At 69.0% G+C, this 47,605-nt stretch carries 41 protein-coding genes and 1 tRNA gene; 26 read left to right on the forward strand and 16 right to left on the reverse strand.

Features of this window, described 5'->3' with window-relative positions; all coding sequences use genetic code 11:
- Window positions 1-73: 73 nt before the first annotated feature.
- Complete coding sequence (locus QZ607_RS20400; RefSeq protein ID WP_295886432.1) at window positions 74-325, reverse strand: hypothetical protein; 252 nt, start codon at window positions 323-325, stop codon at window positions 74-76.
- 303 nt (window positions 326-628) lie between these two features.
- On the opposite strand from QZ607_RS20400, the gene QZ607_RS20405 reads away from it, so the two are divergent.
- The 10 genes from QZ607_RS20405 to QZ607_RS20450 all read left to right on the forward strand — a co-directional run bounded on the left by QZ607_RS20405 (window position 629) and on the right by QZ607_RS20450 (window position 13,576).
- Window positions 629-2,230, forward strand: a complete 1,602-nt coding sequence (locus QZ607_RS20405) for an alpha/beta fold hydrolase (RefSeq protein WP_295886434.1) — start codon at window positions 629-631, stop codon at window positions 2,228-2,230.
- Window positions 2,231-2,560 (forward strand): hypothetical protein, encoded by a 330-nt coding sequence (locus tag QZ607_RS20410; protein ID WP_295886436.1) that lies wholly within the window; start codon window positions 2,231-2,233, stop codon window positions 2,558-2,560.
- Between the two features lie 68 nt (window positions 2,561-2,628).
- Window positions 2,629-5,319, forward strand: a complete 2,691-nt coding sequence (locus QZ607_RS20415; protein WP_295886438.1) for a mechanosensitive ion channel domain-containing protein — start codon at window positions 2,629-2,631, stop codon at window positions 5,317-5,319.
- A gap of 275 nt (window positions 5,320-5,594) precedes the next feature.
- On the forward strand, window positions 5,595-7,619 hold the full coding sequence (locus tag QZ607_RS20420; protein ID WP_295886440.1) for a vWA domain-containing protein: 2,025 nt from the start codon (window positions 5,595-5,597) through the stop codon (window positions 7,617-7,619).
- A gap of 48 nt (window positions 7,620-7,667) precedes the next feature.
- Window positions 7,668-8,450 (forward strand): ABC transporter ATP-binding protein, encoded by a 783-nt coding sequence (locus QZ607_RS20425; RefSeq protein ID WP_295886442.1) that lies wholly within the window; start codon window positions 7,668-7,670, stop codon window positions 8,448-8,450.
- Window positions 8,447-9,703 (forward strand): ABC transporter permease, encoded by a 1,257-nt coding sequence (locus QZ607_RS20430; RefSeq protein WP_295886444.1) that lies wholly within the window; start codon window positions 8,447-8,449, stop codon window positions 9,701-9,703. The genes QZ607_RS20425 and QZ607_RS20430 overlap by 4 nt, the downstream gene beginning before the upstream one ends.
- A gap of 49 nt (window positions 9,704-9,752) precedes the next feature.
- Entirely contained in the window at window positions 9,753-11,558 is a 1,806-nt protein-coding gene (locus QZ607_RS20435) for an SUMF1/EgtB/PvdO family nonheme iron enzyme (protein WP_295886446.1), read from the forward strand.
- Window positions 11,555-12,373 carry a YMGG-like glycine zipper-containing protein gene (locus QZ607_RS20440; RefSeq protein ID WP_295886449.1) on the forward strand — a complete coding sequence of 273 codons (819 nt, stop codon included), beginning with the start codon at window positions 11,555-11,557 and terminating at the stop codon, window positions 12,371-12,373. Before QZ607_RS20435 ends, QZ607_RS20440 begins: the two co-directional genes overlap by 4 nt.
- Before the next feature lie 14 nt (window positions 12,374-12,387).
- The gene (locus QZ607_RS20445; protein ID WP_295886451.1) at window positions 12,388-12,867 is read left to right on the forward strand and encodes a hypothetical protein; all 480 of its coding nucleotides are present in this window, start codon (window positions 12,388-12,390) and stop codon (window positions 12,865-12,867) included.
- Window positions 12,868-13,012: 145 nt separating this feature from the next.
- Window positions 13,013-13,576, forward strand: coding sequence for a hypothetical protein (locus QZ607_RS20450; RefSeq protein WP_295886453.1), 564 nt, complete (start codon window positions 13,013-13,015; stop codon window positions 13,574-13,576).
- 174 nt (window positions 13,577-13,750) lie between these two features.
- On the opposite strand, the gene QZ607_RS20455 is transcribed toward QZ607_RS20450, so the two are convergent.
- Together QZ607_RS20455 and QZ607_RS20460 are read right to left on the reverse strand one after the other, a co-directional pair.
- On the reverse strand, window positions 13,751-14,332 hold the full coding sequence (locus QZ607_RS20455; RefSeq protein WP_295886455.1) for a TMEM165/GDT1 family protein: 582 nt from the start codon (window positions 14,330-14,332) through the stop codon (window positions 13,751-13,753).
- 18 nt (window positions 14,333-14,350) lie between these two features.
- Entirely contained in the window at window positions 14,351-14,590 is a 240-nt protein-coding gene (locus QZ607_RS20460; protein ID WP_295886457.1) for a hypothetical protein, read from the reverse strand.
- 218 nt (window positions 14,591-14,808) lie between these two features.
- Here QZ607_RS20460 and QZ607_RS20465 point away from each other — a divergent pair, with 218 nt between their 5' ends.
- A complete protein-coding gene (locus QZ607_RS20465; protein WP_295886459.1) occupies window positions 14,809-15,183 on the forward strand; it encodes a hypothetical protein in 375 nt (124 codons plus the stop codon).
- A 162-nt stretch (window positions 15,184-15,345) separates the two neighbouring features.
- On the opposite strand, the gene QZ607_RS20470 is transcribed toward QZ607_RS20465, so the two are convergent.
- Both QZ607_RS20470 and QZ607_RS20475 read right to left on the reverse strand, forming a co-directional pair.
- Entirely contained in the window at window positions 15,346-15,783 is a 438-nt protein-coding gene (locus QZ607_RS20470; RefSeq protein ID WP_295886461.1) for a CoA-binding protein, read from the reverse strand.
- Between the two features lie 225 nt (window positions 15,784-16,008).
- Window positions 16,009-16,099, reverse strand: a tRNA-Ser gene (locus QZ607_RS20475).
- A 176-nt stretch (window positions 16,100-16,275) separates the two neighbouring features.
- Between QZ607_RS20475 and QZ607_RS20480 the strand changes: the two genes are divergently transcribed.
- Window positions 16,276-17,130, forward strand: a complete 855-nt coding sequence (locus QZ607_RS20480; protein ID WP_295886464.1) for a trans-aconitate 2-methyltransferase — start codon at window positions 16,276-16,278, stop codon at window positions 17,128-17,130.
- Window positions 17,131-17,481: 351 nt separating this feature from the next.
- Here the strand turns inward: QZ607_RS20480 and QZ607_RS20485 are convergent, their stop codons facing one another.
- Both QZ607_RS20485 and mobB read right to left on the reverse strand, forming a co-directional pair.
- On the reverse strand, window positions 17,482-17,973 hold the full coding sequence (locus QZ607_RS20485; RefSeq protein WP_295886466.1) for an SUMF1/EgtB/PvdO family nonheme iron enzyme: 492 nt from the start codon (window positions 17,971-17,973) through the stop codon (window positions 17,482-17,484).
- Window positions 17,974-18,060: 87 nt separating this feature from the next.
- A complete protein-coding gene (mobB, locus tag QZ607_RS25960; protein ID WP_367268229.1) occupies window positions 18,061-19,194 on the reverse strand; it encodes a molybdopterin-guanine dinucleotide biosynthesis protein B in 1,134 nt (377 codons plus the stop codon).
- Window positions 19,195-19,601: 407 nt separating this feature from the next.
- Here mobB and ettA point away from each other — a divergent pair, with 407 nt between their 5' ends.
- From ettA to QZ607_RS20510, 3 genes are read left to right on the forward strand one after another with little or no spacing between them, the layout of a single operon-like run.
- The gene (gene ettA, locus QZ607_RS20500) at window positions 19,602-21,269 is read left to right on the forward strand and encodes an energy-dependent translational throttle protein EttA (RefSeq protein ID WP_295886468.1); all 1,668 of its coding nucleotides are present in this window, start codon (window positions 19,602-19,604) and stop codon (window positions 21,267-21,269) included.
- A gap of 55 nt (window positions 21,270-21,324) precedes the next feature.
- Complete coding sequence (locus tag QZ607_RS20505; protein WP_295886470.1) at window positions 21,325-24,057, forward strand: EAL domain-containing protein; 2,733 nt, start codon at window positions 21,325-21,327, stop codon at window positions 24,055-24,057.
- Entirely contained in the window at window positions 24,050-24,931 is an 882-nt protein-coding gene (locus QZ607_RS20510) for an ATP-binding protein (protein ID WP_295886473.1), read from the forward strand. Before QZ607_RS20505 ends, QZ607_RS20510 begins: the two co-directional genes overlap by 8 nt.
- A gap of 176 nt (window positions 24,932-25,107) precedes the next feature.
- Here the strand turns inward: QZ607_RS20510 and birA are convergent, their stop codons facing one another.
- Together birA and QZ607_RS20520 are read right to left on the reverse strand one after the other, a co-directional pair.
- Window positions 25,108-26,124 (reverse strand): bifunctional biotin--[acetyl-CoA-carboxylase] ligase/biotin operon repressor BirA, encoded by a 1,017-nt coding sequence (gene birA / locus QZ607_RS20515; protein WP_295886476.1) that lies wholly within the window; start codon window positions 26,122-26,124, stop codon window positions 25,108-25,110.
- Window positions 26,125-26,147: 23 nt separating this feature from the next.
- Window positions 26,148-28,007: a M61 family metallopeptidase gene (locus QZ607_RS20520; protein ID WP_295886479.1), complete on the reverse strand. Its 1,860-nt coding sequence runs from the start codon at window positions 28,005-28,007 to the stop codon at window positions 26,148-26,150.
- Between the two features lie 349 nt (window positions 28,008-28,356).
- On the opposite strand from QZ607_RS20520, the gene QZ607_RS20525 reads away from it, so the two are divergent.
- From QZ607_RS20525 to QZ607_RS20540, 4 genes are all read left to right on the forward strand, one after another.
- The gene (locus QZ607_RS20525; RefSeq protein ID WP_295886482.1) at window positions 28,357-29,145 is read left to right on the forward strand and encodes an ElyC/SanA/YdcF family protein; all 789 of its coding nucleotides are present in this window, start codon (window positions 28,357-28,359) and stop codon (window positions 29,143-29,145) included.
- 228 nt (window positions 29,146-29,373) lie between these two features.
- Window positions 29,374-30,558 (forward strand): exonuclease SbcCD subunit D, encoded by a 1,185-nt coding sequence (locus tag QZ607_RS20530; protein WP_295886485.1) that lies wholly within the window; start codon window positions 29,374-29,376, stop codon window positions 30,556-30,558.
- A gap of 28 nt (window positions 30,559-30,586) precedes the next feature.
- Complete coding sequence (locus QZ607_RS20535) at window positions 30,587-33,652, forward strand: SMC family ATPase (protein WP_295886487.1); 3,066 nt, start codon at window positions 30,587-30,589, stop codon at window positions 33,650-33,652.
- Between the two features lie 387 nt (window positions 33,653-34,039).
- Window positions 34,040-34,201 carry a hypothetical protein gene (locus QZ607_RS20540; protein ID WP_295886489.1) on the forward strand — a complete coding sequence of 54 codons (162 nt, stop codon included), beginning with the start codon at window positions 34,040-34,042 and terminating at the stop codon, window positions 34,199-34,201.
- A 37-nt stretch (window positions 34,202-34,238) separates the two neighbouring features.
- Here the strand turns inward: QZ607_RS20540 and QZ607_RS20545 are convergent, their stop codons facing one another.
- The 4 genes from QZ607_RS20545 to parE all read right to left on the reverse strand — a co-directional run bounded on the left by QZ607_RS20545 (window position 34,239) and on the right by parE (window position 38,334).
- A complete protein-coding gene (locus tag QZ607_RS20545) occupies window positions 34,239-34,568 on the reverse strand; it encodes a nucleotidyltransferase domain-containing protein (protein WP_295886491.1) in 330 nt (109 codons plus the stop codon).
- Window positions 34,565-34,966 (reverse strand): nucleotidyltransferase substrate binding protein, encoded by a 402-nt coding sequence (locus QZ607_RS20550; protein ID WP_295886493.1) that lies wholly within the window; start codon window positions 34,964-34,966, stop codon window positions 34,565-34,567. Before QZ607_RS20550 ends, QZ607_RS20545 begins: the two co-directional genes overlap by 4 nt.
- Before the next feature lie 132 nt (window positions 34,967-35,098).
- Window positions 35,099-36,229 (reverse strand): FIST N-terminal domain-containing protein, encoded by a 1,131-nt coding sequence (locus QZ607_RS20555; RefSeq protein ID WP_295886495.1) that lies wholly within the window; start codon window positions 36,227-36,229, stop codon window positions 35,099-35,101.
- A 218-nt stretch (window positions 36,230-36,447) separates the two neighbouring features.
- Entirely contained in the window at window positions 36,448-38,334 is a 1,887-nt protein-coding gene (parE, locus tag QZ607_RS20560) for a DNA topoisomerase IV subunit B (RefSeq protein WP_295886497.1), read from the reverse strand.
- 146 nt (window positions 38,335-38,480) lie between these two features.
- Between parE and QZ607_RS20565 the strand changes: the two genes are divergently transcribed.
- From QZ607_RS20565 to QZ607_RS25970, 5 genes are all read left to right on the forward strand, one after another.
- On the forward strand, window positions 38,481-38,801 hold the full coding sequence (locus tag QZ607_RS20565; RefSeq protein WP_295886500.1) for an exodeoxyribonuclease VII small subunit: 321 nt from the start codon (window positions 38,481-38,483) through the stop codon (window positions 38,799-38,801).
- A 65-nt stretch (window positions 38,802-38,866) separates the two neighbouring features.
- Entirely contained in the window at window positions 38,867-39,760 is an 894-nt protein-coding gene (gene ispA, locus QZ607_RS20570) for a (2E,6E)-farnesyl diphosphate synthase (RefSeq protein WP_295886503.1), read from the forward strand.
- Between the two features lie 253 nt (window positions 39,761-40,013).
- Window positions 40,014-40,829 carry a GTP cyclohydrolase FolE2 gene (gene folE2 / locus QZ607_RS20575; protein ID WP_295886506.1) on the forward strand — a complete coding sequence of 272 codons (816 nt, stop codon included), beginning with the start codon at window positions 40,014-40,016 and terminating at the stop codon, window positions 40,827-40,829.
- A 330-nt stretch (window positions 40,830-41,159) separates the two neighbouring features.
- Complete coding sequence (locus tag QZ607_RS25965; protein WP_367268230.1) at window positions 41,160-41,465, forward strand: PqqD family protein; 306 nt, start codon at window positions 41,160-41,162, stop codon at window positions 41,463-41,465.
- Between the two features lies 1 nt (window position 41,466).
- Window positions 41,467-41,907: a lasso peptide biosynthesis B2 protein gene (locus QZ607_RS25970; protein WP_367268231.1), complete on the forward strand. Its 441-nt coding sequence runs from the start codon at window positions 41,467-41,469 to the stop codon at window positions 41,905-41,907.
- A 270-nt stretch (window positions 41,908-42,177) separates the two neighbouring features.
- On the opposite strand, the gene QZ607_RS20580 is transcribed toward QZ607_RS25970, so the two are convergent.
- Window positions 42,178-43,131 carry a hypothetical protein gene (locus QZ607_RS20580; protein ID WP_295886509.1) on the reverse strand — a complete coding sequence of 318 codons (954 nt, stop codon included), beginning with the start codon at window positions 43,129-43,131 and terminating at the stop codon, window positions 42,178-42,180.
- A 20-nt stretch (window positions 43,132-43,151) separates the two neighbouring features.
- Here QZ607_RS20580 and QZ607_RS20585 point away from each other — a divergent pair, with 20 nt between their 5' ends.
- Window positions 43,152-45,044 carry an asparagine synthase-related protein gene (locus QZ607_RS20585; protein ID WP_295886512.1) on the forward strand — a complete coding sequence of 631 codons (1,893 nt, stop codon included), beginning with the start codon at window positions 43,152-43,154 and terminating at the stop codon, window positions 45,042-45,044.
- Between the two features lie 20 nt (window positions 45,045-45,064).
- The gene (locus tag QZ607_RS20590; RefSeq protein ID WP_295886514.1) at window positions 45,065-45,238 is read left to right on the forward strand and encodes a hypothetical protein; all 174 of its coding nucleotides are present in this window, start codon (window positions 45,065-45,067) and stop codon (window positions 45,236-45,238) included.
- 191 nt (window positions 45,239-45,429) lie between these two features.
- Here the strand turns inward: QZ607_RS20590 and QZ607_RS20595 are convergent, their stop codons facing one another.
- On the reverse strand, window positions 45,430-46,173 hold the full coding sequence (locus QZ607_RS20595) for a hypothetical protein (RefSeq protein WP_295886518.1): 744 nt from the start codon (window positions 46,171-46,173) through the stop codon (window positions 45,430-45,432).
- Between the two features lie 1,033 nt (window positions 46,174-47,206).
- Window positions 47,207-47,605: sulfotransferase (locus tag QZ607_RS20600; RefSeq protein ID WP_295886521.1), on the reverse strand; the 399-nt coding region annotated here is incomplete at its 5' end.

Genomic DNA, 47,605 nt, shown 5'->3' on the forward strand with positions numbered 1-47,605 from the left:
TCCTCGCTGGTTGGAACATGGCACCATGTTCCAGCTCCGGCACGGCCCGGGATAGATGTATTTCGCGGGACGCTTACTGCGACCGGCCCGTATAGTAGGAGCCCGTGCGCGGCAGGCGCTCCACGCCGTACTCTCTGCACGGTGCCGCGACGTCGGCGGTATCCTCGTCCATGTCGATCCGCAGCACGTCGCCGGCCGCAAGCAGGCTGTCGTCGGTGCGCGGCAACAGGCGCCGGGCGCGGCCGGTGCCGCGCTCGATTTGATGGCGAACATGACGATTGCGGCCGCCAACAGCAGCAGCACGAGCAACAGTTCGGTGGGCCATGTGCTCCTCCTGCAAGGCGCAGCGACCAGCTGCGCGCGCTGGGCGGCGCGGGACGCTCGCACCGTCCTATCCGATGGGCGCGTGCGGCGCTGCCAAGGCCTCGCGGGCGCCACCCTGGGGCGCCGAGCCTGGGGGCGCCGAGCTGCGCTCGGCGCAGGCCGCCGCCAGGCGGCCTGTTTGCGGATTGCCGACGTTGAGCAACCCGGGGCGCCCTTGTCTTGCTTCGGGCGGGCTCGCCGAGCAGAGCTCGGCGCCCCCAGAGGCTCCCCAATGCCTTGCCCAGGGTCTCCCCCAGGCGCACTGATGCGCTTCTGGCCCGCGCTCTGCGCGCTGGCCCTGCTGGCGCTGGCCGGCTGCCAGTCGGCCCCGCCCCTGCAACGGGGCGGGGCCGCCGGCCTGGACGATGCCGAGTTGGCGCCGGCGCTGTCCGCGTCCATCCACGCGCTGGCCGACAACCGTAACCGGCCCGGGCCCTGGGCCCGCAGCGAAGCGCAGCATCGGCGGCTGCTCGCGGACAATCTGCCCCGGCTTCTGGACGCCGCTGAGCCGCCGCAGCCGCCGGCAGCGGACACGCCGCCGGACGCCCTGCTCGACCCGGCCGAGCTGGACCGGATCACCCCGGTCCTGCGCACCCGCGCCAAGCCCGCCGGGCTCGCACGCTCCGGCGTGGGCCTGCCCGTGGTGGCCAGGCTGCCGGCACCGCAGGATCCGAACGCGCCGCGGGCCGGCTATCACCTGCCGGCGACCCTGGTCGCCCAGCCGGCGCGCCCAGCCCCCGGCGACCTGGGCCGCAACGACCCCGGCGGGCTTGCGCCGGCGCAGACCGCGCCTTTGCCTGGGGTCACGGCAAAGCCGCCGACCGACCCCTGCTGCCGCGCCGCACTGGTCGACCCGGATGCGGTGCAGACGCTCGGCACGGCGTCCGCCACCCTGCCCGTCGCCATGGATCTTGACGCACCGCTACGGGCGACCCGGGCCACCGGCGTCCGGCCGACGGCGGCCATCGCCAACCTCATGCGACCGGGGCGCTTCACCGGCGAGCCGCGCATCGTCTTTCTCCAGCCCTTCGACGCGGACAAGATGCCGGTGGTGCTGGTGCATGGACTCCTGTCCACCCCCGGCATCTGGGAGCCCCTGGTGACCCGGCTGCTGGCGGACCCCCGCCTGCGCGACTGCTGCCAGCTTTGGTTCTTCTACTATCCCACCGGACAGCCGGTGCCGCTGTCGGCGCTGCAGCTGCGCGATGCGCTGGACGATGCCGCCCACGAGACCGGACTGAATCGCAGGATGCTGCTCATTGGCCACAGCATGGGCGGCATCCTGTCGCGGGTACAGGTATCGCGGCTCGGCCCGGCGCAGGCGCAGCAGATCCTGCCCGGCGTTGCCGACCTGTCGGACTACAACCGGGTGCGGCGGGCGTTGATTTTCGAGCCGCGCACGGACGTATCCAGAGTGGTCTTCCTGTTCGTGCCCCACCGCGGCAGCCAACTCGCCGCCAACGGCTTCGGCGCCCTGGCCATCCGCCTGATCCGGCTGCCGGACACCTTGCTGAACGAGACCGAGCACGCACTGAATCAGCTCGCGGGCGCGGAGTCGCGGCGCCTGCCGACGAGTATCCACGGCCTCTCGCCGCGCTCGCCCTTCCTGCGCACCCTGAGCACCACGACGCCGACGGTGCCGGTGCACTCCATCATCGGCAACCGCGGTCGCGGCGACGGCACCCGCGGCTCCGATGGCGTGGTGCCGGTGCGCAGCGCCCGGCTGCCGGTTGCCGAGTCCGAGCTGATCGTGCCCACCGGCCACGGCGGTTTCCATCACCCCGACGCGGTGGCGGAGATCAAGCGCATCATCCTGTTGGAGGACGCACGGCAGCGGGCCGAGGACGCCGGGCCGCCCCAGGGCTGAATGACAGGGCCGCCGGCCGCATCACCGCCCGCGGGTCAGGACGAAGCAGCGGCGCTGATCCGGCGTCTCCACGAAATGCAGGCGGCGGCTCCGGGGCAGCCCGGTCTCGGTCAGGCGCAAAAACAGGTCGTCGAAAAATTCCGGGGTTTCGAGGCCGAAGTTGTGGAAGTTCCGGGGGCGATTGACGGGGGTGACATCCACCTGAGCCAGTCGCTCGGATTCAGTACCATACCGCGCCCCAGACTCGGCTCCACGGCGATGTCGAAGCTGCCGAGCGTGATGATGATCCGCAGTCGTTTTCTCGCCTCCAGCACCGGTCCGCTCCGGTGAAAATCCCATCATACCCAGAGGACACCAGCACAGTGACAGATTCGAGCGCCGCGCCGCGCCCAGACAGCATGTTGTTTCGCAGTGCGGCTGCGATGGCCCTGGGCCTGGCACTGCTCTTCGGGCTCAGCGCAGGCGCGGCCGAGGACGCCGGCTCCGCGACCGGCGAGTCAGCGGCCGAGGATGCCGACGCGGCGGCGGCAGCCACCGGCGATGCGGAGAATGCGGGCACGGCGACAGCGGCCCTCCCCTTCGACCCGGCACTCGTGGGGCTTCCCGGGCTGCCGGCGACCCTGGACAAGCCGGAGGACTTCGAGCGCGCCCTGACACTGATCGACGCGCGCCTGGAGGCCTTGCGCGCGCCACCCGAGCAACCGCCGACGGACGAGCGTCCGTCAGAGCAACCGCCCGCCCCCTCCGAAGCGATGGCTGATCAGGACGTGGGCATCGAGAGTGAGCTGTCCGAGGACGCAGCGACCGGCGCCCGGGACACCGCCGAAACGCAGACAACCGACCCGCGCATCGCCCTGCTCGAAACGCTGCGCTTCACCATCGAGCGCCGCGCCGCCCTCGTAGAGCAGGCGGCAACGGCGCGCGCCTCCCAAGCATCCGAGCAGGCGAGGCTTGCGCAGATCCAAGACGAAGGCATCGATCGCGAGGCCCCCATCGCCATCACCGTGCTTGACGCGCTCCGGGCAGAGCTGGCCCTGGCAGGGGCCAAGGAGGGGCACGCGGAGCGCCGCATCGGGTCAGCGCGCGCACAGCTGGAAACCACCGAGCGGGCACTGCGCCAGGCGCAGCGGGTGCGCCGCGACGGCAGAGATGCCCTCGCCGGGGCCGACACGGCAGACCGGGCGCGCCTGACACTCGCGCTGGAGGTGGCACGTCTGGAGACCCTGCTCGCGCTGCAGGATCACGCCGCCGCCGAGGCCCAGCTCGCGGCGGCGCGCGCCGAGGCCACGCTGGCCGAGACCGAGCAGAAGCGCCTGGCGGCCGAGCTGGCACTGCTGGGCGAGCGGGCCGTGCTCACCGAGGATCAGCTCGCCGCGCGGCTTGACACGCTCGGCGAGCGGGCGGAGGCCCTTTCCGCCGAGATCGACTCCCTGCGCCGCCGCGGCCACACCGCGGAATCCCGGCTGTACCGCATCCGCCGGCGCCTGGAGCAGGCGCAGACCGACGCCGAGCGCAGCGTCCTGAGCGAGCGGGCGGCGGCGCTCGAGGCGCAGGCCGAGGCCGCCCGCGTCGCAGTGGATTATCTCCAGCGCGCGGTGCTGAATCTGCGCGAGATGCGCACGCTCTGGGAGCGCAGACATAGGCTGCTGACAGATCCGGACCGCGCCGAGGTCAGCGCCTGGCTCGGGGCGAATCGCAACACCATCCTGGAGAGCAGGGACAGCATCAGCGTGCTGGAGACGGAGCTCAACAACATCCGCACGGCCTATCTGTCCCTGTCGAGCCGGCTCGCCGACAGCACGCTGAAGCCCGCGGTGGAGAACGCCCTGCGCCAGCGCCGGGAGGCGGCCGCCGAGGTGGAGCGCGCGGCGCGGCGGCTGCTGGAGACCCAGAACGAGCTGGCGTCACTGGCGCGGCGGGTGCAGGAGCAGCTGGAGCCGCTGGTGCGCGAGCGCACGCTCGCGATGCGCTGGCAGCAGGCCCAGGACCAGCTCCGTGATTGGTGGCAGGCGGATCTGCTGGTGGTGGACGACCAGGCCATCCGCGTGCGCGATGCCGTCATCGCGCTCATCGTCTTCTGCGTCGTCGTCGCCGGCACCTGGGTCGTCAAGCTGGCGCTGCGCCGCGCCCTCGCGCGCCGGATGCCCAGGCTGCAGGAGGAACAGCAGGGCGGGCTGCGGCTGCTGCTGTCCACCCTCAGCCGCCACACCAGCCAGATCTTCGTGCTCATCGTCGCCTTCTATGTCGCCATGGCCGTCTCCGGCCTCGCCGGCGGCAAGCTCCAGAGCTGGCTGTGGACCCTGGTGGTGGTGGCGCTGTATCTGCAGATCGGCCTGTGGGTGAACGCCGCCGTGGTGGACTACTTCCAGCGCCGGCGCAGCCGCCTGGAGCAGCGCGACCCATCGGCGGCCACCGGCTACGGCCTGCTGCTGTTCTTCCTGCGCGTGGGCATCTGGATCGTCGTCGGCGTCTCTGCGCTTGCCTACTTCAAGTACCCCATTGCGGGCCTCATCGGTGCCCTCGGCGTCGGCGGCATCGCAGTGGGTCTGGCGGTGCAGAACATCCTGGGCGACATCTTCAGCTCCATGGCCATCGTGCTGGACAAGCCGGTGCGGGTGGGCGATTTCATCATGTCCGGAGAGACGCTCGGCGTCGTCGAGCACATCGGGGTCAAAACCACGCGCATCCGCAGCCTGTCCGGCGAGCAGGTGGTGCTCTCCAACACGGACCTGCTTTCAAGCCGCGTGCACAACTTCAAGCGCTTCGAAGAGCGGCGCGTGGTGTTCGAGGTCCGCGTGGTCTACCGGACGCCGCGCAGCGATCTGGAGCGGATACCCGAGATGCTCAGGGCGGCGGTGGAGGACGTTGCCCAGGTCCGCTTCGATCGCGCCCATTTCACGGAATTCGGCAGCTATTCTTTGAATTTCGAGGTGGTCTACTACGTGCTGAGCCCGGATTTCCTGCTCTACCGGGACATTCAGCAGGCCATCAACCTCGGCATCCACCGCCGCTTCGAGGAGGCCGGCATCGCCTTCGCCTACCCGACGCAGGTGCTGATCGTGCACAACAGCCAGGCCGCCGCGGCGTAGCCCGGCAGGGCAACGCCAGCCAGCACTGCGCGTCCGGGGTATGCCTGGCGACAGCCGCGCCGAGCCGGCGAGCGCCGGAGGGCTGCGAATATGCGTTGCGTCCATGCATCGATCCTCGGTAGAGTTCAGGGGAAAACCGGGGGGATGGCTCATGCGGTCGCCGGGGCGCAAAGCCTGTCCCGCTGAAGAGTATGAGGTCGCGACCGCTTTGCTCGACAGCCGCGGGACGGAGTCTGATTCGCAGCCGCAGTCGCGATTGACAAGGAGTTGCAGCAATGACCAAGCCGCTCGTCGCCATGGTGCTCGTCGCGCTGCTTGCCGCTCATGCCGCGGTAAGCTTCGGTGAAAATCGGGCACCGCTGCTCCAGGACGGCAAAGACACCCTGTACCGACGGGTGCTGACCCGCCCGGGTGCTGTGCTGGTGGTGGAGCCAGGCGGCACCGGTGGGACGCCGGTGGACGCATTCACACGCTGGTACGTGTACGGTGAGCAGGACCGGGCCGGCACGCGATGGCTTGAGGTCGGCGCCGATACCGAGGGCGCCCGGCTCGCCGGCTGGGTGAAGGCCGACAAGACCGTCGCATGGCGGCAGCAGCTGGTCGTGGCTTTCACCAATCCCGCCGCGCGCGAGCGCGCACTCTTCTTCGACGACTGGGACAGCCTCGCCGCGATGATGGCGCTGGAAGCCCCCGCGTCCGAGCTCAGGCCGCTCACCCGACGCCTCGTGGACGGCGGCACGGACCCACGCGTAGTCGCGATCGAGCCGAACCGACACATCGACATCAACGACCGCTTCTACCTGCTGCCGATTCTCGCTTTCCAAGAGTATTTCTCCGACTCAGGACATCTGCTCCGCGGCCTGAAGGTCGCATCGGTCACCAAGGTAGCGTCGGTCACCCCGCAGGGGCACCGGCAGACGCCGCCGCGACAGCCACGGAGCAAGGGCCTGTCCGCGGCTGACGCCAAAGGCAAGGTACGCAAGCTCGCGCCGTTTCGCGCAGCGGTGGTCTTCGTCATCGATTCCACCATCTCCATGCAGCGGTACATCGACGAGGCCCGGGAAGCGGTCGAGGAGGTGTACCGGAAGGTCCAGGACTCGGGTCCAGCAGATCGGGTGACGTTCGGGCTGGTCGCCTTTCGCGCCCCCAGCGACGACCCGGCGCGCAGCAGCAGGCTGGAGTACGTGGCGCGGATGTTTGTCGATCCTGCTCGTGTGCGCAGCCCGGCGGATTTCCTGGCGGCGGCCGCAGCCGTGCGCGAAGCGCAGACCACCACCGACCACTTCGATGAGGATGCCTTTGCCGGCGTGCAGCTGGCGCTGGACGAGATTCCATGGTACCAGTTTGACGCCCGCTTTCTGGTGCTGGTCACCGATGCCGGTGCGCTCGAAGGCGATGCGTCGACCACCGGCCTGCGCGCCGCAGAAGTCCGCTCCGCAGCAGCCGCAAAGGATGTCGCCCTGGTTGTGCTGCACCTCAAAACGCCCCAGGGCAGGGGTAATCATGCCCGGGCGGAGACACAATACCGTACCCTGGCCGACAATCCGGCGATCCAGGACTCCCTGTATATTCCGGTCAAGACGGGCTCCGTTGGCCGCTACCGCCAGGCCGTCGCGGCACTGGCCGGGACCGTGACGGAACTGATTGAGCGCGCGGCGAGCGGCGCGCCCCCGCCGGCACGCTCAGCGCGCGCAGGCGACACGACACCCGCGGCGGACGACGAGGCGGCTCGAGTACGCGACCTCGTCGATCGGCTCGGCCACGCCATGCAGCTCGCCTACCTCGGACGCCGGGAGCGTACCGCCGCACCGGAGGTCTTCGAGGCTTGGATCAGCGACCGCGACCTGGCTCAGCCGACGGTGCGCACGGTCGAGGCCAGGGTGCTGCTCACCAAGAACCAGCTGAGCACACTGCACGAGATCCTCAAGCGGGTCCTGGACACGGCCAACGCCGGACTGCTGGAGCCGGACGCCTTCTTCGATAACCTGCGCTCGCTCGCCGCTCAGTACACGCGCGACCCGCGCCTGGCTGACAGGGCCGATGCCCGCTCGCTGGCAGATCTTGGTCTGCTCGCCGAGTATCTGGAGGGGCTGCCGTATGAGAGCGAGGTCATGCGGGTGGATCTGGACACTTGGTCCCGCTGGGGCGTACAGAAGCAGCAGGACTTCATCGCACGGATCAAGTCAAAACTGCGCCTGTACGAAATCTACAACGCCGATGCCGACCGCTGGGTGAGTTTGGCGCCGGACAGTCCTCCAGGGACGCAGGTTTACCCGGTGCCTCTGCTCGACCTCCCGTGACACAGTCGGATGTCTGGCATGATGGAGTGCTCAGCCGGCCTTGCCGAAATGGCCACCACAAGAGGCGGCCTATCTCCACGGCGCCGACCGGCGCCTGGACGGAGGCTCCTGGATATCCAGGACCTGCATTGTCGGCGCGGCGACGGCGTACGCGCCTACCACGTGGCGCTGCCGGATCTGCGCTTGGCCACCGGCGAAGTCATTGCGCTCACCGGCGCCAGCGGCAGCGGCAAGAGCACGCTGCTTGAGGTGCTCGGGCTGGCGGCACCGCCAGCACGCGCGGGACGCTTCCTCTGGTACGGGGGCGAAGGCGCGCTGGATCTCGTCGCGCTCTGGCAGCGCGGGACGGAGCGCCGCCTGGCGGGCTTGCGTGCGGCGCGCATCGGCTTCGTCATGCAGACGGGCGGATTGCTGCCTTTCCTGACCGTCCGCGAGAATCTGCTCATCAACCGACGGCTGTTAGGGATGCCGGAGGAAGACGACCACGTGGCACTGATTGTGGACAGCCTGGAGCTGGGCGACCTGCTCGGCGCGCTGCCGGCCGCCTTATCGGTGGGACAGCAGCAGCGCGCATCCATCGGTCGGGCACTGGCTCACCAGCCGGCGCTGCTGCTGGCCGATGAGCCCACGTCGGCCCTGGATCCACGCCTGGCGGACCGGGTGTTGTCTCTGCTGCTCGATCTCGCCCGCCGCAGCGGAACCGCTGTCGTGCTGGCGACGCACGAGCAAGGGCGCGTACGCAGCCTGGCGTTGCGCCGATTCGCGGCAGAGCTGGAGCCGGCCGCCGATGACGCCCCTCCCGCCGCGCGCTTCGTGGAGCCGGCAGCATGACCCCCGCCGCCGCGTTCCCCACCCCGGGCCTTGTTACCGCGCTCACCGAGACCTGGCGGATGGCCTGGCGCGACCTCGTGCACGACCGCCGCGCCGTGCTCGTCTTCGTGCTGACGGTCGCCGCCATCGTTGCGCCCTTATTGCTCCTGTTGGGACTGAAGAACGGCTTCATCGACACCCTGCGGCAGAATCTGCTGCGGGACCCACGTAACCTGGAGATCATCGTCTTCGGCAGTTCGGAGCTGTCGCGGCCGTGGCTCGACGCGTTGGCGGCGCGCGAGGACAGCCTGTTTGTGGTCCCGAAGACGCGCACCATCAACGCCAGCGTGGATCTGCTGGACCGCGAGCGGCGGCTGCATACCGCGGTGGAAGTCCTGCCCACCGGACCCGGCGACCCGCTGCTGCCGCAGGCGCTGAACGCACCACGGGAGCCCCGCCAAGTGCTCGTCAGCTCGATCCTGGCCGAGCGCCTCGGCATCCAAGAGGGTGTACCCGGCAGCGTTGTTGCCGTGATCAAGCGCCGGCACAACGGCCGCGCCGAGCACGCCCGCGTCCCCCTGGAAGTGCTCGGCATTGTTCCGGAGCGGCATTTCCCCCGCCCCGCGATCTTTGCTCATCCGGCGCTCCTGCTCGCCGCGGAAGATTACCGAGACGGCGTTCGGCACCTCGACGGCGACCCGCCCATCCGCCCCGAAGACGCGGATCGTCGCAGCACCTTCGCCAACGCCCGCGTTTACGCCAGCAGCCTCGACGCGGTTGCGGGTCTGGCCGGCCACATGCGGGCTCACGGCATCGAGGTGCGTACCCAGGCTGAGCGCATCGCCGCGGTGCAGGCGCTCGAGCGGACCCTGTCGTTGCTGTTCCAGGCGCTTGCCGGCATCGGCATCGCCGGCTGCGTGCTGGCCCTGGGCGGAGCGTTGTGGGTGAGCACAGAGCGCAAGCGCCGCGCCGTGGCCATGTTGCGCCTGTTCGGCGCCAGTCGCCGCTCTGTGGCGGCCTTACCGGTCCTGCAGGCCGTGGTCATCGCCGTCGGCGGTCTGCTGATCGCCTTCGGCGTGTTCGCCATCGGCGCATCCATCTTCAACGGCCTACTCGCCGCATCACTCGGCGACACCCGCTATGCGGCGAGACTGGGCGCGGGGAACCTGCTCGCTGCAATGGCCGCAATGTTGTTGGTCGCGATCCTTGCATCGAGCGCGGCGGCATGGCACGCCTCGCGCGTAGCACCGGCGGAGGCCCTGCGTGATCCTTAAAGCATACTGGAACGACGCCGCGAGCCATGCTGCGCCACGCCCGTGGGCCATGAGATTCACGCTCGTACTGATGACGGCAGCGGCACTCACCCCATCGGCCGGCGCCGCTGCGCCCAAAGCCCATCCCGGAACCCATTCCGGAGCCCGTCCCAGCGCCGCCGCTGCAAGCCCCATCGACTGGCCCACCAAGCTGTACAACCCACATGCGGCCAAGGGCGATGTGCTGGTGCCCATGCCCTGTGGCGGGGCCATGACCTTTCGCGCCGTCGGCATCGACGGCGACGGCAGCAGCACAGGGCCACTGCGCGATCGCGTGGTCGAGCTCGGCAGCGACGCGGAAGAGACGGGTTATGCCGAGTACCGCCGCATGGCGCCGATCGCCGGCAGCTTCGGCGCCGATGAGCTGGGCAGCGCATCCGGCGTCGGCGACCGCAGTCTCCTGATCGGCAAGTACGAGGTCAGTACGCTGCAATTCGCTGCCGTGACGGCCGTGGCGGCGGATGCCCCCTGCCCCGAGCCCTCAGGACGTGGACGCATACCGCGTGGTGGTGTCGGCTGGCATGACGCCATCGACTTCGCGCACGCCTGGTCGCTCTGGCTGCGGCAGCACGCGGGCAGTCTCACCGACTGCGCCGACAGCTCAGCGCACGAGCCCTGCTTGCCCCGTGTTGACAGTGAGGCCGCTTTCGTCCGCCTGCCCACGGACGCGGAATGGGAGTACGTGGCCCGTGGCGGCGACAAGGTCAGCCCCGCCGATTTCCGCGAGCCGCGGTTTCCGATGCCGGAGGGCATGGAGCGCTATGTTTGGTTCAGCGAGAGCGCCGAGGGTCGGATCAGGCCCATCGGGGTCCTCGCCCCAAGCCCGACGGGCGTACATGACATCCTGGGAAATCTCGAGGAGATCGTGCTCGATCCGTTTCAGCTGCGCCGCCTCACCCGCGCCCATGGGCAAGTCGGCGGCTACATTGTGCGCGGCGGCAGCGTCCATTCCGGGCGCAGCGAGGTGCGGGCGTCTTTACGGCGCGAGGTGCCCATTTACGACGACCGCGGGGCCGTTGCCACCGCCGACACCGGGCTGCGGGTTGTGCTTTCGGCGCCTGTGCTCACCAGCACCGAGCGCCTGGCCGCCGTGCGCGAAGCCTGGTCGCACCTCGGCACCGACCCCGCGCTGCGCACGAGTGCCGAGGACCCGGCCGCGATGCCGACGGCCGCGCAGCCGGTTGCGGCGTCGGCAGATATGACGTCGGGGGCGGTCGCGCCGGCCCAAGCGGCATTGAGCGCAATGCCCTACCAAGACCCGATGATCGAGCTGAGTCACTTGGCGCGCGTCGCCGACGATGCCGCGATGGCGGCCCGCCTGGAACGCTTGCGTGGGGTGATCCGCGCCAGCGCCGAACGCCTGCATCAACAGCGCGCTCGGGCCGCACGCGAGGCGCTGCGCTTCGGGGGTCTGTTGTGCCAGCGCCTGGCCATGGAAGGCCACAATCTCAGCCTGCGCGAGCGGCGGCTTGAGCTGTGCACCCAAAACCCGGCCTATGGACCCGAGCATCCACGCTGTCTCGCCAATGATCGGCAACTCGCCGATGACCGCAAGGCATTCCAAGACAACGCCGATTTTTATGCGGATACCGTCATCCGGACCTCGCGCACCTACCCGGACAGCCTCGCCGTGCTCCAGACCGAGCTGGGCGCACTCAAAGACGAGCGGATCGCCGCCGGCGCTGACCCCCGTGTATTCAAATACAATACGGTGTTTTTTGGGCAAGTAAGCAACTATACCGACGCTGGGCGCGTGCGCCGAACGCCATGGCGTGAAGCCTGCCGCGCGCTCGGACGGGACCTGCTGACGGATTGACACTGGGGCTGCCGGCGCCAGCCGGCAGCAGACATCGGTACGTCTATGAGGACGATGAGGGAAAGACGATGAAGCGAGCCAAGCTCTTGAACGCACCAGCTCCGGCCATCCTGCCGACATCCCTGCTCATCGCCGCCTTGGGCGGCCTGAGCGGTTGTGTCTCCACCTTGCCATCGGGTACGCCCGAAGCCACGCCGGCCTCCTATACGCCGGCAGAGCGGAAGCTGCGCAGCGAATCGGAGCAGTTCGCCAAGACCTCGATGCAAGGCTGTCTCGCGGGCGCCGCCGCGGGCGCACTGATCGGGGCATTGGCGGGTGGGGACAGCGGTCGCAACGCCTTGATCGGCGCAGCCGGCGGCTGTGCGGCCGGCTTCGCCGTCAATGCGTACGTGCAGAATAAGCGCAGTGAGTACAGCGATACTGAAGCCCGAATCAACGCGATGATCGCGGACGTCCGCGCGGACAACGACAACATCAGCGGTCTGATCAACATCACCCGGGACGTCATTGCCGAAGACAAGGAGCGCATCGCGGCAGTCAACGCCAAGATCCGCAGCAACGAGATCTCCGCAGCCCAGGCCCGCACTGAGCTGGCGCGGGTCAGGGAGAATCGCCGGGTGCTCGGCGAAACCATCGGCGGCATCAAGGACAAGCAGGCGGGCTACGCTGAGGCGGCCAAGGTGGAGCGCGGCGCCGGCGCCGACACGACCAAGCTCGACGCCGAGATTCGCGAGCTCAAAGGCAAGGTCGCCACCCTGGAGGCCGAAGCCGAGCTCATCGACCAAGAGATCGCGGCCAGCCCGGTCGCCGCCTGAGGGAGCCATCGACGATGATCCGTACCCGACCCCTGTTCATCGCGTCATCAGCCCTGCTGCCCACGCTGCTGGCATCGGGCTGCGCCACGACCCCCGGCGCCTGCGACCCGACCCGCGCAGACTTCTTCTCCAACACCAGTTGCCTCGCCTCCGGTGCCTATCGGCAGCGCCAGCGTGATCTCCAATCCGAGCTGAGTGCAGAACAGGAGCGCAACCGGGCGCTTAAGGCGCTGCTCGCCGACCTCGAAGCGGAGCAGGCCGACGTGCGCTCAGACCTGCGCGCACGGCAGGCCGCGTACAATCGCGCCCGGGCCAATTGGCAGCGCCTGAAGCAGACCTTGGCCGCCGAGCGCAGCGCCAATGCAGCCTTGGACGCCCGGGTACGGCAAATCGACCAGGACTTCGGCAGCGCCGTGTCCGGCAGGCAGGCCGAGCGCGATGCCCTGCTCAACCAGGTCCGTCTGCTGGAGCAGGAGTTGGACGCCGGCGCTTAGGCCGGAGCCCGCCGCTGCCAGCCCCTCCCCGCCAACCGAAGCACTCGAGCACCCGGCCGTGACCGCAGCTGCGAAGAATGAGCCTGACGCGCCCCAGAGGGCCCGCAGGTCCCGGCGCCGGTCGCGCCGGCCGCTGCTGCTCGGCGTGGGTCTCAGCGTGGGGCTGCTCGGGGCCGGCGCCGCGGCGGCTTGGTACCTCGGTTGGCTTGCCCCCTGGATGGAGCCGCCGTATGCATCGCGCACCGAGGAGCTGCCTGCCCACCGACAGGCACAGTCCGCGACTGCCGGCGACCCGACGTTGACAGGCCGCGCCTTCGCCGCCGACCTGCTGGCGGCCTCCCCATCGCCGAAAGATATCCTCGCCGCCGCCGGGAGCCGCTCCCAAGCCGGTGACTGCGACGCCGCGCTGATCCTGTACGCCAGCGCCGTCGATGCAGATGGTGCCTTGGGCGCGCAGGTTGCACGTCTGTATGACCCCGCCAGCTATACCGTCGGAGGCTGCATCGATGCGCCCAGCGAAGACATGGCACTGGAATACCTGCGCATGGCCGCCGAGGCCGGCGTCCCGGCAGCCATGCGCCGCGCCGGGGAGATCCTGATGAGCCGCGCCGACTCCGGGCCGGTGCACGATGAAGGCCGCGCCTGGCTGCGTCGCGCAGAGCCCGTCCAGCAGGCCGTTAATGCAGAGGGCAGGATGCAAGGTGACTGACCTTTCCTGCCGCGAAGCGCAGGGCCGGCGCGACTGCCGGCGCGGTGCCCGGCCTACGAAAGGCCCGCCCCGGCCAACTCGGACTCAGAAACCTGATTGATCCAACGACCGCATTCGTGGTGGTCACACGCCTGGTCTGGGCTCATTCTGCACCATGTCCGGCGCGGGCACACCTCATCCGCCGCTCAACGTCAGATGCGCGAGCGCCAGCAGGCCGAAGGCGATGAACAGCACCGCCGCCCCGCGATGCACCCAGTGCGTCGGCACCCGCCGCAGGAGCGTGCAGCCGAACAGGATGCCGAGCAGCGACACCAGCCAGAGCGCGAGGGTCCCGCCGATGAGCACTGCCCAGATGTCGCCCGTGCCCGCGGCCAGCGCGACGATGGCCAACTGCGTCTTGTCGCCCAGCTCGGCGACGAAGATCAGCGTAAAGCTGACCACCAGCCCGCCACCGCCGGGGCCGGCCACCGCCGCGCCATCGTCCACCGCATCCGCCTCCCGCCAGGAGCGGTAGCCGAAGTACAGAAAAAGCCCCGCGGCGACCAGCAGCACCAGCGCCCTGGGCACCAGCCCGGCGAGCACCCCGCCCGCCAAGACACCCAGCAGGTTCAGCAGCGCAAAGGCCGCGAAGGTGCCGCCGATGACCGCCGGTGCCCGGTAGCGATGCGCCAGGGTCATCGCCAGCAGCTGCGACTTGTCCCCCATCTCTGCGAGGACAACGAGCGAGAAGGAGGACAGCAGGATGGAAGGGTCCATGGCGGGGCCAGTCTGCGCTCAAATGACGCAGGACACCCCGAACAGCACGCACCCGGCCGAGAGGCGCAGCGTTGCCCCCTGCCCCCAGCTGATGCCGGTGCCGAAGCAGGAGCGCAGGATCAGCTCATCCAGCACCAGGCGCATGCGCTCCGCCGCAACATGCGAGAAGTTGCGGACCACCGGGTCCTGCGCGGGCACCGGGGAGATGAGCGTCAGCGCGGCGAGCCCGGCCGCCGCCATGCTGAGGATGCGTCGCACCGCGCCTCCTGTTTGTGGCGTTGCGCATTATCGTGATCCACGGTGATGCCCGGACAGCGCCGTCAGTGGTTGCGCCGGTCGGCGAGCATACTGCAACGCAACGGTCGCATCCCGCCGCGATGACCAGTGCAGATGACACAGCGCAATGACTTCGCCATCTACACTTAAAGCACAGAGGTCGCTGCCGTGCGGATCGCGCACAGGTCTGTGGGATGGGCATGCTGACGGCATTGCTGATGGTGGCGCTGCTGGCAGGGCGCGCCGTGCCGGCGGCCGACGGGCGCGCGCGCGAGGCCACCGAGGCCGAGTGGGCCGCCTGCATCGAGCAGGTGCAGGCGGAGCTGGCCCCGCAGGGCCTCTGTGGTGCATCGAACTGCTACGACGCGGCCGGGCGGGACCTGATCGACATCTGTGTCGGCCGCGTCGGCTACCCCAGACACACCGCGATGGAGACCGCGGGGCTGCTGCGGGACATCAGCGCCGGGGACATCAGCAACGTCACCCGAGCCAGGGTGCGGACCTATCCACCCGGGCATGCGGTGCGACAGGCCTACGAGAAAGCGCGGTCAACGCGGCGACCGCGGGCGGATTGACGTCTTGGGCGCTGACGCCGTGCCTGGTTGAGGCTGCGATGCCTCGCCGGCAGACAGCACCCACCGACGCCCTGTCCGGCCAGCCGGAGCCCGCCGGCGGCCGCCGGCGAGGCAAGAGCGTCGGGTCGGCGCAGCGTCAGCGTCACCCGCCAACCAGGCCCCTCAATACTTGCCCAGCGCCTGCATGATCCACTTGTGGATGCTGTGGTAGGAGAAGCCCTGGGTCAGGTACATCACCGCACAGGTCCCCGTGCGCAGGTCGATGCCCCGCTCCGCCGCCAGCGCGACGGCCTCTGGGGTGTCATGGGCCATGTGCACCCAGAGGTCGCGCACACCGGCATCCGCCGCGGCGGCCACCCAGTCCCGCGTCTCCTCCTTCGGCACCTCCAGGATCACGCCCTGCACCGATGTCGGCAGGCTCGCCAGGTCCGGATAGGCACGGTCCCCGTCGATGGCGTCCGTGCTCGGGTCCACCGCATACACCGTCTTGCCCTGCTGCTTGAGCCCACGATAGCTCAGCAGCGGAAAGGGCTTGGCGGCGGAGCGGCCGACCACAGCGAAGCTGTCCAGCGTGAAGAAGGTCTCGTAATTGGATGCCATGTCGATCTCCTGCGCTGGGTTGGTGCGCTGGGCTGATACGCTGGGCTGGTGCAGGGGCGGCATGCTCGGTCGCATCGCGCGTGCCTTCCATGCGGAAGCGCAAGTCCGGAGAGACTTCCAGGCCGCTTGCGCCGCAGCAGCGGCGATCAGGTGCAACGGCGCACGGCAGCGTCAGCCCGTTTGGGCCTGCGTCGGAGGCGGAACGCAGGCATGTCAGGCGGGGATTGGCGGAGAGGGTGGGATTCGAACCCACGATAGGCTACTAACCTATACACACTTTCCAGGCGTGCTCCTTAAGCCACTCGGACACCTCTCCGGAGGACGCGGGTTGCTGGCCTGGGCTTCAGCGGACACCGGGAGCATGGACCCTGGGGGGATGGACCCTGGGGATATGGACCCTGGGGGGGTCGGCGCCGGGCGCTGCGCTGCCGTGGGGCAACCGCGAGCCGACTAGAATAGCCAAACCCGCTACTGGTTTCAATCGGACCCAGCATGTCTCCAAAGCCTGCCGCAGGCCCGCGACGCGCCGCCGACCCCGCTCCGACCCACGCCGGGCAGGCCGACCCGCACCGCCTCTACGAGCGCGCTGTGCAGTGCCCGGAGGCGGAGGTGGACTTCCTCATGGAACGCTTCCGGCTGCTGCGCGGGCGCGACGCCCGCCGGCTGCGCGAGGACTTCTGCGGCACCGCCGCCGTCTGCTGCGAATGGGTGCGGCGCCACCCGCAGCACCATGCCCTGGGCCTCGACCTGGACCCCGCCGTACTCGCCTGGGCGGAGCGGCACAACCGCCGGGCGCTGCCGGCCGAGTCGCAGGCGCGCATGAGCCTGGTGCAGGCGGACGTGCGCGCGGCGCCCGCCGGCGAGCCGCCGGACCTGGTGGCGGCCATGAACTTCAGCTACTGGCTGTTTCTGGAGCGCGCCGCACTGCGGGACTATTTCCGCAGCGTGCATGCTGCGCTCGCCGCGGACGGCGTCTTCTTTCTGGACGCCTACGGCGGCTACGACGCCTTCCGCGAGATCATCGAGGAGCGCGCCGTGGAGGACGACGCGGGCAGCTTCACCTACCGCTGGGAGCAGGCGAGCTACGACCCCATCAGCGGCCTGATGGACTGCCACATCGACTTCGCCATGCCGGACGGATCGGAGCTCAAGCGCGCCTTCAGCTACCGCTGGCGGCTCTGGACCCTGCCGGAGATCCGCGAGCTGCTGGCGGAGGCCGGCTTCCGCCGGGTCATCGTCTACTGGCAGGGCTGGACCGAGGACGGCGAGCCGGACGGGATCTTTGAGCCCGCCGAGCGTGCCGACGCCGATGCCGGTTGGATCTGCTATCTGAGCGCCGAGAAGTGACTGAGCGCGGAGAAGTGAGCCCCGTGGGAGCGGCATTCCTGCCGCGACAGCCCCGCGCGCACCAGCACCCCACCTTCGCGGCCAGAGGCCGCTCCCACGAACGGCGCCTGTGGGAGCCACGTAGTGCGGACTACAGAGCCCTGAACGCCGCCGCACGCGGGGGAGAGGGGCGCTGCACGTTCCCCGGACCCCCTCCCACGACGCGACCATGAAACAGCTCGTCCAGAAACCAGCAGCTCAGAATTCAGCATCCGCCAGGGACAACACCAGCCGGAAGCCGACGACGTTGCCGAAGATGTCGGGAGGGAGGCTGTAGCGGGACGCGGCCCGTGCGAGAGGCCAGTCGATGTATCACGCGCCCCCGCGCAGCACACGGGGGTCGGTGCCGGCGGGGTCATCGCGGCCATCGCCGGGCCGCAGCGGGTAAAGGCGATAGCGGCTGGCGCGCCACTCCCAGCAGTTCCCGGCCAGGTCCTCGATACCCAGCGCACCGGCACCGGCCGAATAACAGCCGACCGGCGTCGTCGCGAGCACCTGCCCCTCGACACAGTTGGCGCGGTCCGCGGAGAACCCGCCCCCGCCCGGCCAGGGATCACCTCGCCGCCGGGCGCCCGCCCGTGTCGCCCGCTCCCATTCCGCCTCGGTCGATAGGCGGCATGCACCCTGCAGCAGGTCCGCACCCGCGCCCCGGCTGCCCCGGCTGCCCCGGCGACACCGGCAGCGCGGCGCAGGCAAGTCGCCGAGCCAGCGCCCGCAGGCGCGCGCCTTTAGCCAGTTGACGCCGACGACGGGCTGGGACGGGTTGTCGAAGCGCGGGTCGTCCCAGAGGGCCGGGCGGTCCATCGGCCGGCTTGACTCGCTGTGCTTGAGCAGCCCGCGGACCGCGTACTCATCCATCGCCAGGTGTTTGCCGTGTGCCTGGGCGCCGCGTCACACCGACGCCTGCCGCCACAGGGCGTAGATCTCCGCGGAGCGCTCCAGCAGGGCGGCGCGGGTGAGGGCCTCGGTGAGGTCCCGGCCCCAGGTGTAGGCGCCCTGCCCGGCGACGATGCAGGCGCCGCCCGCGCCGAGTTGCTCGGCGATGGCGGCGGGGGCCTCGGCGGCCCTTGCGTCCAGGTCGAAGTCGAGTGCGGGGACGGCGCCGAAGGCGGCGCTGCCGTCCGGGTCCACGGGCTCGAAGGAGCGCCCGCGGAAGCCCACCGCGGCGGCATAGGGCATGCGGGCGCCCACCACGGCCAGGGCCTTGGGCTGTGCGCTGTAGATGCGCCGGTGGATGGCCGCTTCCACCTGGGCCGGGTCCGGGCTCGCCTCGGCGTCGCCGTCGGCGGCGGTGTCCGCGTCTGCGTCGGGTGCCGTGATTGTGTGAATGCGGATGGCCGCGTGGGTCGGATCATCCCCTGCCAGTGCGATGGGGGCGAGCCAGCAGCGCGCGCCGACCCGCACGGAGAGCCAGCCGGCGCGGGGCTCCGCCGGTGAGATGCGGCACTGCCGGCAGCGCCGCAGCAGCTCCTCGCGGGGGTCTTCGCCGCTGAAGCGCCCGTCCGCGAGCCGCGCCTGGATGAAATCGGCGACGGCGGCGGCGTCATCGAGCGGCAGGCGCTCGGGTGCCGCCCCCGCCGGCAGCTCGGCATCCGTGACGACGGCGATGATGTCCGGGTCGTCCGGATACAGCGGCGGCCTGGCGAGACTGCTGCGCTGCACCTCGATTTTCGGCAGGTGCTCGCCGCGGAAGCCCTCCACCAGCACCAGATCCAGGCGCGCGGCGTCGAAGCGCGCCAGCAGCTCGGTGAGCGGCAGCGCGCCGTCCGCATCCCGGCGCGGCGCATAGTCCATGAAGCCAAAGCCGTCGGCCGCCGCCAGCAGCACCTGCTCGGCGCCGGCGGCGGCCACCGCATGGCTGTCCTTGCCGGCATGGTCGATGCTGAGCGGGTGATGCGAATGCTTGACATAGCCCACGCGCAGCCCCCGCTCGCGCAGCAGCGCCACCAGCGCGCGCAGCAGCGTGGTCTTGCCGGTGCCGCTGGGGGCGACGATGCCCACCACCGGCACGAATCCTCTGGTCATGATCTGCCTCCCGTCGCTCAGCGGCCCGGCCGGCGACCGCACAAGGACACAGCCTGTGAACCGCCTGCTTGGACTTTTGTCGGCCGAACGCGCAAAATTTCGCCTTTACCACTGACGGGCGCTGACCCGGCACGCCAGAGGCCCGCCGCGCCCGCCGACACCGCCGCACGCCGCCCCGCGGCGCTCATCCCAAACCTGCGGTGCTGACCCCGGGGCCTGCGGCGCTGGTTTCGGGCCTGCGGCGCTGGCTCCGGGCCTGCGGCGCTGGTTTCGGGCCTGCGGCGCTGGTTTCGGGCCTGCGGCGCTGGCTCCGACTGCGGCCGGCCGGATGCCGCAGGCCCAGGTAAGCGGCTGCCGGGCGATTGCACCACCAACCACAGATCACGCCAAGTACCGAAAGACTCACCATGGCGCAGTACATCTACACCATGAACCGCGTCGGCAAGGTCGTGCCGCCGAAGCGGGTCATCCTGCGGGACATCTCGCTCTCCTTCTTCCCGGGCGCGAAGATCGGCGTGCTCGGCCTGAACGGCGCCGGCAAGTCGTCGCTGCTCAGGATCATGGCCGGCCTCGACACGGAGATCGAGGGCGAGGCCCGCCCGCAGCCCGGCATCAACATCGGCTATCTGCCGCAGGAGCCGCAGCTGGACCCGGAGAAAGACGTGCGCGGCAATGTGGAAGAGGCCGTCGCCCCCATCAAGCAGGCCCTGGAGCGGCTCGACGCCGTCTACGCCGCCTACGCCGAGCCGGATGCGGACTTCGACGCCCTGGCCCAGGAGCAGGGGGAGCTGGAAAACCTCATCGAGGCCACCGACGGCCACAACCTGGAGCGCACCCTGGAGGTGGCCGCGGACGCCCTGCGCCTGCCGCCCTGGGAGGCCGATGTCAGCAGGCTCTCCGGTGGCGAGCGCCGGCGCGTCGCCCTGTGCCGGCTGCTGCTCAGCAAGCCGGACATGCTGCTGCTGGACGAGCCCACCAACCACCTGGACGCGGAGTCCGTCGCCTGGCTGGAGCGCTTCCTGCACGACTACTCGGGTACCGTGGTGGCGGTGACGCATGATCGCTACTTTTTGGACAATGTCGCCGGCTGGATCCTGGAGCTGGACCGTGGTCACGGCATCCCCTGGCAGGGCAACTACTCCAGCTGGCTGGAGCAGAAGGAGACCCGCCTGGAGCAGGAAGAGAAGGCCGAGGCGGCCCGCATCAAGGCCATGCAGCACGAGCTGGAATGGGTGCGCGCCAACCCCAAGGGCCGCCACGCCAAGAGCAAGGCGCGCCTCGCCCGCTTCGACGAGCTGCAGTCGCAGGACTTCCAGAAGCGCAACGAGACCAACGAGATCTACATCCCCCCAGGCGAGCGCCTGGGCGACCTGGTGGTGGAGGCCAATGGCCTGCGCAAGGCCTACGGCGACCGGCTGCTGTACGACGATCTCAGCTTCAACCTGCCCAAGGGCGGCATCGTCGGCATCATCGGCCCCAACGGCGCCGGCAAAACCACGCTGTTTCGCCTCATCACCGGGCAGGAGCAGCCGGACGCCGGCGAGCTGCGCATCGGCGAGACGGTGGACATCGGCTATGTGGACCAGAGCCGGGATGCGCTGGACGACAGCAAGACGGTGTGGGAGGAGATCTCGGGCGGCGCCGACAACATCATCGTCGGCAAGTTCGAGATGCCGTCCCGGGCCTATGTGAGCCGCTTCAACTTCAAGGGGTCGGACCAGCAAAAGCGCATCGGCGATCTCTCCGGCGGCGAGCGCAACCGGGTGCATCTCGCCAAGCTGCTGCAGCGCGGCTGCAACCTGCTGCTGCTGGACGAGCCCACGAACGACCTGGACGTGGAGACGCTGCGGGCACTGGAGGAGGCTATACTCGCCTTCCCGGGCTGTGTGGTGGTCATCAGCCATGACCGCTGGTTCCTGGACCGCATCGCCACGCACATCCTCGCCTTCGAGGGCGACTCCCAGGTGACCTGGCTCGAAGGCAACTACGCGGACTACGAGGCCGACCGCCACCGCCGCCTGGGTGACGAGGCCGACCAACCGCACCGGCTCAAATTCCGCCGGTTGGACGCCTGAGGCGTCGCCCGCCCCGCCCGGAGCCGCCGTCCCCCGCCGACCGCGCCGTCGCCGTATGTCAACCTCCCGAGCCGGCTCCGCCACCGACGCCGCCGTCGAGCGTCGGCGGGTACGGGGCTGGCTGCTGATCGCGGGCACCCTGGTGCTCGCCATTGCCGTCTTCAATGTGGAGCACGGCGTGCGCCTGGCGCAGCTGGAGCACGCGCTCGCCGCCGAGCGCACGGCCAACGCCGTCGCGGCGCAGCTCGCCCTCGCCCTGCACCGCGAGGAGTCCCGCGTGCACCAGCTCCTGGACGCGGAGCTTGCGGTGCTCGCAGCCCTGTCCGCCGGCACCGATACCGAGGCGCAGGTCGAGACCGTCGCGGCGCGCCTGCGCGAGCAGTTCCCCGACCTGCTGGCCCTGCGCGCGGCGCAGGCAGCGCCACCGCAGACCCGCTCGGCCGCGGCCGGCGTGACGACGGAGCTGGTGGCCCACCACCCCGCAGCGGCGAGCATGGACGCGGCGTCGCAGGCACCCCGGCCGGTGCTCGCGCACCAAGTGCAGGTGCGAGGCACACCGCTGATGATGCATCGCCGGAGTGAGGAGCTCCTGCAGGCCACCGCGCCCGCTTGGGCGCAGGTGCGGCTCATGCAGGACGGGCGCTCCTGGCCCCTGGCGACCCAGCCGGCTGCGCAGGCGGCGCCCGCCGCGGACGCCCCCGCCACGGCAATGGCCGCGCAGCCCGAGCCGGCCGTCACCGCCAGCGCACCCATCCCACACCCCGGCGCCGCCGGCTGGCAGGTTGCGGTGCACCGCCCCTGGGGGCTCGCCACGCTGCCGTCGCTGCTGCCCTCCGTGGTGGCGTCCGTGCTCCTGGTCGGGCTCACCGCCGCCGGCGGCCTGCGGCTGTGGCGCTGGAGCCGGCGACGGGAGAAGGGCCTGCTGCGCGAACAGCACCGCCTCACCGCCAACCAGCGCAAGCTGGAGGCCGTGCTGGACAGCACCACCGACGGCATCGTCATGCTGGACGCCCAGCACCGCATCGAGCTGCTGAACCCCGCCGCGGAGGTCATGTTCGGCCGCCTGGAGGCGGACGTGCTGGGCACCCCGATCACCGGGCTGCTGCCGGAGCTGCCGATGCCCGCGAGCCTTGACTCACACGCTCCGCTGCCCGCCGTCTACGACGCCCAGGCCCTGCGTGCCGGCGTGGACCGCTTCCCGACCCGCATCGCCGAGCGGCGCCTGGTGCTGGACGACGGCCCGCGCCGGCTGCTGCTGGTGCAGGATCTCACCGAGCAGGAGCGCCAGGCCGAGCAGATGGCCTACCTGGAGCAGCGCGACGTCATCACGGGGCTGCTGAACCGCAGCGAGTTCGAGCGGCGCATGGCACGGCTGCTGGCGGAGGCCGCCGGCAGCGAGACCTCGCACGTCCTCTGCTACATCGACATCGATCAATTCAAGGTCATCAACGACACCGCCGGCCATGCCGCGGGCGACGCCCTCATCGGCCAGCTCGCGAAGATCATCGAGGTGAAGCTCCGTGTCGCGGTGCTGGTGGGTCGCCTCGGCGGCGACGAGTTCGGCGCGCTGTTCGCCGACTGCACCGAGGCGGAGGCACTGGCCGTGTGCGAGGACCTGATGCAGACGGTGCGCAACTTCCTGTTCACCTGGCGCGAGCATTCCTACGACGTGGCCGTCAGCATCGGGCTCACGGCCTTCCTGCCGGAGCACGAAAGCCCCGAGGCCGAGCTCGCCAAGGCGGATGTCGCCTGCCACATGGCCAAGCACGAGGGCCGCGACCGCGTACACGTCTACAGCGACAGCGACGTCTCCCTGATCCGCCACCACGGCGAGATGCATCTGGTCTCCGCCATCACCCAGGCGCTGAGCACCGGGCGCTTCCGTCTCTACGCCCAGCCCATCATCCCGCTGGCGGGCGCCGAGCCCGGCGGCGGGCGCACCCACTACGAGATCCTGGTGCGCATGCTGGACGAGCACGGCGAGCTGGTGGCGCCGGACGCCTTCATCCCCGCCGCCGAGCGCTACATTCTGATGCCCGCCGTGGACCGCTGGATCATCCACCAGCTCTTCAGCACCCAGCACGAGCGCATGCGGCGGTGGCATCGCGAGCACCCGGGGCAGTTCCTGTTCGCGGTGAACCTCTCCGGCACCTCTGTCAGCGACGAGGGCTTCCTGCCCTATCTGCGGCGCCAGTTCGAGGTACACGAGGTGCCGCCGGCGGCCATCTGCTTCGAGGTCACCGAGACCGCTGCCATGCGCAATCTGGCGCAGGCAAGGCGCTTCATCGGCAGCCTGGCGGCGCTTGGGTGCAGCTTCGCGCTGGACGACTTCGGCAGCGGGCTGTCTTCCTACGGCTATCTGCGCGAGCTGCCGGTGAGCTACCTGAAGATCGACGGCAGCTTTGTCCGCGACATGCACAACGACCCGGTGAACTACGCCCTGGTGGCCTCCATCAACCAGGTGGCCCATGTGCTCGGTCTGAAGACCATCGCCGAGTGGGCCGAGAACGAGTTCATCATCAACCAGCTGCGGGCGCTGAACGTGGACTTCGTGCAGGGCTTCGCCATCGGCACCCCGCTGCCCGTGGTGGGCTGCGATGCCGACTTCACCGCGGACATGCTGGCCACCGCCCGGCCCGCCGACGACGCCGCCGCGGCGGCGGATGCCCAGGGTGCAGACGACAGCGACACAGGGCCGATGACGCTCGCCGACACCGGGGCAGGCATTGGGGCCGGCCGGGAGCCGCCCGCAGCAACCGGCAGCACAGGCAGCAACAGCCATGGCTGACGACCGCCTGCAAGCCCTGCTGGCGCGCGCCGAGGGCCTGCTCGGCCGCCTGGAGCAGCACTTCCCGGCGCCGCACGCCACCGACTGGAGCGTCCACGCCTGGCGCTGGCGCCGCGGCGGGCCCTTCGGCGCCGCCGGCCGGCTGGAGGCCGTACATCGCCCGCATGCGCTGACCCTGGGCGACCTCTGCTGCGTGGATGCGCAGCGCGACGAGATCGACCGCAACACCCGCCAGTTCCTCGCCGGCGCCGGCGCCAACAACGTCCTGCTCTCGGGCGCGCGCGGCACCGGCAAGTCCACGCTGGTGAAGGCGCTGTTCAACACCTACCGCCACCAGGGCCTGCGGCTCATCGAGGTGGACAAGGACGAGCTCGCGGACCTGCCGCGGATTCTGGGGCAGATCGACGGCCGCGACGAGCGCTTCATCCTGTACTGCGACGACCTCTCCTTCGAGGCCGGCGAGGGCAGCTACAAGGCGCTCAAGGCGGCGCTGGACGGCTCCATCAGTGCGCCGCCGGACAATGTGCTCATCTACGCCACGTCCAACCGCCGTCACCTGCTGCCGGAATTCCAGCGCGAGAACCGCGAGGCGCGCGTCATCGACGGCGAGATCCACCACGGCGAGAGCGTGGAGGAAAAGATCTCCCTGTCCGACCGCTTCGGGCTCTGGCTGTCGTTCCAGCCCTTCACCCAGGGCCAGTACCTGGCCGTCTGCCGGCACTGGCTCACGCGCTTGGGCGCCGCCGCCGTGGACGGCCCGGACGTGGAGCGCGCCGCGCTGCAATGGGCCCTGCGCCGCGGCTCCCGCAGCGGCCGCACGGCGTATCAGTTCGCCCGCGACCGCGCCGGGCGTGAGCGCGTTGCCCAGTCCTGAGTCCGGCCGCGGGGCATCCCGCCCAAGCCCTGTTTGTCGCGGCAGGGACGCCGCTCCCACACACAGGTTTGTCGCGGCAGGGATGCCGCTCCCACACGACGGCTGCGCGTGAGCTCTCGCATGGTTTCGGCATTCCGTGGCCCGAGCAGACATTTCGGCATACACCCCACCCATGCTCAACGCACCGGCGCCGAGCGCAGGCTCACCTCCCCGGCATGGAAGGTGCGCCGCCCCTCGGCGGTCTCCAGCACCAGGCCGCCGTCCGCGGCGACACCGGCGCAGATGCCCGTGATGCGCCGCTCGCCCATGTGCAGCGTCACCGGCTCGCCCAGGTAGGCATCCAGGCGGTGCCAGTCCTCCAGGAAGGGGTCGAGACCGGCGGCAGCGAAGTCCATCAGCGCCCGCAGCAGGCCATCCACGAGCGCGCCCGCGAGCGCATTGCGCCCCGGCATGGCGGTGCCGAGCACGGTGGCGAGGTCCGCCCAGGGCTGATCGATGGCCGCGGCCTGGGCCCGGCTCAGATGCAGGTTGACGCCGAGCCCCACCACCACGTGGCTCGGCCCCTGGGACTCGCCGACCACCTCCAGCAGCAGGCCGCCCAGCTTGCGGCGGCGCCAGTGCAGGTCGTTGGGCCACTTGAGGCCGATGTCCACGACGCCGTTGTCCCGCAGGGCGCGCGCCGCGGCCACCCCGCAGGCAAGGCTCAGACCGCCCAGCTGCGCCGGCGCCAGCGGCGAGCGCCAGAGGATCGACAGATAGATGTTGGCGCCGAAGGGCGACACCCAGCCGCGGCCCGAGCGCCCGCGCCCGGCGAGCTGGCGCTCGGCGAGACAGACGCTGCCCGACGGCGCACCCGCAGTGGCCGCCTGCATGAGCCGGGTGTTGGTGGAGTCGACGGCCTCAAGCACCTGGATGTCCGCGAGCGCCCCGCGCGCAGGCTCCGACAGTGCCACCTCGATGCGCGCGGCGTCCAGCAGCTCCAGTGGGCGATGCAGCCGGTAGCCCTGGCCGCGCTGGGTCTCGAGGTCCAGGCCCAGCTCGTCGGCGGCCCGGCGCAGGGTCTTCCAGACGGCGGCGCGGCTGATGCCGAGCTGCGCCGCCAGCTCCGCACCGGAGTGCACCTCACCGTCGGCCAACAGCTGCAGCAGCGCACGGCGGCGGGAGCGACCCACAGCCTCGACCTGCGCGACCATGGCAAGCGCCGGACCAGCCCTACTCAGGACGCGGCGACGCTCGCGAGCCAGGCCCGGCGCCGCTCCAGCACCGCCGCCGGCGCGTCATCGATAAGCCGCAGCTCGCAGACATCCGCCGGGGCCGGCGCCGGCGTAAGCTGAAAGGTCATCAGCTCGTCGCGGCGGAAGGCGTGCACCGCCACCGCCCGCCCGATGGGCAGCCCGCGCAGGCGCTTGCCGGCGGACTGACCGTCCACCCGCAGCCCGTCCACGGCGATGATGACATCGCCGGCGGCGAGCCCGGCCTGCAGCGCCGGGCGGCCGTCCAGCACCACGGCCACCTTCGCCTCGCTCCCCGGCGCCAGCCTGAGTCCCACGTCGCCCACCGGCTCGATGGGCTTGAAGGTCTCCGCCACATTGCCGAAGTCCTTGGGCCCCGTGGCCGGGCGCAGGCGCATTTCCACACCGACGGTGGCCAACAGCCCCGGCAGGTCCAGGTCGTCGGTGCCGTCCAGGGCCTGCGCGAAGAAGTCCCCGAGGTCCAGCCCGGTGACCTCCGCCGCCAGTGCCTCGATGCCGCGCTCGGGCACGCCGGCGCCGGCGCGGCCCGGGCGCTCCCCATAACGCTCCCAGAGGGCGCGCATGACATCGTCCAGGCAGCGGCGCCCGTCCGTGTCGCGGCGGATGCTCAGGTCCAGCGCCAGGGCCGTCAGCGCCCCCTTGCCGTAGTAGCTGACAATGGCGTTGGGGGCGTTCTCATCCTGCTTGTAGAACTTGGTCCAGGCGTCGAAGCTCGACTCGGCCACGCTCTGGCGCAGCCGGCCCGGATTGCGCAGCACCTTGGTGATGGTCTCCGCCAGCAGCTCCAGATAGCCCTTGGCGTCGATGCGGCGGCTGCGCACCAGCGCCAGGTCGTCGTAGTAGGAGGTGATGCCCTCGAAGGCCCAGAGCAGGCGCGTGTGCACTTCCCGCTCCAGGCCGCCGTCCAGGAAGGCCGCCGGGCGGATGCGCTTGACGTTCCAGAGATGAAAGTACTCGTGGCTGCAGAGGCCCAGGAACTTGCGGTAGTCGCCCTGGGCCTGCGTATCCTCCGGCTTGGCTGTGGTGTCCAGGGCCTGCGCCGGCAGGTCGTCGCGGCTGCAGAGCAGGCTGGACGAGAATCGGTGCTCAAGCCCGCCGTAGCCGTCGCCCACCACTTGCGTGAGGAACAGATAGCGGTCCGCCGGCAGCTCGCCGAACAGCGCCGCGTGCTCTTCGCAGATGGGTGCCAGGTCCGCGGCGATGCGCGTCAGGTCCGCCCGGTGGCGCCCGCTCACGGCCATCCAGTGCGGCACGTCGCGCACCTTGTAGGCGATGACGTCGAAGCGACCCATCTCCACCGGGTGGTCGATGAGATCGGCGTAGTCGTCGGCGCGGTAGCTGCCGAAGCTCCAGCGCTCGGCGCCGTCCCGCGCCAGGCTGGTGGCGAGGCTCCAGTCGCCGCACGCGGGGTCCGGCGGCGGCAGCAGCTCCACGCGGCAGGGCTCGTGGTCACGGCCGTGCACGCGCAGGAACAGGCTCGGCCCGTTGAAATAGCCGTGGCTGCGGTCGAGGTGCGCCGAGCGGACCGTGAGCTCCCAGGCATAGACCTCCCAGCGCACCACCAGCGCGCCGTCGCCCGCGGGCGCCTGCCAGGTCTGCTTGTCGAGCTTGGTCAGGGTCACCGGCGCCCCGGCGCGCTCGGCGGCGATGCTGACGATGTTGCGGGCGAAGTCCCGGATCATGTAGCTCCCCGGGATCCAGGCCGGCAGGGACAGGGTGACCGGCTCGGGGCCCGGGTCGGCGATGATCAGCTCCACGGCAAAAACGTGAGCGGCGGGTCGGGCCGGGGTGACGCGGTAGATGATGGGCGCGGTGTCAGGCATGAGTCACGTGATGGGCTCGGCGAATAGGACAGGCGGCCCGGCGCGCTGGGCCATGGCGACGGGTCTGAAGTCAGCAGATGGGGCCGGCGAGCCTAGTCTGGACCCCACTGCGAGCACCCGCTGCCCCGTCGCCTGGCCCAGAGGCGGCGTGGGCCGCCGGCACCGGCCATGCGCCCGGCCCGCCCGCACGGAACCCTGGACGCCGGTGACTGCCGCAGAAACCTGGCACCGGTCAGCATTTGGGCGCAATTTCGGGGCATCGCGCAAGGTTGGGGTGGCAACGGCCTGCAATTTTGTGTCTACAATCAGGCTTCAGCCGGCGATTGTCGGCCATCGAAGGACATCCACCGTGTCTGACGGTCTTCCAACGTCGCCTGAGTCCGGCGCGTCCCCGCCGAGCGCGACAGCCACAGCACAGCCGGATGCGGCGGCGCAGAGCCCGGCGGCCAAGCGCGCCCGCAGCAGCGGGCCGCGGCGCCTGCGCCTCGCCCTGCCCGCGGCGGCGGCGTTGCTCGCGCTCATCGCCGCGGTGTCCGCCGGCGTCGACGCCATGGTCTCCGCCAGCACGGCGCACGCGGTGGCGGACGGCGTGGAGCAGGTGGAGCCCAAGCCCGTGGCGCTGCTGCTCGGCACCGCCCGGCGCACCATGGCGGGCCGGCCGAATGCGTTCTATCAGGCGCGCATCGAGGCGGCGGCGGCGCTCTACCACAGCGGCAAGGTCCAGGGCATCCTGGTGAGCGGCGACAATGCCACGCGCTGGTACAACGAGCCCATCGCCATGCAGAAGGACCTCATCGCCGCGGGCGTGCCGGCGGAGTTCATCACGCTGGACTACGCCGGCTTCCGCACCCTGGACTCCGTGATCCGCGCCAAAGAGGTCTTCGGCCAGGAGCACGTCATCATCGTGAGCCAGCGCTTCCATGCCGAGCGCGCCATCTTCCTGGCGCGGCACTTCGGCATCGACGCCAGCGGCCTCGCCGCCGCGGACCCGCAGGATCAGGGCCTGATGAAGGTCCGCGCCCGGGAGGTGCTGGCCCGCGTCGCCGCGGTGCTGGACATCGTCATCGGCCGGGACCCGAAATTCCTCGGCAAGCCGGAGACGGTGCGGCTGCGGGCGGTGGCGGACGACGCCGTCTGAGTGAGTCCGCCTGCGCCCCCCAGCGCGTGGCGGCGGCAGTCACGCCGCGACCCACACAGCTGTCGCGCCGCGGTCCGGCCAGAGGCCGGCGAGTCGCAGCGAGGACGCCCCGTGCACGCTGCGGCTGCGCCGTGACGCTCGCCGCGCTATCATCATCGCTCGAACCGGCCGCCGAGCCGTGCCCCGAGCAGCAACCGCAACCACGCCGTCACGCCCGCCTGCCAAGGCATGCCCTTCCGCCTCCTCCACACCGCCGACTGGCACCTGGGCCGCATCTTTTTCAACGTCTCCCTGCTGGAGGACCAGGCCCAGGCCCTGGAGCAGCTGGTGCACATGGCCCGGGAGACCCGGGCCGATGCGCTGGTGATCGCCGGCGATGTCTACGACCGCGCCGTGCCGCCGGCGGACGCCGTGCGCCTGCTGGACGAAACCCTGGCGCGCCTGGCGCTGGACCTGAAGCTCGCCGTCATCGCCATCGCGGGCAACCATGACAGCGCCGAGCGGCTCGGCTTCGGCGCCGCGCTCATGGAACGGGGCCGCTGCTGGGTGCGCGGCCCCCTAGGCGCCGGCCTCGCGCCCATCGAGGTCGCCGGCCGCACCGGCAGCGCGCGCTTCCACCCCCTGCCCTATGCCGAGCCCGCGGAGGTACGCGAGCACCTGCGCGAGCCCGATCTGCCGAGCCACGATGCCGCCCTGGGCGCCCTGGTGCGCCGCCTCGGCACCCTGCCCGATGACGTGCCGAACATCGCCGTCGGCCATTGCTTCGTCACCGGCGGCGCGGTGAGCGAGTCCGAGCGGCCCCTGAGCGTCGGCGGCGCCGAGCAGGTGGCGGCGGCGCACTTCGCCCCCTTCGACTATACGGCGCTCGGGCATCTGCACCGCCCGCAGCAGGTGGGCGAGCGGGTGGCGTACTCGGGGTCGCTGCTCAAGTACAGCTTCTCCGAGGCCGGCCACGCCAAGTCGGTGAGCCTGGTGGAGCTCGCGGACGACGGCGTGCGGGTCGAGCGCCTCCCGCTGACGCCCCGACGGGACCTGCGCATCGTCGAAGGACAGCTCGCCGACCTGCTGCGCGGCCCGGCGCCCGGCGAGTCCGCCGACGACTACCTGCTGGTGCGCCTCGCGGACACGGGCGCCCTGCTGGACCCCATGGGCCGCCTGCGGGAGGTCTATCCCAACGCCCTGCACCTGGAGCGCCCGAGCCTGGAGCAGAGCGGCGACGGCCGCGGGCCGAGCCGCGAGCAGCTCGCCCGCGGCGACGAGGCCCTGTTCGCGGACTTCTTTCGCGAGGTCACCGGCGACGCGCTGTCGCCTGAGCACCAGGCGGTGCTGCAAGAGGTGCTGGCGGGGCTGCGTCGGCAGGAGCGCGAGGCCGGGGCACCGCCACCTGCCCCAGCTGGCGCGCCGGGGGACTGACGCATGAGCACTGCCGAGCCTTAAGCCCATGCGCCCGCTGATGCTCAGCCTCCAGGCCTTCGGCCCCTTCGTCGCCCGCCAGACGCTCGACTTCGGTCGCCTCGGCGAGCAGCGCCTGTTCCTCATCTCTGGCCCCACCGGCGCCGGCAAGACCACGCTGCTGGACGCCATCGCCTTCGCCCTCTACGGCGTCTCGTCGGGCGATGAGCGCAGCGTCGAGCAGCTGCGCAGCCAGCGCGCAGACCCGCACACCCGCACCGAGGTGCACTTCGACTTCGCCATCGGCCCCCGGCGCTATCGTATCCACCGGGTGCCGCGGCAGGAGCGCGCCAAGCTGCGCGGCAGCGGCACCACCACCGAGCCGGCCGCCGCCACACTTTGGGAGCGCACCGATGCCGTCGGCCCGGACGACGAGGGGCGCGTCCTGGCGAGCAGCTGGTCCAAGGTCACCGAGCAGGTGGAGGCCCTGGTGGGCTTCCGCGGCGACGAGCTCCGCCAGGTGATGCTGCTGCCCCAGGGCCGCTTCCGGGAGCTGCTGACCGCCGGCGGCCGGGAGCGGGAGCAGATCCTCCAGACGCTGTTCCGCACCGAGCGCTTCGCCCGCATCCAACAGGCCCTGAAGGCCCATGCCGAGGCCATCCGCAAGGCCGCCGACGCACTCGGCATCCGCCGCGAGACCCTGCTCGGGCAGAGCCGCTGCGACGACGAGGCGGCGCTCGCCGCGTGCATCGACGCCCTCAGCGGCGAGCTCAAGCGCCTGGACGCCGAGGTGCAGACCCGCAAGGCGGCCGAGCAGCAGGCCCGCGCCGCGCTGGACGCCGGGCGCAGCGCCGCCGAGCGCCTGGACGCCGTCGCCAAGGCCCGCACCGCCCTGGAGCAGCTCCTCGCGGAGCAGGCGGGTATCGACGCCGAGGCCGCCGAGCTGGACGCCGCCGAGCGTGCCGACAAGCTCCGGGACCTGCACGCCCAGCTCGCCGGCCGCCGCGACGAGCAGCGCCGGCTGACGCAGGCAAGCCAGGCTGCCGCGGCCGAGGCCGGGCAGGCGCGCACGGCGGCCGGCGAGGCGGCGGCGACCCTGCAACGGGAGACCGATCAGGAGGCGGAGCGCGATGCCCTGCGCAGCGAGATCCATCGGCTGGATGCGCTGCAGGCCGGCGTCGCGGCCCTCGCCGACGCAAGCTCAGCCGCGGCCGCCCGCCGCCGGGACGCGGAGCAGGCCGCGACCCGGCTGCGGCAGGCAGAACAGGCAGCCGAAGCCGCCCGGCAGGCGCTGCGGGACGCACAGGCCCGCCGGGAGCAGCTGGCGCAGCCTGCCTCCCGCCGCGAGCTGCTGGCGGACCGGCTCGCGGAGCTGACTCAGCAGGCCGAGCGGCACCGCCGCCTGGACCGGGTGGACGCGGACCGTGCCGCGCTGGCGAGCCGGGTCAGCGCCGCCGCCGCATCCGAATCCCAGGCCGAAGCAGCCCTCGCAGCCGCCCGCGACCAGCACGAGCTGCTGCTGCGGCGCTGGCGGGACGGGCAGGCGCAGCACCTCGCCGCTGGGCTCGAGGCGGGCGTCCCCTGCCCCGTCTGCGGCGCCACGGCGCATCCGGCCCCTGCCGTCGGCGCGGCGGACATCCCGGACGAGCCGACCCTGAACGCCGCCAAGTCCGGCGCGGCCAAGGCGGAGTCGACCCTCGACACCGCCCGCCGCCGACTCGCGGAGCTGCGCCGGCAGTCTGCACAGCTCGACGCCGAGGCGACGGGCCTGCGCGACGCCCTGGGTGACTGGGCCGGGCGCGGCAGCGCAGACATGGACCAGGCCCTGGATGCACGCCGCGCGGAGCTGAGCCGCGCCCAGGACGCGGCGGAAGCCCTCGCCCGCCTGGACGCGGAGCGTGCCGCCCTGGAGCAGCGCATCGGCGAGCACGAACAGGCCCTGGAGCAGGCCCGCCAGGCGCAGCGGCAGGCCGGCGAGGCCCTGGCGGCCGCCGAGCGCAGCCTGCAGGAGCGCAGCGCCGACATCCCCGAGCAATGGCGGGCTCCCGAGGCCCTGCGCGACGCGCTCACGGACCGGCGCCGCCGGCTCACGCAGTCCGAGCAGGCCCTCACCGACGCCCGCACCGCCGCCCAGCGCACGGCGCAGGCCCAGGCCGCTGCGGAAACGCGGCAACAGGCCGCGGCACAGCAGCTCGCGGAGGCCGAGGCCCGGCTCGCCAAGGTGACCGCCGACTGGCAACAGCGCCGCGCCGACGCCGGCTTCGCGACCGACGACGCCTTCGCCGCCGCCCGTCGGGACCAGGCCCAGCAGGCGGCGCTCGCACAGCGCATCAAGACCCATCAGGACGCCGTTGCCGCCGCGCGCACCACCCTGATCAATGCCGAGGCGGCGGCGCAGGGGCTCACCGCGCCGGACCTGCCGGCGCTCACCACCGCCGCCGAGCAGGCCACCGCCGCCCGCGAGCAGGCCGAGACCAGCCGCGGCGGCCAGGCCGCGGAGCACAAGCGACTGTCGGACCTGGCGGAGCAGCTCACCGGCGTCGCCCGGCAGCTCGACCACCATCACACGCGCTACGCCGTCGCCGGGCGCATCGCCGAGGTCGCCAACAACGACAACCCGTACCGCCTGTCCTTCCAGCGCTTCGTCCTCGGCGCCCTGCTGGATGACGTGCTGCGCGCCGCCAGCGAGCGCCTGCTCGCCATGAGCCGCGGCCGCTACCGCCTGCTGCGCAGCACCGAGGCCGGCGACCGCCGCAGCCTGGGTGGCCTCGACCTCATCGTCGAGGACGGCTACACCGGCATGACCCGCCCGGTCTCCACCCTCTCCGGCGGCGAGGGCTTCCAGGCCGCCCTGAGCCTGGCACTCGGCCTCGCCGAGACCGTCCAGGCCTACGCCGGCGGCCTGCGCCTGGACGCCATGTTCATCGACGAGGGCTTCGGCAGCCTCGACCCCGAGGCCCTGGAGCTCGCCGTGGACACCCTCATCGACCTCCAGCGCGGTGGCCGCCTCGTCGGCGTCATCTCCCATGTGCCGGAGCTCAAGGAGCGCATCGACGTGCGCCTGGAGGTCACGGCAGCGCGTGGCGGGAGCATGGCGCAGTTCGTCTTGCCATGAGGGACAGTCCCCGAGACGGCAACTCCTGCCCCGCCTGGCTGAAACGACCCGGAATCCTGGGCGCGTTATGTATACCGTCACCGTTTCGTCACCGTTTCGAGTGTCACCGTTTCGAGTTGATGTGGAGCCCGCCGGCACGCCCGATGTGATGTGCGCAGCCCGTCGCAGCCCGCGCCGGCGCCGCTGCCTAGCTTGAGAGTGAAGGGGAAGTGACGCGACGGCTGCGGCCTTCCCGAGCTGTCAGACGCGGACGCGCTGTCGGTCCTGCGGGCGTGATATTCCCGGCTGCATCGATGGCCCACCCTCTGACCCGGAACACCGCTGCGTCGCCGATGCCGCTCGCGCAGCGTCCCTTCGCGCGACGGCGCACAGCAGCGGGAGACGACAATGACCTACATGGTGCTCTGGCTCGGTGGGCTCACCGGCTCGGCGTTTCTCTACGGCGTCGGCTGGGGCCTGTGCCTCTATCCGCCGGTGACCTGGGCCCTGCCGCCAAGGCGGCGGGCGGACAACGCCGGCACGACAGCAGAGCGAATTGCGCGGGCCTGATCAGCCCGGCTGAGCGCCGCCGCGGCCACCTGAGCCGTTAACCGCCGAGCGGCAGCGGAATGCGCTCGCGCTCGATGATGCGGCGAAATCTGTCACTGGTCACCGACCAGTCGACGATGTCGACGCGCCAGGGCAGGTCGGATTCGGAGAAGGCCGCTTTCAGGGCCGCCATGCGCGGGATCGGCATGGGCGCGTCGGTGATGACGGCGAGGTCGAGGTCGGAACAGCGGCGGGCGCTGCCCCTGGCGCGGGAGCCGAAGGCCCAGACAGCGTACTCCGGCACATGCTGCCGGAGGATGTCGCGCACCATGGTCCAGTGCTCGGGCCTGATGTCGATGGGCGGAATGCTTTGCGCCGCGCTGCTCACGACAGCCGCCCTGCGAGCTGCTGGCGCAGGTGCTCGGCCTCGGCAAGGAAGTCCGGGATGCCGGCGACCACCTGCAGCGCCGTCGCCTCGTCGTAGGTATGGCTGGTGCGGGCGCGCATCTCCCGGTAGCCACGCCATTGCGGCCAGTCGCCGCGCAGGAGCCCCTGGTCGCTGCCGGCGCGAATCAGGTCCTGGAAGCTCAGCGCGTGGACCTCATCCGGCGACGCCGCCGTTGCGCTCAGGTAGCGCCGGAGCATCTTGTGGCTCAGCTCGTAGGTGAATTCAAAGCGCTGGATGAGCCCATCGCGAATCTGGATATCGGTGGTGTCCTGCCGGTAGCGTGCGAGTCCTTCGCGCAACCGGTGGACAGCGTTCTCCAGCGGACTGATGTCGAGCATGGATGGAGACTCGGTGATGCGCCACGCTTTCGGGTAAGCCCGGCACGCCGTTCTGCGCCCTGGTCGGCGCCGGCCCTGCCTGGAAGCCGGCTGCCCCGGGACCATGGATGCCGGTGAGGCCGGCGGACCGGCTCAGGTGAAGAGCGTCAGGACCCCCGTGTAGCCATACAGACGGTCGCGGGAGATCTCGCCGTTGGCATAGAAGCCCACCAGCGGGAAGTCGCCCAGCTGGTCGCGGATCTGCTTCAGCTCTTCGGAGTCGTCGCCGAAGAGATTGACGCCGCGGCCGAGGCAGGAGACGTAGACGCCGCCGCGGGGCGGGCCGTCGAGACGGGATTTGAGGTGCGCCAGCATGCGGGCGAGGTCCTCGCGGGCGGTGTCGGCGTCGCGGCGGCAGAACATGACCTCCCTGCCCTGCTCCACCAGGTCGCCGATGGCAAGCAGGTTCTGGGTGGTGTCCACACCGATGAGGTTGCGCACCAGGTAATCGGCGGTGTCGGAGCCGGGGATGGGCAGGCCGGCGAAGATCGTCCCGCCGAGCCGCGCAATGTCCCGGGACAGCTCAGGCCCGATGTCCTCCTTGAAGACCTCTAGCGCAGGGCGGTTGTCCAGCGTCACCAGGATGTTGCGCTGGCTCTCGGTGATGGTGCGGTGCGGGCCGATGGGCGAGCAGCCCTGGCTCAGGTTGGTCTGCACGCCCACCGCCGCGGTGAACATGACCCCAGCGACGCCGCCCTGGGTGACGCCGTCGGCAATGAGCCGGGTATCCTCGTGCGCGCTGGCGAGCCCGCCCACCAAAAAGCCCGTGGCGGTGCGGGCGGCGAGCTGCTCGAGGAGGCCCTCGGTGGCCGGGTTGGATGGGTCGCCGTGCACCAGCCCGAGGAAGGGCTCCGCGTTGCCGAGCCAGTCCTGCTGCATGGCGTCATAGGCGCGCAGGTCTTCCGTGATGGCGGGAAAGACGCGGAAGGCGTCCTGCGGGAATTCCGCGACCATGGCGGCCATGGCCGGGCGCTCGTAGTACTCGACGCCGGTGGCGCAGATGCCGATGCCGACGGCGCCTACCCAGTGGTCCACGGCGGTGGCGTCACGGAGCATCGCCAGGGTCTCTTCCAGGTAGGGGGTGACGGCGTCGGTGACGTACAGGAAGCCGAGCCGCGCCATGCCGGGGCCCGGCGTGGGCAGCGAGCCGAGCCCCGTCACCACCTGCGAGAGGGCATCCCGCCAGTCATCCGCGGCGGCGTGGGCGTAGGGGAAAGAGGTCATGGGGCTACCTTGGGGTCTTGGTGGCTGAAGGCTGGCGGGCGCGTACTGACGGTAGGAAGTACGGAATACGGAGTGCGAGGTACGGCGGCGCCTGAGCGTTGATCCTACGCTGCAACATGATCCGCCGGATGCTTGCGTTTCGTAACGCCGGGTCGGGCGGAACGGCGGCGCTCGTTCGGGTCGTCACGTACCCCGGACTTCGGACTCCGGACTCATGATCAAACCTCCGCCAAATCCCCCTTCTCCTGAAGCCAGGCGCGGCGATCGGCGGCGCGCTTCTTCGCCAGCAGCATGTCCATCAAGGTGCCGCTGCCGTCGTCGGGTTCAACCGTCAATTGCACCAGCCGGCGGGTGTCGGGGTGGATGGTGGTCTCGCGCAGCTGGGACGGGTTCATCTCGCCGAGCCCTTTGAAGCGCTGAACGCTGACCTTGCCCTTGAGCTTCTCGGCGGCAATGCGGTCCAGCACGCCCTGCCGCTCGGCGTCGTCCAGCGCATAGAACACCTGTTTGCCGACATCGATGCGATACAGCGGCGGCATGGCCACATACACATGGCCCTCCGCCACCAGCCGCGGGAAGTGCCGGTAGAAGAGCGCACACAACAGGGTCGCGATGTGCGCCCCGTCGGAGTCCGCGTCCGCCAGGATGCAGATCTTGCCGAATCGGAGCCGGCTCAGATCGTCCGAGCCCGGGTCCACGCCGATGGCAACGGCAATATCGTGCACCTCCTTCGAGCCCAGCACCTCTGCCGGGTCCACCTCCCAGGTGTTCAGGATCTTGCCCCGCAGCGGCATGATGGCCTGGAACTCGCGGTCGCGGGCCTGCTTCGCGGAGCCGCCGGCGGAGTCGCCCTCCACCAGGAACAGCTCGCTGCGCTCCGGGTCCGTGCTGGTGCAGTCGGCGAGCTTGCCGGGCAGCGCCGGACCCTGGGTCACCTTCTTGCGGGTGACCTTGCGTCCGGCGCGCAGCCGCGCCTGGGCGCCGGCGATGGCGAGCTCGGCGATGCGCTCGGCATCCGCCACGTGCTCATTGAGCCAGAGGCTGAAGGCGTCCTTGACGACCCCCGAGACGAAGGCCGCGCACTCCCGCGACGAGAGCCGCTCCTTGGTCTGGCCGGAGAACTGCGGCTCCACGAGCTTGACGGACAGAATCCAGCTCGCCCGCGCCCAGACGTCTTCCGGGGCCAGCTTGACGCCGCGGGGCAACAGATTGCGAAACTCGCAGAACTCCCGCACCGCCTCCGTGAGCCCGGTGCGCATCCCGTTGACATGGGTGCCGCCCTGCACCGTCGGGATCAGGTTGACGTAGCTCTCGGTGACCGGGTCGCCGTCCTCCGGCAGCCAGGTGACCGCCCAGGCGGCGGCCTCGTTGTCGGACTCCATGGTGCCGACGAAGGGCGGTGACGGCACCGTGGGCAGGTCGGCGAGCGCCTGTTGCAGATAGTCCTTGAGGCCGTCCTGGTAGCACCAGGTCTGCTCCTCGCCGCTCGCTTCGTCACGGAAGCGCACCTCGAGACCCGGGCAGAGCACCGCCTTGGCGCGGAGCAGGTGCATGAGCTGGCGGGCGGAGAACTTGGGGCTGTCGAAGTACTTCGGGTCCGGCCAGAAGTGCAGCCGGGTGCCGGTGTTGCCGCGGCCGACGTTGCCCACGGCTTCCAGGTTCGACACCTTGTCGCCGTGGGCAAAGGTCATGTTGTACTCCTGGCCGTCGCGCTTGATCCAGACCTCCAGATGCTGCGACAAGGCGTTCACCACGGACACGCCGACGCCGTGCAGGCCGCCGGAGAAGCGGTAGCTGCCGGCGCTGAACTTACCGCCCGCGTGCAGCTTGGTGAGGATCACTTCCACCCCCGGCAGCCCCTGCTGCGGATGGATGTCCACCGGCATGCCGCGGCCGTCGTCCGCGACCTCGCAGGAGCCGTCGGCGAACAGAGTCACGTCGATGCGCGTGGCATGGCCCGCCAGGGCCTCATCGACGCTGTTGTCGATGACCTCCTGCGCCAGGTGGTTCGGGCGGGTGGTGTCGGTGTACATCCCCGGGCGCTTGCGCACCGGGTCGAGGCCGCTCAGGACCTCGATGGCAGAGGCGTCGTAGGTGCCTTTCATGAACGGGGCAGTGCTCCTTCGGGCGGGGCGCTGTCGGCTGCTGCGCCGGCGCCGGCCGGTTTGTCCGGGCTGCGGAAATCAACCGCAAAACCGCGCTAAACTACCCTACCCGCGGCCGATGGTACAGACCGCCCATGACACGCCCCATGACTCGCCCAACCCCCAAGCAGAGCACACCGCAAGACACCACCGCGTCGACCACGTCCGGCGCGGCTGCCGCCGCGCAGCCCGCCCTCACGGAGCCGCCGCAGTTCGAGCGCGCCATGGACGAGCTGGAGCAGCTGGTGGACCGGCTGGAGGGCGAGGATCTGACGCTGGAGGAGTCGCTGGCGGTGTTCGAGCGCGGCATCGGCCTGACCCGCGCCTGCCAGCAGGCGCTGGATGCCGCCGAGCAGCGCGTGCGCATTCTCACGGAGCCGTCGGACAGCGCCGCCCCGGAGCCCTTCGGCGATGCCGCCGACGGCTGAGCCCGCCTCCTGCGCACACCGCCGGCGCCAAGGCAACAAAGAGATACCCACCGCAGCAGCCCAGCATGAGTCAAGACGCACTCGCATCTCTGATGGCGCAGTGCCGCGAGCGCGTCGAGGGCGTGCTCGAAACGGTGCTTCCCGCCGCTGATGCCTCACCCGAACGCCTGCACGAGGCCATGCGCTACGCCGTGCTCGGCAGCGGCAAGCGCGTGCGGCCGATTCTCGCGTACGCCGCCGCCCACGCCGTGGGCCTGGATCGGCAACGGGTGGACACAGCCGCCGCAGCGCTGGAGCTGATCCACGCCTCCTCCCTCGTGCATGACGACCTGCCGGCGCTCGACGACGACGACCTGCGCCGCGGTCGGCCCACCTGCCACAAGGCCTTCGGAGAAGCCACGGCGCTGTTGGCGGGCGACGCCCTGCAGACGCTCGCCTTCGGCGTGCTCGCCGAGGACAGCCACAACACGGCGCAGGCGCGCATCCGCATGGTCGCCCTGCTGGCACAGGCGGCGGGCGCCGCCGGCATGCTGGGGGGCCAGGCATTGGACCTCGCCTCCGAAGGCCAGCAGCTCGACCTGGACGCCCTCAAGAACATCCACCGTCACAAGACAGGCGCACTCATCCGCGCCGCCGTCGGCATGGCGCCCCTCGCATCTGAGCAGGCTCCCCAGGCGCAAGCCGACGCACTGGACCACTACGCCGCCTGCATCGGCCTCGCCTTCCAGATTCAGGACGACCTGCTGGATGTGGAGGGGGATACGGCCGTCATCGGTAAGACGAGCGGCGCCGACGCGGCGCATCACAAGGCCACCTATCCGTCGCTGCTCGGGCTGGAGACAGCCCATCGGGCAGCACAGGACCTGGTGGACAGGGCGCTTGAGGCACTGGCCTCTTTCGACGCGGGCGCCGACCCCTTGCGCTGGATTGCCCGCTACATCATCAGCCGGGATCGCTGACCCGGCCGTGTGACCACGGTCTGCGCAGGTGGGGCCCTCAGGCTGTCCGTCCGGGACCTGCGGGCATGATTTGCCCTGCCCGATGCGATGCCGGATAATCGGGAGACACGCAAGTACCGGTCCCGCCGAACAATATCCCTACGGATTCCCGGTTTGATTCGACGCGCCGGGCGCAGATCTTTTCCCGCCGAGCACAGCCGGCACATGCCGGTAGCGCCCATCAGCGGGCCCCTGCCCTTCGAGGACGCAGTCAATGGATTCCAGGCTTTCCACGGCCACAACCCACACCATCGCCGACGTGCAGGCGAGCGCCGACAGTCGCCGCATCGCCATCGACAAGGTCGGCATCAAAGACATCCGCCACCCTGTGCGCATCAAAGACCGTAGTGGGCACGAGCAGCACACAGTGGCCACATTCAACATGTTCGTGTACCTGCCGCACAACTTCAAAGGCACGCACATGTCCCGCTTCGTGGCCATACTGAACGGCCACGAGGACGAGATCGGCGTCGCCACCTTCAAGCAGATGCTCGCGGAAATGGCCGAGCGGCTGGAGTCCGAAGCGGGTCACATCGAAATGCGCTTCCCGTTCTTCGTCCGGAAGCAGGCCCCGGTCACCGGCGTGCCGAGCCTGATGGACTACGACGTGACGCTCATCGGCGAGATCCGCGACGGCAAGCCGCAGATGTCCATCAAGGTCGTGGTGCCGGTGACCAGCCTCTGCCCCTGCTCCAAGGAGATCTCAGACTACGGCGCGCACAACCAGCGCTCGCACATCACCGTGCAGGCCGCGACCCGTGGGTTTCTGTGGATCGAGGAGCTGATCGAGATGGTGGAGGCCGAGGCCTCATGCGAGCTCTACGGCCTGCTGAAGCGCCCGGACGAGAAGCATGTCACCGAGCGCGCCTACGATAACCCCAAGTTCGTCGAAGACACGGTCCGCGACGTCGCCAGCCGTCTCAACGATGACGAGCGCATCAGCGCTTATGTGGTGGAGGCCGAGAACTTCGAATCGATCCATAACCATTCGGCTTATGCGCTGGTCGCAAGAGAGAAGGAACCTCGGTAGGTACTTCGGTGCTTTGTCGCCTGTCCGTGTTGCGCGCTTGCAACCGCAGTTGTGGATTCGTCGCCGCACAGGGGCAACACCATGCGATTGCGCTGGCCATCTGAACTCAATGACCGCCAACTCGATACCGCCAGCACAAAGCCCCCGGAAAGGCGCTCGTAAGCCAGCAGCTGGTATTCCAAAAGGAACACACGTACACGCACTGTTGGAATCAGCACAATCCGGGCCGTAACAGCGGCATCCAGACCGACTGAGAGAACGTGAAACGTTTCCCCACTACTGCGCCCCGCGATCAGCATTCACTGTTGTCCGCGGCTTAACGGTGTCATCATGTCTACGGGAGAAACCCCTAGCCTGAGTATCGAGTGCACCCTTCGCTTAGAGCCCCAAGTCGTTTCGCAAGCCATTGGCGACGAGGTCATCGTATTGCACCTAGGTACCGAGACGTACTTCGTGATCGATGGGACCGGCGCGCTGATCTGGTCAGGTATCCAGGAGCAGGTGTCGCTGTCTGCGATCCGTGATCGGATCATCCACTCTTACGCCGTGTCCAAACACCAGTGCGAGAGCGACCTATTGTGCTTTGCGGGCGTACTGATCGAAAGCGGGCTCGCGTCAGTCGTTCGATCTGACTGAGATGATATTCGCGATCAACCGCTTTCTCCGCTTGTCCTCGCAACGGCGCTCATTGCTCATTAAATCGTTTTTCCTGCTCCCAACCATTGACGTCCTACTGCGCGTCGCCGGATACAACCGTGCGCGTAAACTGCTGCTGAAAAGTTGTCTCAGCGTCCGGCCACTTCCGGCTTCCCAAGCCCAAATGGTGCGAGACGTTGCTTGGGCCGTACTCACAGCATCAAGGCGAGGCGCTTTGCGCGCAACCTGCTTACGCCGTTCACTGCTCATCGCTCATTTACTTCATTGTCGCGGCATCAGCGCGGAGATCCAGTTCGCCGCGCGACGCGGCCAAAAGGGCTTTGAGGCGCACGCCTGGGTAGAGTCGCAGGGAAAAGTCGTCGGTGATAGTCCAACAATCGGCGATTATTTCACAAAGTTGAGCGGCAGTCGGTCAAATTAACCCAATGCCGAAGATCCCGCCCCCTCTGAAGGGCAAGTCGATGCATAGCGTCCTGTAAAGTGAACGGTCCGATCCGGGTGACGGCCAAGCGCGTCGAGCACCGAATCGATCTCCGTTGCATTGCTTTAATCGAGGGGCAGTACACCGAATGCGCAACAGTATCCACTGAAAACCTGACCTCCCGAACGCCACCGGCGGCACTAGCGCAGTCGGCCTTGAGCCGAACCCTAGCGTGTGTTTCACTCCAGCAGGAAAGCAATCCCCAAAAACTCAACCTGTTGCACTTCGCCCTAGAAGTCCCGACGCGATCATCGAGACAACCGAGGGCAACAACTCATACCGCCTCGGATAGCTGATGCGCACGACGGGCTTGGCCTCCACTACGCAGCCGATCTTGCCCAAGATTCTGGATACATGCCCGCTGTCGCTCGTATCCAGCTTAAAACATTGCGACAGCAGATACGCCATCGCCTCCATCCGCGTTGTGGGCGACAGTTCGATGTGCCCTGGGCCTCCTTCGACAGGTTGGTCAAGTAGGACGACGCCCCCCAGTGGTACCAGCTGCGCGGCTTCGGTTGATACCTCGGGGAGACAGCGAAGCTTGGAGCTGACAGGTGATACCGGGGATTGCCGGTATCCGGAAATGTGCGTGCGCGCAACGGAATCCGGCCACAGTCGCATTCCGGGATAAGCACCCACACACGATACTCCGGTTGCGCAGCAGTCCACGCGCAGCGCGTCGTCACAAAGAACGGTGCCACCTACGCCGACAAGGGCGGCGCTCAGTGTCGACTTGCCGAATCCACTGGGGCCCATAAGGCAGATTGCAGAGCCCCACAACTCGACACCGGCCGCATGCAGAACCAGATTGTCCCGATGCGCGAACAGCCTTGGCAGAGCTTGGTCGATCAGCAACCGCCGCACTTCAGACATTGCAGCTCCCGCGTACCGTTCACAATCAATGCTGCACCCGTCGTCGTCGATTCGATAGGCCGCAACCCGCGGATAGTCCAGCAGGTAGCCGCCCTGGATACTTCCGGCTCGCACTTCCGGCACCGGGGCGGCGGCCGGCCACTCCACGTACCAGCATTTCGGGCGCTCAAGACCGGACTTCAGACGAACACGGATCTGATCCGTCGCCTCTTGCTCGGAAAGCATCGAGGGCAGTTCGGGAACCGGAAAGTCCACCAATATGGGAAGATCAAAGAACCGATACCGATACATCGTCTGTTTCCGCTCTGACTATGGCAATCTTCGCACTCATCCTGCATCCACCCGGCGTCACGGCAAAGCCCACCGAAGTGCAGTCATTGTTAGAACCGATTGACTACATGGGCGATGGCGAACACCACCTGCACGCCGAGGGACGCGTTGCAGTCGGCACCATGCCTTACACCGCAGAGGAGCTGGCCGATGACGGTGGCGCCCCAAAATTCGACTGCAGCGGCCGCTACTTGATTGTCGGGGACATCCGGCTGAACTGTCGCTCTGAGCTTGCCGCGCAGCTGCGTCTTGAATGCGGTGTGCCTCCGGCAGACTGTAGCGATCAGGACCTCGTATTAGCCGCGTTCCTACGGTGGGGTGACGATTGCTGTCGACATTTCGACGGCGACTACGCATTTGCCCTCTACGATTTGACACGGCAGCGACTCTTCGCTGCCGGGGATGCGCTCGCTTGCTACCGCATATTTACCGTACATCTCGCGTCCGGAGCCTTGCTACTGACCTCGGAACTTAGCTGCGCTCTTGCCGCCCCAGGTATAGCGCTCGGGTTCTCCATGCCTGACTTACTCCTATCGCTCTCCGGACTTCCCTTGCGGACGCGCAGTCTATTCGAGGGAATCGGCATCATCCCGCCCGGCAGCAGCCTGATCGATCACCAGGGTGAGCGCCGCGTGACTTCATGGTGGTCGCCGGAGCACATCCAAAAACGAATTCGCTACGCGGACGCAAGGGAATACGGTGAGCACTATCGAGAACTACTTCAAGCCTGCGTTAACGATCGGATGCGAACCCGATCCGGAACGCTTCTGGTCGAGTTGAGCGGCGGCCTGGACTCGAGTTCCATCGCTGCACTGGCCCTGAGGCTAGCACATGAGCAGAGCTTGGAAATCGTATGTATCTCGCACGTCTACGACGACCCGGATTGTAACGAAGAGATGCAGGTCATGCGCTCGCTTTGGCAGCACTTCGGCGTGCGAGTACTGACCCTGGATGGCACTGCGCTGACGCACGAATACCTGCCTCTGAAGGCAGCCCCGCGCCCCGAATCGCCCATGGCGCTCAACCATCCATTCCAAATCCATGGCGCACGTGAAGCAGATGCAATCGGCGCCGACGTCATTCTATGCGGAACCGGTGGAGATGAAATGACCAAGGGTCGCCCAGGCGCGGACAGCCTTAACCTCCTCTTACAAGGAGATTGGTCACTGATACGCGGCGCTTGGCGAGACCGAGGCCATGGAGTGGTCGGACTTGCGGCCGCGATCACTCAAGCCGGGGCGGTGCCTCTACTCAAACACGCGATAGGACCCTCGGCTTCCATTACGGCGCGCCGTATGACCCGGCGTCTGCTGCCAACTACCAAGACCCTCGGCGGCATTTCACCACGCCTAAGGCAAGCGCATATCGCTGACGCGGAGGCGCTGCTTCGGGAAGCTATTCCTACCAGGGGACTAAATACATTCGAGCACGAATTTTTGTTGCGGTTGCGGACCAGCGCGTCGCTCAACGCATGCGACGCGTACCGGCTGAACGCGGGTAGATACGGCATCACGGCGCAGCACCCGTTCTTTGACCTACGAATTGCGTCGTTTCAACTGAGCACACCGCCGGAGTTGTGGGGCCGCCTTGGACGCAGGAAACTCCTCCCACGCCAAGCCATGCGCGGGCTGCTTCCCAAAAGCGTCTGTGACGCCAGAAAATTCAACCTAATGCGCCCACAGCTGGACGCGTGGGATGCCGGTAAAGCGGCAGCGGCAGCACTTACTGCAAACCTGGATGGCAGCTCCAGGATGGGGAGACAGCTGAATGCAGCACTTGACTTTCCCCGACAAGTTCCACAAGATTTCCCCTATACGCTGCCGGCGCTGTACGCTTTGACACTCGTCAGTTGGGTTCAGCAAAGATGTAACTAGTCACCTCGGAGTATGACGACATGGCGAAAGAAGCCGAACCGCACACCAAGCCGCGAGAAGACGTGTCCGCTAACCGTAGAGTTCGCAAAGAATATGCCCCTCCACGACTGCAAACTCTCGACATCATGTCCGTACTGACTAAGGGCGGAGGCAACATTCAGGGCGGCGACAACCCGTTCGTCAACGGATCGTAGTTCAGACCGCGCGGATTGGGGGAGGCTTCTCCCCCATCAGCAGTCACGCCGATCACGCGCGCCATTTTTCCGCCCAAAGAAGAGGCCGGACCAAGCCCCACGGCGTGCATGCCGCCAGGACCGTAACCGGGGGTCACGATGGCGCGCCGACCTGACCAGAACTCCCGGCGACAGCGCGATCTCGCCCAGCGTCAAACCCCTGCACAGCGCTCTCGGCCGGACGTTCTCGCCGGCAACGCCCGGAAAGCCAGTATGGCCAGACCAACAACAAACATGGCCGCAGTCGGTGGCACTGGCGTATACCGCAGATTAGCTACCGCGACGCCGGATGGGTCGTCACTGATGATAGATATCCCCGCTATCGGTTGATTCGCCGATATGATGAACGGCTGCAGCAAAGCCCCACCCGTGGCAAGATCGGGAAAGATTGACGAACCTATAAACGCGCCATCACGCCCATAGGCATACAACTCCACGAAGCTCGTTGCAGACTCGACGCCGATGACGTCAAGACCGATAATCTCTTGGTCCAAGTCGTACAGGATTGAAAAGGCGCCGGGTGTCGACGTCCCGGCGAGTAGGCCACCAACCACATTCTTGCCGATCAGCGCTGAGCTAAGCAGACTGCCGTCTGCGATCAGCAGATTCCGATCTGCGCCTTGGCCGACCAACCGCAGGGGTGCCGCAGGGGTCGGCGGCGCGGGCACAAATCCCTCGTAGCTCGTTACGCCGCTTAAGGTTGTCGACTGGTCGGGGGCGAAAACCCCCGACATTGTTGCGCCGCCGATGGCGACGGCGTCTGGGTACTGGAGGAAGGAGCCGCCGTTGTTCAACATGTTCACGCCGTCCTGGACCGCAGGAACATCGGAAGAGCATGCACCCGGGTTGGTTATGCAATTGGTGACCGTAAGCACTGCGCCGACGTCCGCGGACATCGGGGCGATAAGGCAGAATGACGCCAAGAGATACTGTCGGACTTGCGATCTAAGCCGTTTCTGCATTTTCTACCCTATGTGTTGTTTGAATTGCTGACGTCGGATTTCTGTTGGCAATGACTCGGCATTGCCGCGCTCCCCACGGGGAGGCGGGCCCGGCCGAATCGCTGCTCGCGATGGTGAACGCCGAAAGGCGGCTCTGCGGTTTCGACGCCCACCGCCGGGGCGCCCCCTCCATCCGTCGCCGGGCAGTCACTCCTGGCGTTTCAGGGACGCTCCGATGCTCGTCCGATGCCTGCAAACGGTGCACCAGAACTCATAACCTATTGCAAAACATATTTTTGTCCGCCATCTCATCCCGGCCCACTCCAGACTATGGCCTGCAATTGTAAAGAATTTGGACACCCGTTCCTCTGGCATCGGCGCCCTAACGGCGTTGCTTAGTCGTAACGCACTGAAAAATATCAAGACTTTACCCAGGCCACAGGAAGCCGGTTGGGCGCTCACAGTCTAAGCCAGCCTCCCATAGTGTAAAGTTTGACCCATCAAAGTCTTCAGGCGCAGAAGAGCGTTGTTAGGCTGCATCGCTTACCGCAGGGTACTCCAACAACGTCCCCGGAATCCGATTTTTGGGCTGCGGTCCAACTGGGGCAGGGCGGAACGCGGCTGCAAGCCCTCGATGCCCACCGATCACGGGCAACTGACGGGTTGCTAGCCTCAGACAGGAACCAAATCACGCACCGGTTTTGTCCGCCGGATACTCGCCGCTCGCGTCGCAGACTGCTTCGTTGTCAATCGGGACATTGCTGTTCAAAACATGCACAGCTTCCTCGCGCAGTTGCGACAAGCGCTGGCGGGCCAGACGACCGCTTCCGGCGCTGTCTAGTGAACGGGCAGGCAGCCTAGACTCCGCAGCGATCAACACCGCACCCCGAAGTCGAGAGACCCGACAGGCTACTATGACTCGGGGCAAAGCTCGCGCCGAAGCGTCGTCGTTATCCGGGTAACGCAGCCGCAGGCATCAGTGGCCCGATCAACCCCCGAGCAAGCGCTGAACCATCATGCGGCGCAACTCGCGACGCCGTTCAGATCGCCTGAAACGGTGCGGGAAAGATAGGTCCGGTGTAGGTAGTCCCAGAAAATCGCACAACGGCTTCCAGCCTGCGCCGCCCTCAATGTCGAGCTGGACGAAGCGTTCCTGCTCCGCAAAATGAGCTTTCGCACGGGCAGCATGCTCCCGAAACGATTGCCGACAGAGGTTGGCATCAAAGCGGTCGGTGCCGTAGAGATCTCGGTGGAGCTGCACTGAGAAGGGGTCGAGGCCGCCGGTCGCGAACTGATCCGCGAAGGAAGCCAGCCAAGCGTCCTCATCCCGCAGCGTGAGGATGAATTTCGCATCCGGATACCGCTCGTCCAGCTGGGGATAGATCCG

The sequence above is a fragment of the uncultured Thiohalocapsa sp. genome (assembly GCF_913063425.1).
Lineage (GTDB): Bacteria > Pseudomonadota > Gammaproteobacteria > Chromatiales > Chromatiaceae > Thiohalocapsa.

What these genes read in the sequence shown, in the direction of transcription:
- QZ607_RS20415 (WP_295886438.1), top strand. Translation starts at nt 2,629, where the DNA reads ATGTTGTTTCGCAGTGCGGCTGCGATGGCCCTGGGCCTGGCACTGCTC.
- QZ607_RS20485 (WP_295886466.1), bottom strand. Translation starts at nt 17,973, where the DNA reads ATGGACCGCCCGGCCCTCTGGGACGACCCGCGCTTCGACAACCCGTCC.
- QZ607_RS25970 (WP_367268231.1), top strand. Translation starts at nt 41,467, where the DNA reads ATGATATTCGCGATCAACCGCTTTCTCCGCTTGTCCTCGCAACGGCGC.
- QZ607_RS20400 (WP_295886432.1), bottom strand. Translation starts at nt 325, where the DNA reads ATGGCCCACCGAACTGTTGCTCGTGCTGCTGCTGTTGGCGGCCGCAAT.
- QZ607_RS20405 (WP_295886434.1), top strand. Translation starts at nt 629, where the DNA reads ATGCGCTTCTGGCCCGCGCTCTGCGCGCTGGCCCTGCTGGCGCTGGCC.
- QZ607_RS20505 (WP_295886470.1), top strand. Translation starts at nt 21,325, where the DNA reads ATGTCAACCTCCCGAGCCGGCTCCGCCACCGACGCCGCCGTCGAGCGT.
- QZ607_RS20580 (WP_295886509.1), bottom strand. Translation starts at nt 43,131, where the DNA reads ATGTATCGGTATCGGTTCTTTGATCTTCCCATATTGGTGGACTTTCCG.
- QZ607_RS20585 (WP_295886512.1), top strand. Translation starts at nt 43,152, where the DNA reads ATGGCAATCTTCGCACTCATCCTGCATCCACCCGGCGTCACGGCAAAG.
- QZ607_RS20590 (WP_295886514.1), top strand. Translation starts at nt 45,065, where the DNA reads ATGGCGAAAGAAGCCGAACCGCACACCAAGCCGCGAGAAGACGTGTCC.
- QZ607_RS25965 (WP_367268230.1), top strand. Translation starts at nt 41,160, where the DNA reads ATGTCTACGGGAGAAACCCCTAGCCTGAGTATCGAGTGCACCCTTCGC.
- QZ607_RS20540 (WP_295886489.1), top strand. Translation starts at nt 34,040, where the DNA reads ATGACCTACATGGTGCTCTGGCTCGGTGGGCTCACCGGCTCGGCGTTT.
- ettA (WP_295886468.1), top strand. Translation starts at nt 19,602, where the DNA reads ATGGCGCAGTACATCTACACCATGAACCGCGTCGGCAAGGTCGTGCCG.
- ispA (WP_295886503.1), top strand. Translation starts at nt 38,867, where the DNA reads ATGAGTCAAGACGCACTCGCATCTCTGATGGCGCAGTGCCGCGAGCGC.
- QZ607_RS20420 (WP_295886440.1), top strand. Translation starts at nt 5,595, where the DNA reads ATGACCAAGCCGCTCGTCGCCATGGTGCTCGTCGCGCTGCTTGCCGCT.
- QZ607_RS20510 (WP_295886473.1), top strand. Translation starts at nt 24,050, where the DNA reads ATGGCTGACGACCGCCTGCAAGCCCTGCTGGCGCGCGCCGAGGGCCTG.
- QZ607_RS20535 (WP_295886487.1), top strand. Translation starts at nt 30,587, where the DNA reads ATGCGCCCGCTGATGCTCAGCCTCCAGGCCTTCGGCCCCTTCGTCGCC.
- folE2 (WP_295886506.1), top strand. Translation starts at nt 40,014, where the DNA reads ATGGATTCCAGGCTTTCCACGGCCACAACCCACACCATCGCCGACGTG.
- QZ607_RS20565 (WP_295886500.1), top strand. Translation starts at nt 38,481, where the DNA reads ATGACTCGCCCAACCCCCAAGCAGAGCACACCGCAAGACACCACCGCG.
- birA (WP_295886476.1), bottom strand. Translation starts at nt 26,124, where the DNA reads ATGGTCGCGCAGGTCGAGGCTGTGGGTCGCTCCCGCCGCCGTGCGCTG.
- QZ607_RS20550 (WP_295886493.1), bottom strand. Translation starts at nt 34,966, where the DNA reads ATGCTCGACATCAGTCCGCTGGAGAACGCTGTCCACCGGTTGCGCGAA.
- QZ607_RS20445 (WP_295886451.1), top strand. Translation starts at nt 12,388, where the DNA reads ATGATCCGTACCCGACCCCTGTTCATCGCGTCATCAGCCCTGCTGCCC.
- mobB (WP_367268229.1), bottom strand. Translation starts at nt 19,194, where the DNA reads ATGACCAGAGGATTCGTGCCGGTGGTGGGCATCGTCGCCCCCAGCGGC.
- QZ607_RS20555 (WP_295886495.1), bottom strand. Translation starts at nt 36,229, where the DNA reads ATGACCTCTTTCCCCTACGCCCACGCCGCCGCGGATGACTGGCGGGAT.
- QZ607_RS20520 (WP_295886479.1), bottom strand. Translation starts at nt 28,007, where the DNA reads ATGCCTGACACCGCGCCCATCATCTACCGCGTCACCCCGGCCCGACCC.
- QZ607_RS20595 (WP_295886518.1), bottom strand. Translation starts at nt 46,173, where the DNA reads ATGTCCGCGGACGTCGGCGCAGTGCTTACGGTCACCAATTGCATAACC.
- QZ607_RS20425 (WP_295886442.1), top strand. Translation starts at nt 7,668, where the DNA reads ATGGCCACCACAAGAGGCGGCCTATCTCCACGGCGCCGACCGGCGCCT.
- QZ607_RS20435 (WP_295886446.1), top strand. Translation starts at nt 9,753, where the DNA reads ATGAGATTCACGCTCGTACTGATGACGGCAGCGGCACTCACCCCATCG.
- QZ607_RS20430 (WP_295886444.1), top strand. Translation starts at nt 8,447, where the DNA reads ATGACCCCCGCCGCCGCGTTCCCCACCCCGGGCCTTGTTACCGCGCTC.
- QZ607_RS20410 (WP_295886436.1), top strand. Translation starts at nt 2,231, where the DNA reads ATGACAGGGCCGCCGGCCGCATCACCGCCCGCGGGTCAGGACGAAGCA.
- QZ607_RS20480 (WP_295886464.1), top strand. Translation starts at nt 16,276, where the DNA reads ATGTCTCCAAAGCCTGCCGCAGGCCCGCGACGCGCCGCCGACCCCGCT.
- QZ607_RS20530 (WP_295886485.1), top strand. Translation starts at nt 29,374, where the DNA reads ATGCCCTTCCGCCTCCTCCACACCGCCGACTGGCACCTGGGCCGCATC.
- QZ607_RS20465 (WP_295886459.1), top strand. Translation starts at nt 14,809, where the DNA reads ATGCTGACGGCATTGCTGATGGTGGCGCTGCTGGCAGGGCGCGCCGTG.
- QZ607_RS20455 (WP_295886455.1), bottom strand. Translation starts at nt 14,332, where the DNA reads ATGGACCCTTCCATCCTGCTGTCCTCCTTCTCGCTCGTTGTCCTCGCA.
- QZ607_RS20470 (WP_295886461.1), bottom strand. Translation starts at nt 15,783, where the DNA reads ATGGCATCCAATTACGAGACCTTCTTCACGCTGGACAGCTTCGCTGTG.
- parE (WP_295886497.1), bottom strand. Translation starts at nt 38,334, where the DNA reads ATGAAAGGCACCTACGACGCCTCTGCCATCGAGGTCCTGAGCGGCCTC.